54 protein-coding genes and 1 pseudogene are annotated in these 55,418 nt (G+C 72.1%); 25 read left to right on the top strand and 30 right to left on the bottom strand.

Annotated features, from left to right (window positions below; translation table 11 throughout):
- Positions 1–172: 172 nt before the first annotated feature.
- From ACFXDJ_RS19995 to ACFXDJ_RS19985, 3 genes are all read right to left on the bottom strand, one after another.
- Positions 173–1,624 (bottom strand): GNAT family N-acetyltransferase, encoded by a 1,452-nt coding sequence (locus ACFXDJ_RS19995; protein WP_384849813.1) that lies wholly within the window; start codon positions 1,622–1,624, stop codon positions 173–175.
- A 133-nt stretch (positions 1,625–1,757) separates the two neighbouring features.
- Positions 1,758–3,359, bottom strand: a complete 1,602-nt coding sequence (locus ACFXDJ_RS19990; RefSeq protein WP_384655546.1) for an alkaline phosphatase D family protein — start codon at positions 3,357–3,359, stop codon at positions 1,758–1,760.
- A gap of 178 nt (positions 3,360–3,537) precedes the next feature.
- Entirely contained in the window at positions 3,538–4,383 is an 846-nt protein-coding gene (locus ACFXDJ_RS19985; protein WP_384655544.1) for an alpha/beta fold hydrolase, read from the bottom strand.
- 309 nt (positions 4,384–4,692) lie between these two features.
- On the opposite strand from ACFXDJ_RS19985, the gene ACFXDJ_RS19980 reads away from it, so the two are divergent.
- Positions 4,693–5,451 (top strand): GntR family transcriptional regulator, encoded by a 759-nt coding sequence (locus ACFXDJ_RS19980; RefSeq protein WP_384655541.1) that lies wholly within the window; start codon positions 4,693–4,695, stop codon positions 5,449–5,451.
- 76 nt (positions 5,452–5,527) lie between these two features.
- Here ACFXDJ_RS19980 and ACFXDJ_RS19975 read toward each other — a convergent pair whose 3' ends face one another.
- The 3 genes and pseudogenes from ACFXDJ_RS19975 to ACFXDJ_RS19965 all read right to left on the bottom strand — a co-directional run.
- The gene (locus ACFXDJ_RS19975) at positions 5,528–6,685 is read right to left on the bottom strand and encodes an ROK family transcriptional regulator (RefSeq protein WP_384655539.1); all 1,158 of its coding nucleotides are present in this window, start codon (positions 6,683–6,685) and stop codon (positions 5,528–5,530) included.
- A gap of 120 nt (positions 6,686–6,805) precedes the next feature.
- Entirely contained in the window at positions 6,806–7,456 is a 651-nt protein-coding gene (locus tag ACFXDJ_RS19970; protein WP_384655536.1) for a response regulator, read from the bottom strand.
- A 4-nt stretch (positions 7,457–7,460) separates the two neighbouring features.
- Positions 7,461–8,144: pseudogene (locus ACFXDJ_RS19965) on the bottom strand (sensor histidine kinase); the annotation flags it as partial.
- Here ACFXDJ_RS19965 and ACFXDJ_RS19960 point away from each other — a divergent pair.
- Both ACFXDJ_RS19960 and ACFXDJ_RS19955 read left to right on the top strand, forming a co-directional pair.
- The gene (locus tag ACFXDJ_RS19960; protein WP_384655533.1) at positions 8,137–8,922 is read left to right on the top strand and encodes an ATP-binding cassette domain-containing protein; all 786 of its coding nucleotides are present in this window, start codon (positions 8,137–8,139) and stop codon (positions 8,920–8,922) included. The pseudogene ACFXDJ_RS19965 and the gene ACFXDJ_RS19960 overlap by 8 nt on opposite strands.
- A gap of 26 nt (positions 8,923–8,948) precedes the next feature.
- Positions 8,949–9,698, top strand: a complete 750-nt coding sequence (locus tag ACFXDJ_RS19955; protein ID WP_384655531.1) for an ABC transporter permease subunit — start codon at positions 8,949–8,951, stop codon at positions 9,696–9,698.
- A gap of 112 nt (positions 9,699–9,810) precedes the next feature.
- Here the strand turns inward: ACFXDJ_RS19955 and ACFXDJ_RS19950 are convergent, their stop codons facing one another.
- Positions 9,811–10,452: a YitT family protein gene (locus ACFXDJ_RS19950; protein ID WP_384655528.1), complete on the bottom strand. Its 642-nt coding sequence runs from the start codon at positions 10,450–10,452 to the stop codon at positions 9,811–9,813.
- 133 nt (positions 10,453–10,585) lie between these two features.
- Between ACFXDJ_RS19950 and ACFXDJ_RS19945 the strand changes: the two genes are divergently transcribed.
- The gene (locus ACFXDJ_RS19945) at positions 10,586–11,977 is read left to right on the top strand and encodes a PLP-dependent aminotransferase family protein (RefSeq protein WP_384655525.1); all 1,392 of its coding nucleotides are present in this window, start codon (positions 10,586–10,588) and stop codon (positions 11,975–11,977) included.
- Positions 11,978–11,990: 13 nt separating this feature from the next.
- On the opposite strand, the gene ACFXDJ_RS19940 is transcribed toward ACFXDJ_RS19945, so the two are convergent.
- The 6 genes from ACFXDJ_RS19940 to ACFXDJ_RS19915 all read right to left on the bottom strand — a co-directional run bounded on the left by ACFXDJ_RS19940 (position 11,991) and on the right by ACFXDJ_RS19915 (position 18,574).
- On the bottom strand, positions 11,991–13,085 hold the full coding sequence (locus ACFXDJ_RS19940) for a M20 family metallopeptidase (protein ID WP_384655554.1): 1,095 nt from the start codon (positions 13,083–13,085) through the stop codon (positions 11,991–11,993).
- A 62-nt stretch (positions 13,086–13,147) separates the two neighbouring features.
- Positions 13,148–13,717, bottom strand: coding sequence for a G/U mismatch-specific DNA glycosylase (gene mug, locus ACFXDJ_RS19935; RefSeq protein WP_384849810.1), 570 nt, complete (start codon positions 13,715–13,717; stop codon positions 13,148–13,150).
- 10 nt (positions 13,718–13,727) lie between these two features.
- Positions 13,728–15,161, bottom strand: a complete 1,434-nt coding sequence (gene purB, locus ACFXDJ_RS19930) for an adenylosuccinate lyase (RefSeq protein WP_384655520.1) — start codon at positions 15,159–15,161, stop codon at positions 13,728–13,730.
- A 71-nt stretch (positions 15,162–15,232) separates the two neighbouring features.
- Positions 15,233–16,036 carry an SGNH/GDSL hydrolase family protein gene (locus tag ACFXDJ_RS19925; RefSeq protein ID WP_384655518.1) on the bottom strand — a complete coding sequence of 268 codons (804 nt, stop codon included), beginning with the start codon at positions 16,034–16,036 and terminating at the stop codon, positions 15,233–15,235.
- A 109-nt stretch (positions 16,037–16,145) separates the two neighbouring features.
- Positions 16,146–17,171 carry a hemolysin family protein gene (locus ACFXDJ_RS19920; protein ID WP_384655516.1) on the bottom strand — a complete coding sequence of 342 codons (1,026 nt, stop codon included), beginning with the start codon at positions 17,169–17,171 and terminating at the stop codon, positions 16,146–16,148.
- A complete protein-coding gene (locus ACFXDJ_RS19915; protein ID WP_384655513.1) occupies positions 17,168–18,574 on the bottom strand; it encodes a hemolysin family protein in 1,407 nt (468 codons plus the stop codon). The genes ACFXDJ_RS19920 and ACFXDJ_RS19915 overlap by 4 nt, the downstream gene beginning before the upstream one ends.
- A 209-nt stretch (positions 18,575–18,783) precedes the next feature.
- Here ACFXDJ_RS19915 and ACFXDJ_RS19910 point away from each other — a divergent pair, with 209 nt between their 5' ends.
- The gene (locus ACFXDJ_RS19910) at positions 18,784–19,209 is read left to right on the top strand and encodes a GNAT family N-acetyltransferase (protein ID WP_384849807.1); all 426 of its coding nucleotides are present in this window, start codon (positions 18,784–18,786) and stop codon (positions 19,207–19,209) included.
- A gap of 178 nt (positions 19,210–19,387) precedes the next feature.
- Here the strand turns inward: ACFXDJ_RS19910 and bioD are convergent, their stop codons facing one another.
- The 3 genes from bioD to bioB all read right to left on the bottom strand — a co-directional run bounded on the left by bioD (position 19,388) and on the right by bioB (position 22,734).
- Positions 19,388–20,095, bottom strand: coding sequence for a dethiobiotin synthase (gene bioD / locus ACFXDJ_RS19905; RefSeq protein WP_384849827.1), 708 nt, complete (start codon positions 20,093–20,095; stop codon positions 19,388–19,390).
- A gap of 76 nt (positions 20,096–20,171) precedes the next feature.
- A complete protein-coding gene (locus ACFXDJ_RS19900) occupies positions 20,172–21,494 on the bottom strand; it encodes an adenosylmethionine--8-amino-7-oxononanoate transaminase (RefSeq protein ID WP_384661441.1) in 1,323 nt (440 codons plus the stop codon).
- Positions 21,487–22,734, bottom strand: coding sequence for a biotin synthase BioB (gene bioB / locus ACFXDJ_RS19895; RefSeq protein WP_384661438.1), 1,248 nt, complete (start codon positions 22,732–22,734; stop codon positions 21,487–21,489). The genes ACFXDJ_RS19900 and bioB overlap by 8 nt, the downstream gene beginning before the upstream one ends.
- A gap of 156 nt (positions 22,735–22,890) precedes the next feature.
- On the opposite strand from bioB, the gene ACFXDJ_RS19890 reads away from it, so the two are divergent.
- Positions 22,891–24,066, top strand: coding sequence for an 8-amino-7-oxononanoate synthase (locus ACFXDJ_RS19890; protein WP_384661435.1), 1,176 nt, complete (start codon positions 22,891–22,893; stop codon positions 24,064–24,066).
- Positions 24,067–24,072: 6 nt separating this feature from the next.
- Here the strand turns inward: ACFXDJ_RS19890 and ACFXDJ_RS19885 are convergent, their stop codons facing one another.
- Positions 24,073–24,294: a DUF397 domain-containing protein gene (locus ACFXDJ_RS19885; protein WP_384661433.1), complete on the bottom strand. Its 222-nt coding sequence runs from the start codon at positions 24,292–24,294 to the stop codon at positions 24,073–24,075.
- A 12-nt stretch (positions 24,295–24,306) separates the two neighbouring features.
- Positions 24,307–25,191, bottom strand: coding sequence for a helix-turn-helix domain-containing protein (locus ACFXDJ_RS19880; RefSeq protein ID WP_384661431.1), 885 nt, complete (start codon positions 25,189–25,191; stop codon positions 24,307–24,309).
- A 197-nt stretch (positions 25,192–25,388) separates the two neighbouring features.
- On the opposite strand from ACFXDJ_RS19880, the gene ACFXDJ_RS19875 reads away from it, so the two are divergent.
- A complete protein-coding gene (locus ACFXDJ_RS19875) occupies positions 25,389–25,838 on the top strand; it encodes an ATP-binding protein (RefSeq protein WP_384661428.1) in 450 nt (149 codons plus the stop codon).
- A gap of 84 nt (positions 25,839–25,922) precedes the next feature.
- Here the strand turns inward: ACFXDJ_RS19875 and ACFXDJ_RS19870 are convergent, their stop codons facing one another.
- A complete protein-coding gene (locus ACFXDJ_RS19870) occupies positions 25,923–26,312 on the bottom strand; it encodes a VOC family protein (RefSeq protein WP_384661426.1) in 390 nt (129 codons plus the stop codon).
- Between the two features lie 346 nt (positions 26,313–26,658).
- Between ACFXDJ_RS19870 and ACFXDJ_RS19865 the strand changes: the two genes are divergently transcribed.
- The 7 genes from ACFXDJ_RS19865 (at position 26,659) to ACFXDJ_RS19835 (ending at position 33,128) form a co-directional block, all read left to right on the top strand.
- Entirely contained in the window at positions 26,659–26,961 is a 303-nt protein-coding gene (locus ACFXDJ_RS19865) for an urease subunit gamma (RefSeq protein ID WP_371614748.1), read from the top strand.
- Positions 26,962–26,975: 14 nt separating this feature from the next.
- On the top strand, positions 26,976–27,287 hold the full coding sequence (locus tag ACFXDJ_RS19860; RefSeq protein ID WP_330295176.1) for an urease subunit beta: 312 nt from the start codon (positions 26,976–26,978) through the stop codon (positions 27,285–27,287).
- Entirely contained in the window at positions 27,280–29,001 is a 1,722-nt protein-coding gene (locus tag ACFXDJ_RS19855) for an urease subunit alpha (protein ID WP_384661421.1), read from the top strand. The genes ACFXDJ_RS19860 and ACFXDJ_RS19855 overlap by 8 nt, the downstream gene beginning before the upstream one ends.
- A 13-nt stretch (positions 29,002–29,014) precedes the next feature.
- Positions 29,015–29,689, top strand: coding sequence for an urease accessory protein UreF (locus ACFXDJ_RS19850; RefSeq protein WP_384849804.1), 675 nt, complete (start codon positions 29,015–29,017; stop codon positions 29,687–29,689).
- Between the two features lie 43 nt (positions 29,690–29,732).
- Positions 29,733–30,419 carry an urease accessory protein UreG gene (gene ureG / locus ACFXDJ_RS19845; RefSeq protein ID WP_384655692.1) on the top strand — a complete coding sequence of 229 codons (687 nt, stop codon included), beginning with the start codon at positions 29,733–29,735 and terminating at the stop codon, positions 30,417–30,419.
- 53 nt (positions 30,420–30,472) lie between these two features.
- Positions 30,473–31,240: an urease accessory protein UreD gene (locus ACFXDJ_RS19840; RefSeq protein ID WP_384655730.1), complete on the top strand. Its 768-nt coding sequence runs from the start codon at positions 30,473–30,475 to the stop codon at positions 31,238–31,240.
- A 208-nt stretch (positions 31,241–31,448) separates the two neighbouring features.
- Entirely contained in the window at positions 31,449–33,128 is a 1,680-nt protein-coding gene (locus ACFXDJ_RS19835; protein WP_384655694.1) for an alpha/beta hydrolase, read from the top strand.
- A 75-nt stretch (positions 33,129–33,203) separates the two neighbouring features.
- On the opposite strand, the gene ACFXDJ_RS19830 is transcribed toward ACFXDJ_RS19835, so the two are convergent.
- From ACFXDJ_RS19830 to ACFXDJ_RS19805, 6 genes are all read right to left on the bottom strand, one after another.
- On the bottom strand, positions 33,204–33,914 hold the full coding sequence (locus ACFXDJ_RS19830) for a lysophospholipid acyltransferase family protein (RefSeq protein ID WP_384655697.1): 711 nt from the start codon (positions 33,912–33,914) through the stop codon (positions 33,204–33,206).
- A 72-nt stretch (positions 33,915–33,986) separates the two neighbouring features.
- Positions 33,987–34,145 (bottom strand): hypothetical protein, encoded by a 159-nt coding sequence (locus ACFXDJ_RS19825; RefSeq protein ID WP_384655699.1) that lies wholly within the window; start codon positions 34,143–34,145, stop codon positions 33,987–33,989.
- A gap of 32 nt (positions 34,146–34,177) precedes the next feature.
- Positions 34,178–35,107, bottom strand: coding sequence for a cytochrome c oxidase assembly protein (locus tag ACFXDJ_RS19820; protein WP_384655732.1), 930 nt, complete (start codon positions 35,105–35,107; stop codon positions 34,178–34,180).
- A 145-nt stretch (positions 35,108–35,252) separates the two neighbouring features.
- The gene (locus ACFXDJ_RS19815; RefSeq protein ID WP_384655701.1) at positions 35,253–36,281 is read right to left on the bottom strand and encodes a 6-phosphofructokinase; all 1,029 of its coding nucleotides are present in this window, start codon (positions 36,279–36,281) and stop codon (positions 35,253–35,255) included.
- A 213-nt stretch (positions 36,282–36,494) separates the two neighbouring features.
- Positions 36,495–37,223 (bottom strand): type 1 glutamine amidotransferase, encoded by a 729-nt coding sequence (locus ACFXDJ_RS19810; RefSeq protein WP_384655704.1) that lies wholly within the window; start codon positions 37,221–37,223, stop codon positions 36,495–36,497.
- 19 nt (positions 37,224–37,242) lie between these two features.
- A complete protein-coding gene (locus tag ACFXDJ_RS19805; RefSeq protein WP_384655707.1) occupies positions 37,243–38,481 on the bottom strand; it encodes a MurT ligase domain-containing protein in 1,239 nt (412 codons plus the stop codon).
- Between the two features lie 123 nt (positions 38,482–38,604).
- Between ACFXDJ_RS19805 and def the strand changes: the two genes are divergently transcribed.
- Positions 38,605–39,165: a peptide deformylase gene (gene def, locus ACFXDJ_RS19800; protein WP_384655710.1), complete on the top strand. Its 561-nt coding sequence runs from the start codon at positions 38,605–38,607 to the stop codon at positions 39,163–39,165.
- 12 nt (positions 39,166–39,177) lie between these two features.
- Here def and ACFXDJ_RS19795 read toward each other — a convergent pair whose 3' ends face one another.
- Positions 39,178–39,828 carry a TetR family transcriptional regulator gene (locus ACFXDJ_RS19795; RefSeq protein WP_384655712.1) on the bottom strand — a complete coding sequence of 217 codons (651 nt, stop codon included), beginning with the start codon at positions 39,826–39,828 and terminating at the stop codon, positions 39,178–39,180.
- 197 nt (positions 39,829–40,025) lie between these two features.
- Here ACFXDJ_RS19795 and ACFXDJ_RS19790 point away from each other — a divergent pair, with 197 nt between their 5' ends.
- Positions 40,026–41,255, top strand: a complete 1,230-nt coding sequence (locus tag ACFXDJ_RS19790; protein WP_384655715.1) for an acyl-CoA dehydrogenase family protein — start codon at positions 40,026–40,028, stop codon at positions 41,253–41,255.
- A 23-nt stretch (positions 41,256–41,278) separates the two neighbouring features.
- Here the strand turns inward: ACFXDJ_RS19790 and ACFXDJ_RS19785 are convergent, their stop codons facing one another.
- The gene (locus ACFXDJ_RS19785) at positions 41,279–41,713 is read right to left on the bottom strand and encodes an SRPBCC family protein (protein WP_384655718.1); all 435 of its coding nucleotides are present in this window, start codon (positions 41,711–41,713) and stop codon (positions 41,279–41,281) included.
- A 155-nt stretch (positions 41,714–41,868) separates the two neighbouring features.
- Between ACFXDJ_RS19785 and ACFXDJ_RS19780 the strand changes: the two genes are divergently transcribed.
- Positions 41,869–42,054, top strand: coding sequence for a DUF5999 family protein (locus tag ACFXDJ_RS19780; protein WP_356653617.1), 186 nt, complete (start codon positions 41,869–41,871; stop codon positions 42,052–42,054).
- Between the two features lie 152 nt (positions 42,055–42,206).
- On the opposite strand, the gene ACFXDJ_RS19775 is transcribed toward ACFXDJ_RS19780, so the two are convergent.
- Both ACFXDJ_RS19775 and ACFXDJ_RS19770 read right to left on the bottom strand, forming a co-directional pair.
- Positions 42,207–44,228: an ATP-binding protein gene (locus ACFXDJ_RS19775; protein ID WP_384655721.1), complete on the bottom strand. Its 2,022-nt coding sequence runs from the start codon at positions 44,226–44,228 to the stop codon at positions 42,207–42,209.
- A gap of 143 nt (positions 44,229–44,371) precedes the next feature.
- Positions 44,372–45,328 (bottom strand): fibronectin type III domain-containing protein, encoded by a 957-nt coding sequence (locus ACFXDJ_RS19770; protein ID WP_384655723.1) that lies wholly within the window; start codon positions 45,326–45,328, stop codon positions 44,372–44,374.
- A 178-nt stretch (positions 45,329–45,506) separates the two neighbouring features.
- Here ACFXDJ_RS19770 and ACFXDJ_RS19765 point away from each other — a divergent pair, with 178 nt between their 5' ends.
- The 8 genes from ACFXDJ_RS19765 (at position 45,507) to ACFXDJ_RS19730 (ending at position 54,164) form a co-directional block, all read left to right on the top strand.
- The gene (locus ACFXDJ_RS19765; RefSeq protein WP_384655725.1) at positions 45,507–47,102 is read left to right on the top strand and encodes an ABC transporter substrate-binding protein; all 1,596 of its coding nucleotides are present in this window, start codon (positions 45,507–45,509) and stop codon (positions 47,100–47,102) included.
- A gap of 55 nt (positions 47,103–47,157) precedes the next feature.
- Positions 47,158–48,123, top strand: coding sequence for an ABC transporter permease (locus ACFXDJ_RS19760; RefSeq protein ID WP_384655734.1), 966 nt, complete (start codon positions 47,158–47,160; stop codon positions 48,121–48,123).
- The gene (locus ACFXDJ_RS19755) at positions 48,116–49,009 is read left to right on the top strand and encodes an ABC transporter permease (protein WP_384655727.1); all 894 of its coding nucleotides are present in this window, start codon (positions 48,116–48,118) and stop codon (positions 49,007–49,009) included. The genes ACFXDJ_RS19760 and ACFXDJ_RS19755 overlap by 8 nt, the downstream gene beginning before the upstream one ends.
- A 68-nt stretch (positions 49,010–49,077) precedes the next feature.
- The gene (locus ACFXDJ_RS19750; RefSeq protein WP_384849824.1) at positions 49,078–50,133 is read left to right on the top strand and encodes an ABC transporter ATP-binding protein; all 1,056 of its coding nucleotides are present in this window, start codon (positions 49,078–49,080) and stop codon (positions 50,131–50,133) included.
- Complete coding sequence (locus ACFXDJ_RS19745) at positions 50,126–50,785, top strand: ABC transporter ATP-binding protein (RefSeq protein WP_384663388.1); 660 nt, start codon at positions 50,126–50,128, stop codon at positions 50,783–50,785. The genes ACFXDJ_RS19750 and ACFXDJ_RS19745 overlap by 8 nt, the downstream gene beginning before the upstream one ends.
- A 100-nt stretch (positions 50,786–50,885) precedes the next feature.
- The gene (locus ACFXDJ_RS19740; protein WP_384663389.1) at positions 50,886–51,080 is read left to right on the top strand and encodes a hypothetical protein; all 195 of its coding nucleotides are present in this window, start codon (positions 50,886–50,888) and stop codon (positions 51,078–51,080) included.
- Between the two features lie 99 nt (positions 51,081–51,179).
- Positions 51,180–52,439, top strand: a complete 1,260-nt coding sequence (locus tag ACFXDJ_RS19735) for a serine hydrolase domain-containing protein (RefSeq protein WP_384663390.1) — start codon at positions 51,180–51,182, stop codon at positions 52,437–52,439.
- A gap of 156 nt (positions 52,440–52,595) precedes the next feature.
- Positions 52,596–54,164 (top strand): hypothetical protein, encoded by a 1,569-nt coding sequence (locus ACFXDJ_RS19730; protein ID WP_384663392.1) that lies wholly within the window; start codon positions 52,596–52,598, stop codon positions 54,162–54,164.
- On the opposite strand, the gene ACFXDJ_RS19725 is transcribed toward ACFXDJ_RS19730, so the two are convergent.
- Positions 54,161–55,285 (bottom strand): PP2C family protein-serine/threonine phosphatase, encoded by a 1,125-nt coding sequence (locus tag ACFXDJ_RS19725; protein WP_384663393.1) that lies wholly within the window; start codon positions 55,283–55,285, stop codon positions 54,161–54,163. The two genes, ACFXDJ_RS19730 and ACFXDJ_RS19725, sit on opposite strands and share 4 nt — an antisense overlap.
- Between the last annotated feature and the right edge of the window lie 133 nt (positions 55,286–55,418).

Genomic DNA, 55,418 nt, shown 5'->3' with positions numbered 1-55,418 from the left:
ATCACCAAATGGCCTCAACCTGCTGTCAGGGCGGGCGCAGGAGGGCAGCGGGGCCCTTCCCGGTCGGCCGTTGCAGTCCGGCCGGGCCGGACTCGGCTGGGTCCGGCCCGGCGGTCAGCGCTGGTTGGTGCTGGTCGGTGCTGGTCGGCGCTGGTCGTGCTGGTCGTGCTGGTCAGTACTGCGTACGGGGCAGACCGCGGGATTCGCCGGGAAGCTCGTACGGCAGCCGGGAGTTGACCGGGGTCGTGTCCAGCCGGGCCGTGATCACCAGGGTGCCCTCCTCGATCTGGTAGTCGAGGGGCAGTCCGAGGCCGCGCATGGCGGCGACCATGCCGGTGTTCGAGGCCTGGGTGACGGCGTACACGCTGTCGCACCCGGCCTCGATGGCCATCCCGATCAGCCGGCCCAGCAGCTCGGAGCCGATGCCGCGGCGCTGCCAGTCGTCCTCGATGAGCAGCGCGACCTCGGTCTCGTCGCCGTCCCAGAGCAGGTGCCCGAGGGCGACGAGCTTGCCGGAGGCGGTGGTCGCGGCGAGGGTACGGCCGAAGCGCGGGCTCAGCAGGTGGCCGAGGTAGCGGTCGGCGTCGGCGACGGGGCCGTGGTAGCGCAGGGACAGGGTCCGCTCCGAGCAGCGGTCGTGCATCGCGCGGGCGGCGGCCCGGTCGGAGCCGTCGGCGCGGCGGACGGTGATCTCGTTGCCCTCGGGCAGCGTCAGCACGTCCTGGCTGCGCGGGACGCGCGGCCCGAGCCGGGCGTCGAGCTCGACGAGCGCGCGGGCGCGGGCGAACTCGGTCGGGGTGAAGGGCAGGTAGGGCCGCTCGATGGTGATCGCACCGCCCGAGGGGTCGCGCAGCCGCATGACGGTGGCCTCCAGGACCCCTTCGACCGGGGCGTCCGCGCCGGCGTTGGGGCGCCCCGAGAGGGTGGTGGCCGGGATGGAGTGGATGGTGCAGCGGCCGAGCAGCTGACGCAGGGCGAGCGGGAGCTCGGCGGCGTCCAGCGCGGTGCGGGTGGCCAGACCCAGGACGCGGGTCGGGGTGTCGACGAGGTCGTGGGCGTCGGCGCGCTCGATCCAGGTGCTGTGGCCGCCCGCGCCGGCGATGGCCCGGATGAGGTCGGCGGAGGGCAGCTGCTGCGGGGCGCGCAGCAGGAACTCGTCCACCGTGCCGCCCTCGGGGAGCGGGTGCGTCTGGAGGGTCAGGATGTCCACGCCGCTCCGGGCGAGCGCCGTGCAGATCGCGGCGAGGCTGCCGGGCTCGTCGCGCACCGTGGTCCGCATCCGCCACAGGGAGGTGGTGAGCGCGGCGCCCGTGGCCGGTCCGGGGGCGGCGTCCGTCGCGGTGGCTACGGCGACGGCCGCCGCGCCCGGATCGGAGGGCGCGGTGCTCGTGGGCGGCGGCGCATGGCTGTGGCGCCGTGCCCACCAGGTGTGGAACGCCGCCGTGACCAGGAGCGCCACGGCCGAGGCGACGAGCATGACTGGGCCGCGCGGACCGTGTGCGACGAGATTGGCGATGCCGTCGGCGACGGCCACGGCGCAGAAGAGTGCCGCGAGTTCGACGAGGTCCCGACGCCAGTGGTGGCGGTGGGGACGCTGGGCAGAGGCAGGAATACGCTCAGTCATGCAGACCACTGTGACGCAGGGGTGTTGCGTGATCACGAACGATCTGTGACCGACTGGTTAAGGATCCATCTGGCCGATTTCGCCCTGTTTTCCGGCTGATTTCATTGGCCCACCCGTCATCGGCCCACACCCGTCATTGGCCCACCCGTCCGGGCCGCAGCGTCTGGGTGAAGAGCACCTGGCCTCCCTGGCGCCGCAACCGGACGGTGAGCTCGCCGCCGTCCCCGTCGATCTCCACCTCGCCGTAGTACGGGGGGTTCTCGGACGGCGACATGTTGGCGAGCGGCGCGGACTGCGCGTACGCGGTCTCCGGGCCGAAGGTGGCGTCGAGCCGGCCGGCCGGGAAGCCGCCCGCCCCGATGGGGCCGGAGACGAACTCCCAGAACGGCGCGAAGTCGGTGAAGGCGGCCCGCTCGGGCGCGTAGTGGTTCGCGGCCGTGTAGTGGACGTCGGCGGTGAGCCAGAGGGTGCCGGTGATGCGCTGGTGCTTGATGTGGCGCAGCAGTTCGGCGATCTGGAGCTCGCGGCCGAGCGGCGCGCCCGGGTCGCCCTGGGCCACGGCCTCGAAGTTCGCGGTCCCGTCGGCGACCACGATGCCCAGCGGCATGTCGGCGGCGATGACCTTCCAGGTGGCACGGGAGCGCGAGAGTTCGCGCTTGAGCCAGGCCAGCTGCTCGGAACCGAGGATGCCGATGGGGTCGTCGGTCTGGCGGCCCGGGGAGTTGGCGTCGCGGTAGGTGCGCATGTCGAGCACGAACACGTCGAGCAGCGGCCCGTGGCGCATCACCCGGTACATCCGGCCCTCGGCGCGGCCGCCGCGCAGGTCGGTGACGGGGAAGTACTCGCCGAAGGCCTGGCGGGCCCGGCCGGCGAGGGTGTCGATGTCCTTCACCGTGTACCGGGGGTCGTCGAGGATCTGGCCCGGGTACCAGTTGTTGCGCACCTCGTGGTCGTCCCACTGGGCGAGGACCGGCACCTGGGCGTTGAAGTCGCGCAGGTTGCGGTCGAGGAGGTTGTACCGGAAGTTGCCGCGGAACTCGGCGAGGGTTTCGGCGACCTTCGCCTTCTCCTCGGTGGTCACGTTGTGCCAGAGGGTGCCGTCGCGCAGGGGGACGGAGGCCTGGAGCGGGCCGTCGGCGTAGATGGTGTCCCCGCTGAAGAGGAAGAAGTCGGGGTCGCGCAGCCGCATTTCGTCGAAGACGCGGTAGCCGCCGATCTCCGGGTTGATGCCCCAGCCCTGGCCGGCGAGGTCCCCGGACCACAGGAAGCGCACGTCGCGGCGGCGGGAGGCGGGGGTGGTGCGGAAGGTGCCGCGGACCGGTTCGCCGGTGCGGCGCGGGTCGTCGGGGTCGGCGAGGACCACCCGGTAGTGGATCTGCTGGCCGGGCGGGAGCTCGCGCAGGGAGGCGGTGCCGGTGAAGTCCGTACCGGGGCCGAGGAGCGGGCCGCGGTGGCGGCGGACGGCGTAGCGGAACGACTCGCTCGGCGAGGTCTCGACGTACATCCGCGCGGGCCGGTCGGAACGGGTCCAGACGGTCGCCGAGTTGGCGGTGATCTCGCCGGACTGGACGCCCCAGAGGGCGTTCGGGCGGCCGGACCGGGTGAAGGCGGGTGCGGTGGCGGCGTACGCCGGGAGGGCGAAGGCGCTGGACAGGGTGCTGGACAGGGCGATGCCCACCGGCACGGCGAGGGAACCGCCGAGCAGGGAGCGTCGGGTGTGCGGCATCGGTGCCATCGGTGCGTCTCCAGAGGCCGGCGGGGGAGGGGCCGGACCAGTGTGTCGCCGTACACCGGCCGCGCACCGGCCCGCCCACGTCGTGTACGCGAATCATGCGTGAACACTGATGAGCGGGCGGGCCGGGAGGCAGACGGGTGGATGAGTGTCCGTCAGCAGGCCACCGGGCGGGGCGTGTTCAGCGGGCCGTGTTCGGTCGGGCCGTGTCCAGGATGACTCGGGCGACCAGCGCCGGGTCGTCGTTCATCGGGACGTGGCCGCAGCCCGGGAGCCGCACGAGGCGCGCGCCCGGGATGGTGTGCTTGGCGCGTATCCCCTGGCGGCGCAGGAGCAGCCGGTCGCGGCTGCCCCAGGCGATGGTGACCGGCAGGCCGGGCAGGTCATCGGTGAACCGTACGGAGCCACCCGCCGCCAGGGTGTCCTCGAAGCCGGTGGCCTCGCGCAGGGCGAGGGTCTCGGCGACCACGGCTTCGGGGGAACGCCGGGCGGGGCGCGCGTAGATCGTGCCGGTGAGCGCCGCCCGGCCCGCGCCGCTGCGGGAGAGCCGCTCGACGGCGGAGCGGGGCAGCGCGGTGGCGCCGAGGCGCATGGCGCGGAGCGCGGCGAAGGCGTAGCGGCGTTCGCCCTGCGACCAGAAACCGGCGGGGGAGAGGGCGGTGACCGAGCGGGCCAGGCCGGCGCGGCCCATTTCGAGCGCGAGCAGCCCGCCGAGGGAGTTGCCCGCCACGTGCGGGCGCTCGACGCCGAGTGCGGCGCAGAGCGCGCCGAGCGCCGGAACGACGGTGCCGAGATCGTACGGAACCCCGTGCGGCAGCGGCTCCGAGGCGCCGAAGCCGGGCAGGTCGACGGCGATCACGTCGTGCTCCGCCGCCAGGATGCCGGTGACCGGGCGCCAGGCCTGGAGGTGGTGGCCGATGCCGTGGAGCAGGAGGAGCGGCTCGCCCGCGCCCTCGCGCTCGTAGGTGGCGGTGGTCGTGCGGGGGCCCAGCGGCGAATCGATCGTGAAGGAGACCGTGGCGGTCATGCTGCTCCTCGTCGGGGTCGGGCGGCGCGTGTGAGACAGGTTGTCAGTAGTGTCTCCCGCCATGATTACCGCCCGGTAGCCCCCGGCATCAAGAGCTCTGGCGCGAGCCCTCGCCATGGCGGCCCGCGAACATCCCGTGAACGGGTTGATACATATGCCCGTTCTGCCCGGCAAAGGGATGAGGATTGGTCTTGACCAAGGGGTAGCGCCGTCCTATCGTCGCAGGGATAGTGCAGGAACCTTTAATAAACAAGGGCGCGGAACTGCCGCTGGAGCATGGCGATCGCGGCGATTGCAGGAGGAGTCAGGGTGGGGACCACGCAGCTCGAATCGGTGCCGGAGCCGAAGTACTGGCACCTCAAGACCGTCCTCAGTGAGGCGCTCGACCGGGACTTCGCCGTGGGCGAGGTGCTGCCCAACGAGCGTGAACTCGCCGCCCGCTTCGGCGTCGCCCGTGCGACCCTGCGCCAGGCCCTGGAGCAGCTGGAGCTCGAAGGCCGCCTGCAGCGCCGCCGCGGCGTCGGCACCACCGTCGCCCCGCCGCGCGTCGGCGTGGCCGTCGGCAGTGCGCAGCACAGCTGGCCCGGCGAGAGCACCGACGGCTGGGAGCCCGTGGACGCGGCGGAGGCCGTGCCGGGTGCGGCCGTCCTCAAGCTCCTCGGAACCGCCGACGGCGAACTGGTCCTCGCGGTGCGCCGGACCCGCATCGAGCAGGGCCAGGTCCTCGCCGCGGAAATGCTCTACGTGCCGGCCGCCTCGGTGCCGGGCCTCTCCGCCATCGACGCCCCGGCCGGTCCGGCGCGCGCCCGCGCCGTCATGCGGGAGCTGCAGCGGCTCGCCCTCGACGGGCAGGACCGCTCGGTGGAGCTCGGCTCGGCCCGCGCCGACGACGCGAAGGAGCTGGACCGGCTGCCCGGCGCCCCGGTCCTCCTGGTCACCACCCGCTACTTCACCACGGCGGGCACGGCGGCCGTCTCGGTGGCGACCTACCGCGCGGACACCTGCCGCCTCACCTTCGGTGACTCCGGCGACGTCCAGATCACCCACGACGCGCGCGTCGCTTCCTGACCCCACCGCACCACGGGCCGGCCCTCAGGGGCCGGCCACTCGCGTTCCCGGGACAGTGCCCCCGCCCCGAGGGGAACTAGCGGCGGCGGGCCGTCACCGTCTTCTCCACCGCGAAGAGCTCTTCCTCCACGTGGTCCAGCGCCAGCCGCAGCGCCCCCGTGGCCACCGCCGCCTCGCCGAGCATGGACAGGGCAACGCGGGGCGGGCGCAGGCAGTACCGCTCCAGTTCCCGGCGCAGGGGGTCCAGTACCCCGTCCAGTCCGGCCGCCCAGCCGCCGACCACCACCAGCTCGGGGTCCATGGCCAGCACCAGGGCCGCCACGTCGTGGACCAGCCGCTGGATGAACCGCTCCACCGCGGCCACCGCGCGCCCGTCGCCGCGCCGGGCCATCGCGAAGACCTCCGCCACGGCCGGCTCGTCCAGCGGGTGCAGGGGTTCACCGGTGGTCGACAGCAGCCTCTCGGGCGTGACCTCGCGGCCCAGCAGATGCAGCGCGCCGATCTCCCCGGCCGCCCCGCCGAAGCCGCGGTGCAGGCGTCCGCCGATCAGGGAGCCTGCGCCGGGGCTGAGCCCGGCCATCACGAAGACCATGTCGTCCGTGTCGGTCGCGGCGCCCTTCCAGTGCTCGGCGACCGCCGCGGCATTCGCGTCGTTCTCGACCTGCACCGGACAGCGGAACGAGCGGCGCAGCCGTTCGCCGAGCGGCAGCCCGGTCCAGCCGGGCAGGGCCGTGCCGAGCCGGACCGTGCCATCGGCCTCCACGATCCCGGGGCTGCCCACGCCGACGGCCCGCAGCGAGTCCCGGGGCACCCCGGCCTTGCGCAGCAGATCGGCCACCGCCGTGCGCACCCGTTCCAGGCGCTCGTCGGCCGACGCGGTCTCGGCGACCTCCTTGGTGCCGGCGCCGATCACCCGCCCGTCCAGCCCGGACAGCAGCACCGCGATCCGGTGCGAACCGATCTCCACGCCGAGCAGGTGCCCCGCCTCCGCGCGGAAGCGGAAGCGCCTGGCCGGCCGCCCCTGGCGCCGCGCGCCTTCCTCCGCACCCGCTTCGACCACGAGCCCGGTACCGATAAGTCCCTCGACGACCCCTTCGACGGTCGGCCGGGAGAGCCCGGTCACCCGTGTGAGATCGGTGAGGGTCGGTGATTCGGCGGCGCGCAGTGCCCGCAGTACGACGGCGGAGTTGATCCGCCGGAGCAGAGAGGGGTCCCCGCCGGTCAGCTGCCCCAACGTGTGTCCTCCCAGCTAGCGAGCTTGTCAGGCGGATCGTACTGCGGACCCGGTGCGACGGCGAGAAGCAGCCCCCCATCGGCCGGAATCCGCCCCTCCTCTCGCCGCGGCTCCCGGCGGTCAGGCAGGGGACACGAACCCCGACTCGTACGCGGTGATCACGGCCTGGGTCCGGTCCCGTGCGCCGAGCTTCCCCAGGATCGCGCTCACGTGGGACTTCACCGTCTCCGTCCCGACGATCAGCTCGCGGGCGATCTCGATGTTGGTCAGTCCCTTCGCCATCAGCCGCAGCACGGCCTCCTCCCGCTCGGTCAGCGCGGCCCGCTCCAGCACCGTCCGGGCCTGCCGGTTTCCGTACTCCGCGGCCAGCGCGCGCACCGCCGCGGGGAAGAGCAGCGTCTCCCCTTCCGCCACCAGCCGTACCGCGTGCACGATCTCCGACGGCCGGGCTCTCTTCAGCAGGAACCCGTCCGCGCCGGCCCGCAGAGCCTGGTAGACGTACTCGTCGTTCTCGAAGGTGGTGACCACGAGGATCTTCGGCGGGGAGTCAACGGTCCGCAGGACCGCCCGCGTGGCCTCGATCCCGTCGAGCAGCGGCATCCGGACGTCCATCGCGACGACATCCGGTCGCAGCTGCCGTACGAGCGGGACCACGGAGGCGCCGTCGGCGGCCTCACCGACCACCTCGATGTCGGGCTGGGCATCCAGGACGGCGCGCAGACCCGCGCGTACCAGGGGTTCGTCGTCGACGAGCAGTACGGTAACCGGCATCCGGTCAGCGTATTCGCTCCAGCGGGAGCCGTGCGCGCACCCTCCAACCGCCCTTGTGCGGCCCGGTGTCGACTTCCCCGCCGAGCAGCGCGGCCCGCTCCCGCATGCCGCGCAGTCCGCTCCCGCCGCCGGCCATGACGGTGGGTTGGTCCGGCAGTGGATTGGTTACCTCCAGGTCCAGCCGGTCGGCGACCATGTCGATCCGTACCCGTACCGGCACGGGACCGCAGTGCCTCAGCACATTGGTGAGGGCCTCCTGAAGGATCCGGTAGCCCTCCTGGGTGACCGGCCCGGGCAACTGATCGAGAGGGCCTACGAGTTGTGCGTCGACGGTGGCGCCGGAGGCGCGTGCCGAGTCGAGCAGCCGGTCGGCCTCCGCCAGCGTCGGGCGCTGGGAAGGCCGCTGACCGGACTCCCGCAGGACGATCAGCACCCGTTCCAGGTCTTCCAGTGCGGCCCGGCCCGTCTCCTCGATCGCGTTCAGGGCGCGGGCGGTGAACTCCGGGTCGCCCGCGGCCCGCGCGGCCCCCGCCTGCACGACCGCCACGGTCAGCGCGTGGCCGATCGAGTCGTGCAGCTCCCGCGCGATGCGGGTGCGCTCCAGCAATTGCTCGGTGCGCGCTTCCAGCGCAGTGAGCCGCTCGGCCGCGGAGGGGCCCAGCAGCCGGTGTGCGACGGCGGTGACCAGTCGGCAGCTGCTGCTGGGCCTGGACCGGATCACCTCCGGGACGGCCACCATCGGCGGCCGGCGGTTCACGGACCTCCCCGACCCCCTCCACCAGGTGGGAGCCCTGCTCGACGCGCAGTCGGCCCACGGCGGACGCACCGCCCGGGACCATCTCCGCTTCCTCGCGGCGGCCAACCGTGTGCCGATGAGCCGGGTGGAGGCGGTCCTGGAGCAGTCGGGGATCGCCGCGGCGGCCAAGCGGCGGATCAAGACCTTCTCACTGGGCATGCGCCAGCGCCTCGGCATAGCGGCGGCCCTGCTCGCAGACCCCGCTGTGCTGCTGCTGGACGAGCCGACCAACGGCCTCGACCCCGAGGGCATCATCTGGATCCGTGAGCTCATGCGGGGCCTGGCCGCCGAAGGCCGTACGGTCCTCGTCTCCAGCCACCTGATGACCGAGACCGCCGCCCTCGCCGACCACTTGGTGGTGCTCGGGCAGGGCAGGCTGCTGGCCGACACCCCGATGGAGGAGTTCATCGAAGCGCGCAGCACCCCGAGAGTGCGACTGCGCACCACCGACCCGACCCGGCTGCGGACGGCCCTCGCCAGGGAGGACTTCGAACTGGTCACTGCCCAGGACGGGCGGTGGACCGTGGAGGGCATACAGGCCGAGCAGCTCGGGGGCATGGCCGCCCGCGAAGGCATCCCGATGCTGGAACTGGTCGACGAGAGGGCCTCGCTGGAACAGGCCTACCTCGATCTCACCGCAGAGCACGCCCAGTTCGCCGCCACCCGCTGACCCGTCACCTCCAAGGAGGCTCCTCCATGAGCACCGCTCTGCCCACCGCCCCCGTCCTGCACTCGGAATGGATCAAGATACGTTCCCTGCGCGGCACTTTCGGATCGCTGATAGCGGTCTTCCTCGTCACTGTGGTAATCCAGACGCTGGCGGCCGCGCTGATCGGCGGGACGGAGGCAGGCAGTATGGGCGAGGACCCGCTCCTCGCGGCGTTCTACGGGATCAACTTCGGCCAGGTCGCGGCCTTCGCCTTCGGCGCCACCGCGCTGTCGTCCGAGTTCCACAACGGTGCCCTGCGCACCTCGCTGACCGCGGTCCCGAACCGCGCACGGCTCTACTTGTCGAAGATGGCCGTGGTGGGCGGCCTGGCCCTCCTGGCCGGACAGCTCGCCGGATTCGCGACGTTCCTCGGCGGTCAGGCTTTCATGGGCTCCTACTCCCTAGACCTGGGCAGCCCGGGAACCTACCGTGCGATCTTCGGCTGCGGCATGTACCTCACGCTGATGGCCCTGCTGGCGGCCGGGCTAACGGCAGTACTGCGCAGCGCGACGGTCACCCTGAGTCTGCTCATACCGTTCGTGCTGATGGTGTCCTTCGTCCTCGGCGCGGTCTCCGACGGCATCGCCCGGTACCTTCCGGACCGCGCGGGCCGGGCGATGATGCGCCTCGACCCGTCGGGCGGCCTCGCCCCGTGGACCGGTCTCGGGGTCCTGGCGCTGTGGGCACTGCTCGCGGTGGCCGCCGGATGGCTGTCGATACGACGCCGGGACGCGTGACGCCATGAGACGCCCTAGAGGCGAGTACCTCCGGTGGCGGCCTCGGCGGCGGCCTGCGGACTCTCCGAGTAGTGGATGCCGGCCAACGGGCCATCCGTGGCGAGCCGTTCGGCTATCCCTGCCCGGTCCGCCCGGGCGTCGCGGCAGGAAGGCGGACCGCTACCAGCGGCAGAAAGCAGCCGACGAGAGGCCCCATGCACACGGCTATCAGCACGGTTCCGACGCCGAGGGTGCCACCCAAGAGCCAGCCGGCTCCGGCGACGGTGACCTCGATGCCGGTCCGTACGGCGGCGAAAGGCAGGCGGGTGAGCCGCACGAGACCGGTCATGATGCCGTCACGTGGTCCCGACCCGAACTGCGCGCCGAGGTAGAGCGCGTCGAAGAACGCCAGTGCGACCAGGCCGAGGGCGAGGTATCCGATCTCGGCGAGTGGTCCCCGCGGAGCGGGGAGCACGGCCGCGGTGGCATCGGCGGCGAACCCGATGATCGCGACGTTGAGGAGCGTGCCGAGCCCGGGCGGTTCCCGCAGGGGGATCCAGGCGAGAAGCACGAGCAGGGAGATCAGGTTCGTCGCCCAACCGAAGGAGATGCCGAGGGACTTGGCGGTGCCCTCGGTGAGCACGCTCCAACTGGCCGCGCCGAGCCCGGACCGGACGAGCAGCATCACGGCGGCCCCGTACCCCGCGAGGCCGAGCAGGAGCTGGGGGATGCGGCGCGCCTTCCGGGCCGCCCGGACCTGGGCGAATGCGTTCATGCGCGGGATCAGGGGCGGGTCGTGTCGAACCGGGACGGAGGTGTGGTGCGCGGTGGAAGCAGGAGGTGCCATACGGCGAGTCTCCGGGCTATCTGGACCCGGGTTCCATAGCCAGATTGCTTATGCTGGTTTGGTGAAAATCAGCTCGCACGCGGTGGCCCGGATGCTGGGGACGTGGCAGGAGGGGCCGGGGCCGGCGCATCAGCGTCTCTCCGACCGGCTGCGTCTGCTCATCCTGGACGGACGCCTCTCCCTCGGTGCGGTCCTGCCGAGCGAGCGTGACCTTGCCGTCGCGCTCGGCACCAGCAGAACCACGGTCGGTGCCGCGTTCCGCACGCTGGTCGAGCACGGATACCTCGCCACGCAGGCCCGTACCAGGGCGACGGTTCGGCTGCCCGGCGACACCACGCCCGAGCCCCCGGCCCGCACGGACGCGGACACCATCGACCTGTCCTTCGCCGCGCCGGCCGCGCCCGTCGAGATCCTCCATGCCGCCTTCGCCACGGCTCTCGAACAGCTGCCCAGGCATTTCGAGCGACACGGCTACGACCGGTACGGCACCGCGGAGCTGCGCGAAGCGGTCGCCCAGTGGTACCAGCGGCGAGGACTGCCGACCCTGCCCGATCACATCCTGATCACCAACGGCGCACAGCACGCGCTGGCGCTCCTGGCGCGCGTACTCCTGTCGCCACGGGACAGAGTCCTCATCGACCATCCGACCTACCCGCACGCGATCGCGACCTTCACCGAAGCGCGCGCCCGGCTGCTACCCGTCGCCTTGGGCTCTTCGGGCTGGGACACCGAGCAGCTCCGAGCGGCGGGGCGAGCCGCGAACCTGGCCTACCTGATCCCCGACTTCCACAACCCGACCGGGATGTGCATGCCCACGAGCGTGCGCCGACGGCTCAGGCTCGCGTGTCCCACGATCGTCGACGAGACCATGGCCGATCTGGCGCTGGACGTTCCGAGCCCGGAACCCCTGGCCGCGCACATGCCGGCGGCCATCAGCATCGGCTCGGTGTCCAAGAGCGTCTGGGGCGGCCTGCGCACGGGCTGGATCCGCGCGCTGCCCTCTCTCCTGGAACGTGTCGCACAAGCCCGCCCCACCACGGACCTCGGCACTCCCGTCGTCGAACAGCTCGCCACGGCCGCCCTTCTGAACGAGCGTCAAACCCGGCGGCCCGACGCGCTCCAGCAGCTCAGATCGCAGCGCGACGCCCTGCGGCAAGCACTCGCCGAGCACCTGCCGGACGTCCACGCCCTGCAACCAGTGGGCGGTGTGACCCTATGGGCGACCTTCCCCGAGCCCATCAGCTCGCGGCTCGCGGCCGTGGCGCCCGACCACGGAGTGACCATCGCGGCCGGCCCACGATTCGGGATCGGAGGCGCCTTCGAACGCAACATCCGACTGCCGTACACGCTCCCCCCGAGCCGGCTGTCCGAGGCGATCCGCAGACTCGCACGGGCGGAACGGGCGTTCCTCCACGGCGCTACCGGAACTCACACCCCGGCACCCATCGCATGACGAAGGAGACGACCTAGGCGGTGCGGATGGCGTGGACCAGGCCGGCGATGAGGTTCGCCCGCTCGGGCATGGCTCCGGTCACCAGGTACTCGTGGTCCGCGTGGGCGCCGCCGCCGACGGCTCCGAGGCCGTCGAGCGTCGGTACGCCCAGGGCGGCCGTGAAGTTGCCGTCGCTTCCGCCGCCTACCGCCCTGCCTTCGAGGCCGGGGAGCAGCCGCTCGGCCAGCGCGAAGAGTTGGGACGAAGCCGACTCTGGCATCGGGGGGCGGCCGACGGATCCCTGTACCGCGATCTTCGCCTCTTCGAGGTGCGGGGACAGGGCCGCGAACGCCGATTCGATGCGCTCCTTCTCGGCGGCCGACTCGACCCGGACGTCGACGATGAGGGTCGCCTCGGCGGGAACCACGTTGTCCAGGGTTCCGGCGGCCGCGACGGTCGGGGTGACGGTCGTGCCGATGTCGGGGCGGGCGAGCGCCGCGATGTCCAGTACCTGGTGGGCCGCTTCGATCAGGGCGTTGACCCCGGCCGCGGGTTCGAGGCCCGCGTGCGAGGCCCGCCCCGCGATGGAGACCTGGAACGTGCCGCAGCCCTTGCGGCCGGTCTTCAGGGCTCCGCCGTCGGCGGCGCCCTCCATGACGAGTACGGCGCCGCAGGCCAGGGCCCGTTCCTCGATGAGGGGCCGGGAGGAGTGCGAGCCGACCTCCTCGTCGGCCGTCACCAGGATCTCGATCCCCGACAGGTCGGCGAGCGTGGCCAGGCCGTGCACGGCCTGCACCAGACCGCCGAGCATGTCGAAGACCCCGGGGCCGGTCGCGTGCCCGCCTTCGACACTGAACGGGCGGCGCTCAAGGGTGCCGAGAGGGAACACCGTGTCGTGGTGACCGAGTACCAGCACCTTGGGATCGCCACCGGCCGACCAGTGGACGTGCGGCCCGGCTTCGCTCTCCACCAGGACGGCCTCACCGCCCAGGCGGCTCTCGATGAAGGCGGCGACGGTCTTGGCCGAAGTCGCCAGGGCGTCGAGATCGCGCGAGGGGGACTCGACCTCGACGAGTGTCCTGAGGTCCTCGATCATCGCGTCGACATTCACCGGGACCGCCGTGTGCATCTTCATACCGCAAGGGTAGCCAGCACGCGGAGGTCCGCCCCGCGCAGATCACCCGGACAGGGCTACGGGGCGCTGCCCGCGGCACCGGGGAAAGCGGGGAAGCCGGCGGCCGCGCGCAGGCGGGCGTACTCCTGGGCCATGGACTCGGCGGTCCAGCGGGCGTTGAGGCCACTGGGGTTGGGAAGTGCCCAGATCCGGGTGGAGCCGATGGTGCGCTCCTGGGGGCCGATCCGTGCCTTCCGCTCGCCGAAGGCGGTGCGGTAGGCGGTGACTCCGACCACGGCCAGCCACTGGGGGCGCAGCAGTTCGACCTTGGCCGTCAGGATGCGTCCGCCCTCGCGGAACTCCTCGGGGCTCAGCTCGTCGGCGCGGGCGGTGGCACGGGCCACCACGTTGGTGATGCCGAGGCGGTAGGAGAGGAGTTCCTCCTGCTCCGCCGGGGCCAGGCGGCGCGGGGTGAAGCCGGAGAGGTGCAGGACCGGCCAGAACCGGTTGCCGGGGCGGGCGAAGTGGTGGCCCGTCGCGGCGGAGAGCAGGCCCGGGTTGATCCCGCAGAAGAGCACGCGCAGACCGCCCGCGGCCACGTCCGGGAGGACGCGGTCGCGGGCGGCGTTCAGCTCTTCAGGGGTCATTCTTCGGCTGTCAGAGGATCGACCCGGGGGTGTAGCCGGCGGCCTCCGGGTGCTCCTTGGTGATCTCCTCGATGCGCGAGACCACCACGGCGACCTGGTCGCCCGCCGCGCCGGTGAAGGACAGCTTGTCGGCCATCAGGGCGTCGAGCTGGGCCCGGTCCAGCGGCATCCGCTCGTCGGCGGCCAGCTTCTCCAGCAGCTCGTTGCGCTCGGCGCCCTGCTCGCGCATGGCGAGGGCGGAGGCCACGGCGTGCTCCTTGATGACCTCGTGGGCGACCTCGCGGCCCACCCCGGCCCGCACGGCGCCCATGAGGACCTTCGTGGTGGCGAGGAAGGGGAGGTAGCGGTCCAGCTCGCGGGCCACGACGGCCGGGAAGGCGCCGAACTCGTCGAGGACCGTCAGGAAGGTCTCCATCAGGCCGTCGAGCGCGAAGAACGCGTCGGGCAGGGCGACCCGGCGGACCACGGAGCAGGAGACGTCGCCCTCGTTCCACTGGTCACCGGCCAGCTCGCCGGTCATCGACGCGTAGCCGCGCAGGATGACCATCAGGCCGTTCACGCGCTCGCAGGAGCGGGTGTTCATCTTGTGCGGCATCGCGGAGGAGCCGACCTGGCCGGGCTTGAAGCCCTCGGTGACCAGCTCGTGGCCGGCCATCAGGCGGATCGTCTTCGCGATCGAGGACGGGGCGGCGGCCAGCTGCACCAGGGCGGTGACCACGTCGTAGTCGAGCGAGCGCGGGTAGACCTGGCCGACCGAGGTGAAGGCCTGGCCGAAGCCCAGGTGGGCGGCGATCCGCTGCTCCAGGTCGGCGAGCTTCGAGGCGTCGCCGCCCAGCAGGTCGAGCATGTCCTGCGAGGTGCCGACGGGGCCCTTGATGCCGCGCAGCGGGTAGCGGGCGAGGAGGTTCTCCAGGCGGTCGTAGGCCACCAGCAGTTCGTCGGCCGCCGTCGCGAAGCGCTTGCCCAGGGTGGTCGCCTGAGCGGCGACGTTGTGGGAGCGGCCGGCCATGACCAGCTCGGCGTGCTCGCCGGCCAGCTTGCCCAGGCGGGCGAGGACGGCGACCGTGCGGTCGCGGACCAGCTCCAGCGAGAGCCGGATCTGGAGCTGCTCGACGTTCTCGGTGAGGTCGCGCGAGGTCATGCCCTTGTGGACGTGCTCGTGACCGGCGAGGGCGTTGAACTCCTCGATACGGGCCTTCACGTCGTGCCGGGTGACCTTCTCGCGCTCCGCGATGGAGGCGAGGTCTACGGTCTCCAGGACGCGCTCGTAGTCGGCGATGGCCTCGTCGGGGACCGCGATACCGAGGTCCTTCTGGGCGCGGAGCACGGCGAGCCACAGCCGCCGCTCCAGCGTCACCTTGTATTCGGGGGACCACAGGACGGCGAGCTCCGCGGAGGCGTAGCGGCCGGCCAGGACATTGGGGATGCGGGGCTTGGCAGTCACGTGTAGGGATTCTACTTGGGCCGAAGCTGTGCGTTTACGCAGGTAGGGGGCCCACCCCGGATTGTGCCTTGCTACGAGAGCCGCTCGCCCTCCGAAGCCCCGCCCGGAGCCTCGTGCACCAGCAGCTCCGGGCGCTTGGCCGGGCGGCCGTCCCCGCTGGAGCGGCCGGTCAGGCGGCGGCCGACCCAGGGGAGCAGGTGCTGCCGCGCGAAGCTGAGGTCCTGCGCGCGGCGTACGGCCCAGCCCGGCGGGAGCGCGGGCGGCAGTTCGGTGCGCCAGTCGGTCTCGGGGGGCAGGCCCAGCGCCTGCCAGACGGCCTCCGCCACCCTGTGGTGTCCCTCGGCCGTCAGGTGCAGCCGGTCCACGTCCCACATCCGGGGATCGCCGAGCACGGGGGCCCCGTACAGGTCGACCACGAGGGCCCCGTGGCGCGCGGCGAGCTCCTCGATGATGAGGAAGAGCTCCTCCATGCGCGGGCGGAAACGTTCCATCACGGGTCCGTTGCGGCCCGGGGAGCGCATCAGGACCAGCGTCTTGCACGAGGGGGCCAGCAGGCCGACGGCCTCCTCCAGGTGCCCGCGCACCCGGCCCATGTCCACCTTGGGGCGCAGGGCGTCGTTCAGCCCGCCGACCAGGGTCACCACGTCGGCGCCCATGGCGGCCGCCGCCGGTGCCTGCTCTTCGGTGATCTGCCCGATCAGCTTGCCGCGGACCGCGAGGTTCGCGTAGCGGAAACCGGGCTCGCGCGCCGCCAGGCGGTCGGCCAGCAGATCGGCCCAGCCCCGGTAGGAGCCGTCGGGAAGCAGGTCGGACATGCCTTCGGTGAAGGAGTCGCCGACCGCGACGAAACTGGTGTAAGACGCATTCATCTCCATGGCGGGAGCGATGCTACCGCGCGGTACGCCGGTTTCGCAGCGGTACCCCGCCCCCGCGGCCGGAGGCGGGGTGCCGCACGCCGCTGGGGTGCCGCACGGCCCGGCCCGGCTACGCCGACGCGGGGTTGCCGAACAGTTCCCGCAGCACGTCCTCCATCGTGACCAGGCCCGTCATGGCGCCGTCCGCCCCGAGGACCGCCGCCAGGTGCGTACGGCTGCGCCGCATCGCGGTCAGCACGTCGTCCAGCGGGGTTTCGGCCCGCACCTGGGCGATCGGCCGCAGCGCCGAGGCCGGGAAGGGCTCGTCGCGCTCCGCCGCGTCCGCGTCCAGGGCGTCCTTGACGTGCAGGTATCCCAGGATCCGGTGCTGTGCGTCGATCATCGGGAAGCGGGAGTACCCCGACTCCGCCGACAAGCGCTCCAGCCCGGCCGGGGTGATGCCCTCCCGGGCCGGAACCACTTGGTCCGCCGGCAGCACCACATCGGTCACGGGCCGGCGCCCCAGCTCCAGGGCGTCGTGCAGCCGCTCGCTCGCCCGGTCGTCGATGAGCCCCGCGTCACTGGAGTCCTTGACGATGCGGGCCAGCTCGTCGTCCGAGAAGGTGGCCGTGACCTCGTCCTTCACGTCCACCCGCAGCAGGCGCAGCAGGGCGTTGGCGAAGGCGTTGATCGCGAAGATCACCGGCTTCAGCGCCCGCGCGAGGGTCACCAGCGGCGGACCCAGCAGCAGCGCGGTCCGCACCGGCTCGGCCAGGGCCACGTTCTTCGGCAGCATTTCACCGAAGAGCATGTGCAGGTAGGTGGCCAGCGCCAGCGCCACCACGAAGGAGATCGCGTGCGTCAGGCCGGCCGGCACCCCGAAGAAGTCGAAGGCGGGGGTCAGCAGGTGCGCGATGGCCGGCTCGGCCACCACACCCAGGACCAGGGTGCACAGCGTGATGCCCAGCTGGGCCGCCGCCATCAGCGCGGACACGTGCTCCAGGGCCCACAGCACCGCCTTGGCGCGCCGGTCGCCCTGTTCGGCGTAGGGCTCGATCTGGCTGCGCCGGACCGAGATCAGCGCGAATTCCGCGCCGACGAAGAAGGCGTTGACGACCAGGGTCGCCAGGCCGATCAGCAACTGGACGGCGGTCATCGGCCCTCCTCCCCGCCCTTGTCGGACCGGCCCTTGTCGGACCCACCCTTGTCGGACCGGCCCTTGTCGGACCCGCCCCTGTCGGACGGCTCGGACGGCTCGGCCGGCGCGTGCAGCAGCACCCGCGCGGCTCGCCGCCCACTGGCGTCCACCACGTCCAGGTGCCAGCCGCCGAGCTCCAGGCTGTCGCCGACCACCGGGATCCGCCCCAGTTCGGTCGCTATCAGACCGGCCAGTGTCTCGTACGGGCCGTCCGGCACGCGCAGGCCGATCCGCTGGAGCTGGTCGGTGCGGGCGGAGCCGTCGGCGGAGAACAGCGCGCGCCCGGCGGCGTCCACCCCGGCCGAGTCCAGGTCGGAGGTCTCGTGCGGGTCGTGCTCGTCGCGGACCTCGCCGACGACCTCCTCGACGATGTCCTCCAACGTGGCCACGCCGGCCGTGCCGCCGTACTCGTCGATGACCACTGCCATCGTCTGCTTGCCGGACAGCCGGTCCAGCAGCCGGTCCACGGTCAGCGACTCCGGTACGAGGAGCGGCTCGCGCAGCAGCTGCGACACCGGGTAGCGGTGGCGCTCCTCGGCGGGCAGCGCCAGTACGTCCTTGATGTGCACGGTGCCGACGACGGTGTCGAGGCTGCCCCGGTAGACGGGGAAGCGGGAGAGACCGGTGGCGAGCGTCGCGTTGGCCACGTCCTCGGCGGTGGTCTGCACGTCGAGGGCGGTGACCTGGACGCGCGGGGTCATGACGTTCTCCGCGGTCAGGTCGGCGAGGTTGAGGGTCCGGACGAACAGTTCGGCGGTGTCCTTCTCCAGGGCGCCCGCCTTCGCGGAGTGCCGGGCCAGGGCCACCAGCTCCTGCGGGGTGCGCGCCGAGGCGAGCTCCTCGGCGGGCTCCAGACCGAACCGGCGGACCATGTGGTTCGCCGTGGTGTTCAGATGGCTGATGAGCGGCCGGAACGCCCGGCTGAAGACCCGCTGCATGGTGGCGACGCGCTTGGCGACGGCCAGCGGTGAGGAGATCGCCCAGTTCTTGGGCACCAGCTCGCCGACGACCATCAGGACGACGGTCGACAGCACGGTGCCGAGGATCAGGGCGGTGGAGGACGCGGCGCCCTCGGACAGTCCCATGGCCCTGAAGGGGCCCTGGAGCAGGGCGGCGATCGAAGGCTTGGAGATCATGCCGATGACCAGGCCGGTCACGGTGATGCCGAGCTGGGCGCCGGAGAGCTGGAAGGTCAGGCTGCGGACGGCGGCCAGGGCGCTGTCGGCGCCGCGCTCGCCGCGCTCTACCGCCCGCTCCAGTTCGCTGCGCTCGATGGTCGTCAGCGAGAACTCCGCGGCGACGAAGACTCCGCAGGCAAGGCAGAGCAGCAGCGCCAGGAGGAGCAGGAGCACTTCGGTCATCGGTGGTTCACCTCCGTCCCATGATCAGTCAGGAGGAGGGGTATCGCGCGATGTCGCGAAGGCGAATGAAGGGGACTGGGAGGCTCGCCCATGGGCGGACGCTCACACCTTTCGTTGCGAGAGGAACCGATGACTACAGGGTAAAGGAAGGGCAAAGCGATCTGCTCATCCTTTTGGCGGAGCCGGTTTGGCCGTGATGGGATCCGTACATGAACGATCTTTACATCGAACCCGCCACGGCGGCCGATCTCGCCGCCGTGCTCGACTTCTGGAAGACCGCCGCCGAGGGCACGAGTATCAGCGACGACCTCGACGGCGTCGAGCGGCTCCACGCCCGCGACCCGCACTCGCTGCTGCTCGCCCGCCGCGACGGGGAACTGGTCGGCACGGTCGTCGCGGGGTTCGACGGCTGGCGATGCCACCTGTACCGGCTCGCGGTGCACCCCGGCCACCGCCGCCAGGGGATCGGCTCGGCGCTGCTGACCGCCGCGGAGGAGCGGTTCGCGGCGCTGGGCGGGCGGCGCGCGGACGCGATGGTGCTCAACCGGAACGAGCGCGGCCAGCGGGCGTGGGAGGCCGGCGGCTACCACCCCGAGGACCACTGGACGCGCTGGGTGAAACCGCTGAACGGGTGACGGGAGGGGCGTCCCTGCGGGGCGGGACGCGGGGCAGGCGGCCTGCCGGGATCAGGACCGGCGGGCCGGGCCGTCGCAACGGCCCGGCCCGGTGAACGGCCCGGCCCGGTGAACGGGCCGGCCCGGTGAACGGGCCGGGCCGTCAGTCAGTCCGGACCTTCCGGGCCGGCCCTGTTCCTCAGGCGGGCCAAGCCTTGAGGAACGAGTGGTCCGACCAGGTGCCGTGCAGAGGCCGTGCCAGCCAGCCGGGGGCCGCCGTGCGGAAGGCCGCGGGGGCCAGGGCGCCGGATCGCTCCGGGATCGCGCCCAGCAGGGGGAGCGCGGAGACGGCGGGGAGGTCGGCCAGGTTGCAGCGGGCCGCCAGGCCGGGGTCGGCGGGCCAGCTGCCGATCACCACGCCCAGGGCGACGAGGCCCCGGGTCCGGAGGGCTTCGGCCGTGAGGGCCGTGGAGTTGAGCGTGCCGAGGCCAGCCGGTGCCACGACCAGGGTCGGGGCGCCGAGCAGCCGGGCCGCGTCGGCCAGGGTGTGGCCCGCTTCGTCGAAGCGGACCAGGAGGCCGCCCGCGCCCTCGACCAGGACCAGGTCGTGGGAGAGGGAGAGGCGGCGCGCGGCTTCCGCGATCTCGGCGGGGGAGACCGTGGGGAGGGAGGCGCGGCGAGCCGCCGTGTCCGGGGCCAGCGGCTCCGGATAGCGGGCCAGTTCCAGCGTGGTGACGGCGGAGCCGGCCAGCCGGGCGGCCTCCGCCACGTCGCCGGGCTCGTCCGGGCCCACCCCGGTCTGGGCCGGCTTGAGGACGGCCACCGAGAGGCCCGCGGCGAGCGCCGCGGCGGCGACGGCCGAGGTGACGACCGTCTTGCCGATCTCGGTGCCCGTACCGGAGATCATGACGATCGCGGGCGCGGGGGAGCCGGGTGCCGGTGAGCCGGCCCCGGAGGCGCCGGGCGGGCGGGTGTCGGCCATGTCAGGCCTCCTTCGCGGCCGCGAGGACTCCGCGGCAGATGCGGGCCACGTCGGCGTCGTCCGTGACGAACGGCGGCATCGTGTAGATCAGGTCCCGGAACGGGCGGAGCCAGACGCCTTCCCGGACCGCCGCCCGGGTGGCGGCCGACATGTCGACATCGTGGTCGAGCTGGACCACGCCGATGGCGCCCAGGACGCGTACGTCCTTGACCCCCGGGAGCGACGCCGCAGGCGCCAGGCCTTCGAGCAGCCCCGCTTCGATCCGCTTGATCTCGCGCTGCCAGTCCTGCCCGAGGAGCAGCTCGACCGAGGCCAGGGCCACCGCCGTGGCCAGCGGGTTGCCCATGAAGGTCGGTCCGTGGGCCAGTACGGGGACCTCGCCCCGGGAGATCCCGTCCGCCACGCGCTCCGTGCAGAGGGTTGCGGAGAGGGTGAGGTATCCGCCGGTCAGCGCCTTGCCCAGGCACATGACGTCCGGGGTGATCCCCGCGTGGTCCGCCGCGAACAGCGCGCCCGTGCGGCCGAAGCCCGTGGCGATCTCGTCCAGGATCAGGAGGACGTCGAACTCGTCGCACAGCTCCCGCAGGACCCGCAGGTAGCCGGGGTTGTGGAAGTTCATGCCGCCCGCGCCCTGGACCACCGGTTCCACGATCACCGCGGCCAGTTCGTCGGCGTGCGCGGAGACGAGGGAGCGCAGGTGGGCCACGTACGCGGGGTCCAGCGGGGCGTCGAAACCGCTCGGCGGGGCATCCGCGAAGAGCTGGCGCGGGAGCAGGCCCGACCACAGCTCGTGCATGCCGCCCTCGGGGTCGCAGACGGCCATCGGCTGCCAGGTGTCCCCGTGGTAGCCGCCCCGCCAGGTGAGCAGCCGGGTCTTGCCCGGCCGTCCCACGGAGCGCCAGTACTGGAGGCACATCTTGACCGCGACCTCGACCGAGACCGAGCCCGAGTCGGCGAGGAACACGTGCTCCAGGCCGGCCGGGGTGATCTCGACGAGCTTCGCGGCGAGCCGGACGGCGGGCTCGTGGGTGAGCCCGCCGAACATCACGTGTGACATGCGGCCGAGCTGGCCGGTCACGGCCTCGTTCAGCGCCGGGTGGTTGTACCCGTGGATCGCCGACCACCACGAGGCCATGCCGTCGACCAGTTCGTCGTTCCCCTGCGCCGTTTCGGCCAGCCGCAGCCGGACGCCCGAGGCGGAGGCGACGATCAGGGGCTCCTGGCGGCCGGGCATCGGGCCGTAGGGGTGCCAGACGTGCTGCCGGTCCAGCGCGAGCAGTTCGGCGGCCGGCAGCACGTCGGGCGAGTGGTGCTGGTCAGGCATTGGGAGCGAGGTCCGTTCCCGCGCCACGGCGGCGTACCGCCACCAGATCCGGGCGGACCTCGCCGGCCTCTGCCTGCGCCGGTACGGGCGCGGCCTCCTCGTGTCCGGAGCAGCCGCCGCAGGCCGAGCCGCAGCCGGCCGCGGCGGAGGAGTCGGCCGAACCCGCGGAACCGCAGACGGAGGCGCCGCCCCCGTGGGAGCCGCAGCCGCCGCCGGTCGCGGCGGCGGCCACGTCGGCGCGGTGCGCGGGGAGGGTGGTCGTACCTGCGCCCTCCACCTCGAAACCGGCGTCCGCGATCATGTCGAGGTCGGCCTGCCCGGCCTGGCCCTCACTGGTGAGGTAGTCACCGAGGAAGATGGAGTTGGCGATGTTCAGCGCGAGCGGCTGCATCGAGCGCAGGTGCACCTCGCGGCCACCCGCGATGCGGACCTCCACGTCGGGGCAGACGAACCGGACCATCGCCAGGATCCGCAGGCAGCGCTGCGGAGTGAGGTTCCACTCCTTGGCCAGAGGGGTGCCCTCGAAGGGGATCAGGAAGTTGACCGGCACCGAGTCCGAGTCCAGCTCGCGCAGCGAGTAGACGACGTCGACGAGGTCCTCGTCGCTCTCGCCCATGCCCGCGATCAGACCGGAACAGGCCGACAGCCCGGCGGCGTGCGCCTTTTGTACCGTGTCGACCCGGTCCGCGTAGGTGTGGGTCTTGGTGATCTGGCCGTACGTGGCCTCAGAGGTGTTGAGGTTGTGGTTGTAGGCATCCGCACCCGCGTCCTTCAGGCGCTCCGCCTGGCCGTCCGACAGCAGACCGAGGCAGGCGCACACCTCGATGCCCTCGTTCTGCTCCTTGATGGCCTCGATGGTCTTGCCGACGCGGTCCACGTCGCGGTCCGTCGGGCCGCGCCCGCTCGCCACCAGACAGACGCGCTTCGCCCCGCCGGCCACGCCCGCGGCGGCGGCCTGGGAGGCTTCCTCGGGCTTCAGCCAGGTGTACTTGAGGATCTCGGCCTTCGATCCCAGTCGCTGGGAGCAGTACGAGCAGTCCTCCGGGCACAGCCCCGACTTGAGGTTGACCAGGTAGTTCAGCTTGACCCGGCGGCCGAACCACTGGCGGCGCACCTTGCCGGCGGCGGCGACCACGTCGAGCAGTTCGTCGTCGGAGGTGGCCAGCACGGCGAGAGCTTCTTCACGGGTGGGCAGCTCGCGCCGCAGCCCCTTGTCCACGAGGGTGTTCAGCAGGTCCATGACGCCGATCCTGTCCCACGCGACCACTCCCGGCCAAGGAGAGATCCAACAACATGGCCGGAAGAGAGTGTGTGTATCGCCACACCAGGCGGTGGAGTCGTGACGGGCTAGGGTCGGTCAGGTCTGTGGACTGCCGACAAAACGCGAGGACTGCCGATGCCCGACCAGCACACCGCCGCCCCCGCGGACGTCTTCTCCTGGATCGACGAGGCGGAGCGGGTCCGGGAACGGGCCGGGCTCGTCCGGACGCTGAGCCCGCGCCCGGCCTCCTCGCCGCTCCTCGACCTCGCGAGCAACGACTACCTGGGGCTGTCCCGGCACCCCGAGACCGTACGGGGCGCACGTGAGGCGGCCGAGCGCTGGGGCGGCGGAGCCACCGGATCCCGCCTGGTCACCGGCACGACCGAACTGCACGCGGAGCTGGAGCGGGAGCTGGCCGCCTTCTGCGGGTTCGAGGCCGCGCTGGTCCTCTCCTCCGGATACGCGGCCAACCTCGCGGCCGTCTCCGCGCTCAGCGGCCGGGGCACCCTGGTCGTCTCCGACGCCGGCAACCACGCCTCGATCGTGGACGGCTGCCGGCTGTCCCGCGCCGAGATCGCCGTCGTCCCGCACTCCGACCCGGACACAGCGCAGAAGACCCTCGCCGGGTACGAGGGTCGGGCGCTGCTGGTCACCGACTCGGTGTTCTCGGTGGACGGGGACGCGGCTCCCCTCGCCGAGTACGCCGAGGCCTGCCGGTCCGAGGGTGCGGCCCTGCTCGTGGACGACGCGCACGGGCTCGGCGTACTCGGCGAGGGCGGCCGTGGCGCGCTGGCGGCGGCCGGGCTGGCGGGCGCGGACGGGGTGGTCGCGACGCTGACCCTCTCCAAGTCCCTGGGAAGCCAGGGCGGGGCGGTCCTCGGGCCGGCCAAGGTGATCCGGCACCTGGTCAACACGGCACGGACCTTCATCTTCGACACCGGGCTCGCCCCGGCCGCGACGGGCGCCGCGCTGGCCGCCCTGCGCCTGCTGGAGCGGGAGCCGCAGCGCGCGGACCGGGCCCGCGAGGTGGCCGCCGACCTGTACGGGCGGCTCACCGCGTCCGGCCTGACCGCGGCCCGGCCGGACGCGGCCGTGGTGTCGGTACGGGCCCCGTCGGCCTCGGCGGCACTGCGCTGGGCCGCCGACTGCCGGGAGGCAGGTCTGTCCGTGGGGTGCTTCCGCCCGCCGTCGGTGCCGGACGGCATCTCCCGGCTGCGGCTGACCGCGCGGGCCGATCTCACGGGGGACGAGATCAGCCGTGCGGTGGAGACGATCCTTGCGACCGCTCCGGACGGAGCCACGGACCGCTAGGCGGAGCTACGGGAGCAGGTCCGCCCGTACGGAGACGAGGAAACCGTCCCAGGCCGGCCCGGTGAAGAGCACGGCCGGGCCGTCCGCCCGCTTGGAATCGCGGACGGCCAGCAGGCCGCCACTGAGCACGGCCGTTTCCACGCAGTTGTTCATTCCGGTGCTGCGGCTACTGCGCCGCCACCTCGCGCTGTTCAGAAGTCCGCTGGTGGATAAGGGGGTTGCGGACACGGGGGTGCCTCCTTACGCGTCGTCAGCGAGGGCGCTGATGAGATCCGACGAATCGCGGGGCGGGAGGGCGTGCGCCTGAATGGTGCGGAACGCGGCGCTGTACGCCTCAAGGTCTTCCTTCCGCTCCAGATAGAGGCTACTCGTCAAATGGTCGAGTACCACCACATCCAGATCGGCGATGTTCGGAAATGAGAAAATAACGAACGGTCCGGTCAGGCCGAGATGTCCCCCCACGCTGAACGGCAGGACCTGTAGCCGCACTTGGGGCAGTTTCGACACCTCCACCAGGTGCCGCAGCTGCTCGGCCATCACCCCCGGCCCGCCGATCTTCCGCCGCAGCACCGCCTCGTCCAGTACCGCGCTCAGCTCCAGCGGCGGATCGGCCCGCAGTACGGACTGGCGCGCCAGCCGTACGTCGACCAGCGCGTCCACCTTCGGCTCCGGAAGCCCGCCCAGCGCGGCCCGGGTCACCGCCCGCGCGTACTCCGGGGTCTGCAACAGGCCGGGCACCACCGAGAGTTCGACCGTACGGGCCGCGCGCGCCCCGGCCTCCAGGCTGATGAAGTCCCGGTACTCCTGCGGCAACAGCCCCCGGTAGTCGTGCCACCACTGGCGCCCGCGCCCGGTGTCGGCGCCCGGGGCGGGGCCCGCCGCCGAGGCGGAGAGCGCCTCCAGCAGCGCGCGTTCCTGCGGGCTGACGACCTCCCCGTAGGCGTCGAGGAGCAGCCGGATGTCCTCCAGCTTGACGCCGCTGCGCCCCGTCTCGATTCGGCTGATCTTCGACTGGTGCCATCCGACGAGCCGGGCCGCCTCACCACTGGTGAGTCCGGACCGGTCGCGCAAGGCGCGCAATTCCTCGCCGAGCTTGCGCCGGCGCACCGCGGGACCGTGCTGCACACCTGCCTCCTTCCACCGGCACAGCTCGCACCAGTCTGCCGTCCAAATACGCTCTTCCGTAGCAGAGTTCACCGCATTGAGCGACAGATATATGCATATCTTGGGGGATCGGCAGAAACGGCGGGACGATGGGTGGCACTCTGGCGTCCAGCACAGATCCGGGGCGGCTCCGCCCCGGTGGGAAAGGGACCGTCGCCATGGCAGATCACCAGGAAGCATCCGTCACTCTGCCGAGCGATCCGGCCTCGGTCAGGGCCGCCCGCCGCTACGTCGCGGAGGTGCTGGACGGGTGGGGACTGCCCGAGGGGAGCGACACGGCCGACAGTGTCCGGCTCATCGTCTCGGAGCTCGCCACCAACGCCGTACAGCACACCTTCGGCCAGTCGCCCACCTTCACCGTGGACATCCGACTCGAGCGCGAGGAATGGCTCCGGGTAGGGGTCACCGACAGCCACCCGCGCTGGCCCAAGCGGCTCCCGGCCGCCGTCCAGCAGGACAACGGCCGGGGCATGGTCATCATCCGGTGGCTCACCGCGGAGGCGGGCGGCCGGCTCTCGGTCAGCCCGACCGAGGACGGCGGCAAGACCGTCTGGATCGCCCTGCCCTGGGCGGTCGGCACCCCGGCGAAGACCGCCACCGGCTGCTGAGCCGGGAGCCGCGGTCCGCGGGCCGCCGGTCCACCGGTTGGGTCCGCGGGCCGCCGGTCCACAGGCTGGTCGGACCGCGCCGGATCAGGCGCCCGCGCGCTCCGCGGCGCTGCGCTCGATGCACAGCTCGTTGCCCTCCAGGTCCGCGAGCACCACCCAGCCGGTGCCGTCCTCCCGGCGGCGGTCGTCCAGCAGCTTCGCGCCGAGCCCGATGATGCGCTCGACCTCCTCGTCGCGGGTCCCGCTCGTCGGCATGATGTCCAAGTGGACCCGGTTCTTGATGGACTTCTCCTCCGGGACCCGGATGAAGAGCAGTCCGGGCACGCCCGGCTGACCGGTCACCAGCGAGATCTCGGGGTCGTCCGTCTGGTCGTCCGGGTGGATCGGGAATCCCGTGACGGCGGACCAGAACTGCGCCAGCCGGTAGGGCTCCTGCGCGTCGATGGTGATCTGGTGGATGGGGTTCGCGAACATTCTGCTCCTCGTGGGTGACGACGGGGTGGACGGCCGCACCGGCCGTGACGGCCCTGACGGCCGCGTATACGGAACCGGGCGCGAGGGCTCCCGGAGTTGAACCGGGTACCTCCCCGAAACGTGGGTTAACTCGGCGGAAAAACGCGGTCCCTAGCGTGTCGGGAACATCCGCCGGTCAATGATCACCCATGGATCGGCAAAGGGATGGCCCGCGGTACGGAAAGCCTTCCCCCGCGTTGGGGCAAAAGACGCTTGATACGGATACGTGCAGGTCAACAAAGTGTTGAAGCCGCTTATGGTCGGCTCGGCGCGATGCCGATCATGTCCCGGAAGCTTGGTGATTGCCGTGCAATTGACCCCCCACGAGCAGGAGCGACTGCTCATCCACGTGGCCGCGGACGTGGCCGAGAAACGACGGGCGCGGGGTGTGCTCCTCAACCACCCCGAGGCGATCGCCCTGATCACCTCGCACATCCTCGAAGGCGCCCGCGACGGACGGACCGTGGCCGAGCTCATGGCCTCCGGCCGCACCGTGCTCTCCCGCGCGCAGGTCATGGAGGGGATACCCGAGATGATCCACGACGTCCAGGTCGAGGCCACCTTCCCGGACGGCACCAAGCTCGTCACCGTCCACGACCCGATCGTCTGAGAAGGAGTACCCGCATGATCCCCGGCGAAATCGCCTACGGGGACGGTCCGGTGCGCCTCAACGAAGGCCGGCCCGTCACCCGCATCACCGTGCTCAACGCCGCCGACCGGCCCGTCCAGGTCGGCTCGCACTACCACTTCGCCGAAGCCAACCCCGGCCTCGACTTCGACCGCGCCGCCGCCCGCGGGCAGCGGCTCGACATCGCCGCGGGCACCGCGGTCCGCTTCGAGCCGGGCATTCCGGTGGCCGTGGACCTCGTACCGCTGGGCGGGCTGCGCACCGTACCGGGACTGCGCGGCGAAACCGGAGGACCCCTCGATGTCTGAGATATCGCGCCAGAACTACGCCGACCTCTTCGGGCCCACCACCGGCGACCGCATCCGCCTCGCCGACACCGACCTCTTCGTCGAGATCGAGCAGGACCTTGCGGGCGGCCCCGGCCGGGCCGGCGACGAGGCCGTCTTCGGCGGCGGCAAGGTCATCCGCGAATCCATGGGCCAGGCCCGCACCACCCGCGCCGAGGGCGCCCCCGACACCGTCATCACCGGCGTGGTGATCATCGACCACTGGGGCATCGTCAAGGCCGACGTCGGCATCCGCGACGGCCGGATCTGCGGCATCGGCAAGGCCGGCAACCCGGACACCATGGACGGGGTGGATCCGGCACTCGTCATCGGCCCCGAGACCGAGATCATCGCGGGCAACGGGAAGATCCTCACCGCCGGGGCCGTCGACACCCACGTGCACTTCATCTCCCCGACCGTGATCGAAGAGGCCCTCGTCTCCGGCATCACCACCCTCGTCGGCGGCGGCACCGGACCCGCCGAGGGCAGCAAGGCCACCACCGTCACCCCCGGGCCCTGGCACCTGGCCCGGATGTTCGCCGCGCTGGAGTCCTACCCCGTCAACATCGGCCTGCTCGGCAAGGGCAACACGATGTCCCGCGAGGGCATGTACTCCCAGCTGCGCGGCGGAGCACTCGGCTTCAAGCTCCACGAGGACTGGGGATCCACCCCCGCCGTCATCGACGCCTGCCTCACCGTCTGCGAGGAGACCGGCGCCCAGGCCGCGATCCACACCGACACCCTCAACGAGGCCGGGTTCGTCGCCGACACCCTCGCCGCCATCGGCGGACGGACCATCCACTCGTACCACACCGAGGGTGCGGGCGGCGGGCACGCACCCGACATCATCACCGTGGTCTCCGAGCCGAACATCCTGCCCAGCTCCACCAACCCGACCCGGCCGCACACCGTCAACACCGTCGAGGAACACCTCGACATGCTGATGGTCTGCCACCACCTCAACCCCGCCGTCCCCGAGGACCTCGCCTTCGCCGAGTCCCGGATCCGGCCCTCCACGATCGCCGCCGAGGACGTCCTGCACGACCTGGGGGCCATCTCGATCATCTCCTCCGACGCCCAGGCCATGGGCCGCGTCGGCGAGGTGATCATGCGCACCTGGCAGACCGCCCACGTGATGAAGAAGCGGCGCGGATTCCTGCCCGGCGACGGACCCGCCGACAACCACCGGGCCCGCCGCTACGTCGCCAAGTACACGATCAACCCGGCTGTGGCCCAGGGCCTGGCCCGGGAGATCGGCTCCGTGGAGACCGGCAAGCTCGCCGACCTGGTGCTGTGGAACGCCGCCTTCTTCGGGGTCAAGCCCGAACTGGTCATCAAGGGCGGCCAGATCGCCTACGCCCAGATGGGCGACGCCAACGCCTCCATCCCCACCCCGCAGCCGATGCTGCCCCGCCCGATGTTCGGATCGTACGGGCGCGCCCCCGGCCTCAACTCGGTCAACTTCACCGCCCAGGCCGCCCTCGACGACGCTCTGCCCGAACGCCTCGGACTCGGCAAGGAGTTCGTCGCCATCGAGAGCACCCGCAAGGTGACCAAGGCGGACATGCGCAACAACGACGCCATGCCGAGGGTCGAGGTCGACGCCGACACCTTCACCGTCACCATCGACGGCGAGGTGGTGGAACCGGCGCCGGCCGCCGAACTGCCCATGGCACAGAGATACTTCCTCTTCTGATGGGCGCAGCCCGATGAGCCTCGCCACCCTCCTCGTCCTCGCCGACGGCCGCTTCCCCGCCGGGGGCCACGCCCACTCCGGCGGGGCCGAGGCCGCCTGCAAGGCGGGCCGGATTCACGACGCCGCCACCCTGGAGGAGTTCTGCCGGGGCCGGCTGCACACCGCCGGGCTGGTGGCGGCCGCCCTCGCGGCGGCCGCCGCCGACGGGGTCGACCCGGCGGCCCTCGACGAGGCCGCCGACGCCCGCACCCCGGTGCCCGCGCTGCGCACCGCCTCGCGCCGGCTCGGCCGGCAGCTGATGCGGGCCGCCCGCGCCACCTGGCCCGCCGCGGAACTCGACGCACTGGCCGCCGCGTTCCCGCGCGGGGCGCACCAGCCCGTGGTGCTCGGCGTCACGGCCCGCTCGGCCGGGCTCGGGGCGCTGGACGCCGCGCACGTGGCGGCGTACGAGAGCGTCAGCGGTCCGGCGACCGCCACCGTACGGCTGCTCGGGCTGGACCCCTTCCAGGCCAGCGGGGTCCTGGCCCGGCTCGCCCCCGCGCTCGACTCCGTCTCCCGGCAGGCCGTGCGGGCCGCCGTGCGCGCCCGCGTGGAAGGCCCGCAGACCCTGCCCGCCTCCTCCTCGCCCCTGCTGGACCTCGCGGCACAGGCCCATGCCGACTGGCCGGTACGGCTCTTCGCCTCCTGAGGCCCCGAAACGGCCTCCCGCGTCACCACCAAGGAGAATCCCCATGCACCTCGACCACGGCTCGACCTTCCCGCAGCGCCACACCCACAGCGCCGACGCGGTCCGCGCCGACGGCACCCGCCGCGCCCTGCGCATCGGCCTCGGCGGCCCGGTCGGCTCCGGCAAGACCGCCACCGTCGCCGCCCTCTGCCGGGCCCTGCGCGCCGAACTGTCCATGGCCGTCGTCACCAACGACATCTACACCCGCGAGGACGCCGAGTTCCTGCTCCGCGAAGCCGTCCTGCCGCCCGAGCGGATCAGCGCCGTCGAGACCGGCGCCTGCCCGCACACCGCCATCCGCGATGACATCTCCGCCAATCTGGAGGCCGTGGAGGAACTGGAAGAGACGGTCGGACCGCTCGACCTGATCCTCGTCGAGTCCGGCGGCGACAACCTCACCGCCACCTTCTCCCGGGGCCTCGTCGACGCCCAGATCTTCGTCATCGACGTGGCCGGCGGGGACGACATCCCGCGCAAGGGCGGCCCCGGGGTGACCACCGCCGACCTGCTCGTCGTCAACAAGACCGACCTCGCCCCCTACGTGGGCTCCGACCTCGGCCGGATGGCCCGCGACGCCGCCGAGCAGCGCGGCGACCTGCCCGTCGCCTTCCAGTCCCTGCGCGGCGAGGAAGGCGTGGCCCCGGTGGCCGCCTGGGTGCGCGGGCGGATCGCCGCCTGGGCCGCCAAGTGAGCCCTACGGTGAAGGGCGCGGCCGCCGCCGAATCCCCGGCCGCGGCTTACGCCCTGGCCCTCCCCCCGGCCGGGCTGCGCGCCACCGCCCGGATCGGCGCCGTCGCCGACGGGCGCGGCGGAACCGCCCTGCCCCTGCTGGCCGGTGAGGGGCCGCTCGCCCTGCGCCGGACCCGGGGCGAGGGAGCCGAGGCCGGAGTCATGCTGGTCGGCGCGATGAGCGCCCCCCTCGGAGGCGACCACCTCACGGTCGAGGCCGGCATCGGCCCCGGCGCCCGGCTGCTGCTGCGCTCGGCGGCGGCCACCCTGGCGCTGCCCGGCCGGCACGGGGAGCCCGCGCGCTACGACGTACGGCTCGACCTGGCCGCCGACTCGGCGGTGCGCTGGCTGCCGGAGCCGCTGGTCTCCGTGCGCGGCAGCGACCTGCGGGTCCGCACCCGCGTCGAACTCGCCCCCACCGCCCGGCTCCTGCTGCGCGAGGAGCAGGTCCTCGGCCGCACCGGGGAGGCTCCGGGCCTGCTGCGCAGCCGGCTCACCGTGACCCGGGACGGCCGTCCGCTGCTGGACCAGGAGCTGGCCTGCGGCCCCGGAGCACCGGACGGCTGGGACGGCCCGGCGGGACTCTCGGGGCACCGGGCGATCGGTCAGCTCCTGGTGGTGGACCCGGAGTTCGAGACGGCTCCGCCGCAGGCCGGCATGGTCGGCGAGTTCGCGGCGGCCACCCCGCTGGCGGGCCCGGCGGTCCTGGTCACGGCCCTGGCTCCGGACGCGCTGCGACTGCGCGAACTGCTCGACGAGGCCTGCCGCACCTACGGTTGGTGAAGCTCCGGGCGAACGGGGTCCGAACACGGGACGAACCAGACACCGCTCAGCGGTACACGCATTTCCGGATATCGGGTTGGCAAAGAACACGGCCGTGCTCTGTCGCACGGTGCATGTGAGGCGAAAGTATCCCCCTGCACGCCGACACCCACCCACCCGCCCGAACCACGCCGCCCATGGCGGCAGATGACGCAGGGGGAACAACCACGTGATACGCAACGCGGCGCTGGGGAGCGCCGCCACACTGATCACCGGCACGCTGGCGGCGAGCCTGCTGCTCGCCCCGTCCGCCTCGGCCGCCCAGGCCTTCCCGTCCGGACGTGACAACGGCAAGGCCGAGGCGATCGGTACCCAGATCGCCGCCGCCCGCGCCGCGCGCGCCGGTATCGAGTGGAAGGACTGTCCTGCCGACTGGGGCTTCGCGGCTCCGATCCAGTGCGGCTATGTGAAGGTCCCGCTGGACTACAGCAAGCCGTTCGGCAAGACCATCGACCTCGCGCTCGACCGCGCGGTCAGCACCGGCACCAAGGACGAGCGCCAGGGCGCGCTCCTCTACAACCCCGGTGGTCCCGGTGGCTCCGGCATGCGCTTCCCGCGCCGTGTCACCACCAAGAGCCCGCTGTGGGTCAACACCGCCAAGGCGTACGACTTCGTGGGCTTCGACCCGCGCGGCGTCGGCCACTCCGCGCCGATCTCCTGCATCGACCCGCAGGAGTTCGTCAAGGCTCCCAAGGCCGACCCGGTTCCGGACAGCGAGGCCGACAAGCGCGCCCAGCGCAAGCTGGCCGCCGAGTACGCGGACGGCTGCAAGGAGCGCAGCGGCGAGATGCTGCCGTTCATGACCACGACGAACATCGCGCGTGACCTGGACGTCATCCGTGCCGCCCTCGGCGAGAAGAAGCTGAACTTCATCGGCGTCTCGTACGGCACCTACATCGGCGGGGTCTACGCGACCCTGTTCCCGACCCACGTGCGCCGCATGATCGTCGACAGCGTGGTCAACCCCGACCAGGACAACATCTGGTACGAGGCCAACCTCGGCCAGGACGTCGCCTTCCAGATGCGCTGGAACGACTGGGAGGACTGGGTCGCCAAGAACGACGCCTCCTTCCACCTCGGCGACACCCGCGCCAAGGTCGAGGCCAAGTGGCTGGAGCTGCGCGCCAAGGCCAAGGCCAAGCCGCTCGGCGGCGTGGTCGGTCCGGCGGAGCTCCTGGGCTTCTTCCAGGGCGCCCCGTACTACGACTCCTCGTGGGTGCCCGTCGCCCAGACCTGGAGCAAGTACGCCGCCGGTGACGAGCAGGCGCTGATCGACGCCATCGCCCCGGACATGAGCGACATCAAGGGCAACATCGCGTCGGAGAACGGCAACGCCGTCTACACCGCCGTCGAGTGCGCCGACGCCAAGTGGCCGACCAGCTGGGCCAAGTGGGACCGGGACAACACCAAGCTCAACGCCAAATACCCGTTCCTGACCTGGTCCAACGCGTGGATGAACCTGCCCTGCGCGACCTGGAAGGCCAAGCAGAGCAGCCCGATCGAGGTCGGCGCCAAGCACGGTCTGGCCCCGGTCCTGATCGTCCAGTCCGAGCGGGACGCGGCCACGCCGTACGAGGGCGGGGTCTCGCTCCACAACCGGCTCGCCGGTTCCCGTCTGATCACCGAGCAGAACGCCGGCTCGCACGGTGTCACCGGCCTGGTGAACCCCTGCATCAACAGCCGCGTGGACGACTACCTGCTCACCGGCAAGGTCGACGCCCAGGACGTGAAGTGCGGTCCGCACGCCACGCCGGTGGCGCCCGCCCCGGCCGCGGCGAAGTCCCTCGCCAAGACCACGACCGCGACCGCGGACGCCCAGGCGCTCGAAGAGCTCCCGTCCATCCGCTAGCGGACACCCGGTTGCACCCAGTAGCACCCGGTAGTACTCGGTAGCCGAAACGGCTCCATGTGCGCGGGAGAAGGCTCAGCGCGTCTTGCGCCGGGCCTTCTTCCGCGCTTCCTCTTCCTCCGCCTTGACCTCGGCGGCGTACCGGTCCACGTACTCCTGGCCGGACAGCGCGAGGATCTCGTACATGATCTCGTCGGTGACGGCCCGCAGCACGGACCGCTCACCCTCCATCCCCTCGTACCGGGAGAAGTCCAGCGGCCGGCCGAAGCGGATCGTGACCCGCCGGATGCTCGGGACCTTCTGCCCGGGAGGCTGGATCTCGAAGGTGCCGACCATCGCGCACGGTACGACGGGCACCCGGGCGCCCAGCGCCATCGCTGCGACTCCTACCTTGCCCTTGTAAAGCCGCCCGTCGTGCGAGCGGGTGCCCTCCGGGTAGATCCCGAGCAGCTCACCCTTGGAGAGCACGCCGAGCCCCTCGCGGAGCGCGGCCTGGCCGGCGTCCTTGCCGGAGCGGTCCACGGGGATCTGCCCCGCGCTGCGGAAGAAGGCGGCGGTGAGCCGGCCCTTCACCCCGGGGCCGGTGAAGTACTCGGCCTTCGCGAGGAAGGTGATGCGCCGCTTGAGGATCGCGGGCATCAGGAAGTGGTCGGAGAAGGAGAGGTGGTTGCCCGCGATGATCGCGGCCCCGTCCGCCGGAATGTTCTCCAGCCCCTCGATCCGGGGCCGGAACAGCAGCCGCAGCAGCGGCCCGAGGATCACGTGCTTGAGCAAGTGGTAGAACACCAGGCCGCTCCCGTCGACATCCCGTTGTCACGGACATCCTACGGACGGTCAGCCCTGGTGGGTCTCCCTCGTTCACACGCTGCGCGAGGCGGCCATTCCCGCGGTCAGCAGCCCCAGCACGATCCAGCCGAACCACAGCCAGCCGTTGCTGCCGAGGGCCACCGAGTACGTGGCGATCACCACCAAGGAGGCGAAGGTCATCACGGCCATCGCCTTCACGGATCCGGTCATGCCCCATGGTGGCGCGTGAAGGCGGTCCTCCGCTACTGGCCACGCGCCTGAAGCGAGGCGAGATATGAGTTGTACGCCGCCAGCTCCTGATCGCCGTTGCGCTCCTCGGACCGGTCGGAGCGCTTCGCCGCCCGCTGCTCCGAGTGGTACCACTGGTAGACCAGCGCGATCAGCACCAGGACCGAGGGGATCTCGCTGAAGGCCCAGGCGATGCCGCCGCCCCACTGCTGGTCCAGCAGCGGATCGATGCCGAGGGAGGCCGGCGGGTTCGAGTAGGTCTTGATCATCGGGCCGCTCGCCATCATCAGCGCGATGCCGAAGAAGGCGTGGAAGGGCATTCCGGCGAACAGCTCCAGCATGCGCATCACGTAGCCGGGGCGGTGCGGGCCCGGGTCCACGCCCATGATCGGCCAGAAGAAGACGAGGCCGACGGCGAGGAAGTGCACCATCATCGCGATGTGGCCGGTCTTGGACTCCATCAGGAAGTCGAAGATCGGGGTGAAGTACAGGCCGTAGAGGCTCGCGATGAAGATCGGGATGGTGAACACCGGATGGGTGATCACCTTCATGTAGCGGCTGTGCAGCAGCATCAGCAGCAGCTCGCGCGGGCCCTTGTGGCCGCGCGCGGCCGGCGGCAGCGCGCGCAGCGCCAGCGTCACGGGCGCGCCGAGCAGCAGCAGGATCGGGCTGAGCATGCTGATCACCATGTGCTGGACCATGTGCACGCTGAACATGACCATGCCGTAGTCGTTCAGCTTGGTGCACATCATCAGCATCACCGTCAGCACGCCGATGGTGAAGGCGACCGTCCGGCCGACCGGCCAGGAGTCCCCGCGCCGCAGCAGCCGCACCACGCCCCACCCGTACAGGGCGAGGCCCACGAGCGAGCCGATCAGGAAGAAGGCGTCGAAGGAGAACTCCAGCCCGCGCCCCAGGGTGAAGGGCGGCAGGTCCATGTTCATATCCATGTCCATGCCGGCGTGCGCGAGGTAACTCAATCTCTTCACTCCCTTGACCTGTGGTGCCCCACCACAGTAGTGCCGCCCCCGGACGGGAAATCCTCCGGGGGCGCCCAAAACGGGAGTGAGGTGCGTAAGGGGGGAAAGATCACAGAACGGTCTGCGCCTCGGCGTACCGCTCGGTGGGAACCGTCTTCAGCGTCCGCACCGCGTCGTCGAGCGGCACCATCACGATGTCCGTGCCGCGCAGGGCCGTCAGCATCCCGAACTCGCCCCGGTGCGCCGCCTCCACCGCGTGCCAGCCGAAGCGGGTGGCGAGGACCCGGTCGTACGCGGTGGGCGTGCCGCCGCGCTGGACGTGGCCCAGGATGACCGGCCGGGCCTCCTTGCCGAGGCGCTCCTCCAGCTCGACGGCGAGCCGGTTGCCGATGCCGGCGAACCGCTCGTGCCCGTACATGTCGGTGCCGCCCTCTTCCAGGGCCATCGAGCTGCCCTCGGCGGGCTTGGCGCCCTCGGCGACCACGACGATCGCGAACCGCTTGCCCTGCGAGAAGCGCTCGCCGACGATCGCGGTCAGCTCCTCGATGTCGAAGGGGCGCTCCGGCACGACGATCGCGTGCGCACCGGCCGCCATGCCCGAGTGCAGGGCGATCCAGCCGGTGTGGCGGCCCATGACCTCCACGACCATCACGCGCTGGTGGGACTCGGCGGTGGTCTTCAGGCGGTCCAGCGCCTCGGTGGCCACCCCGACGGCGGTGTCGAAGCCGAAGGTGACGTCGGTGGAGGCGATGTCGTTGTCGATGGTCTTCGGGACGCCGACGATCGGCAGACCGCCCTGCGAGAGCAGGTTCGCGGCCTTCAGGGTGCCCTCGCCGCCGATCGGGATGATGGCGTCCAGGCCGAGGTCCGCGACATGGCCGCGGGCCCGCTCCACACCGTCGCGCAGATGGGCGGGCTGGACCCGGGAGGAGCCCAGAATCGTTCCGCCCCGGGCCAGGATGCCGCTGACGGCGTCCAGGTCGAGCTTGCGGTAGTCGCACTCCAGGAGACCGCGCCAGCCGTCGTGGAAGCCGATGACCTCGTCCCCGTGGTCGACGACGGCGCGGTGCACGACGGAGCGGATGACGGCATTGAGCCCGGGGCAGTCGCCTCCGGAAGTGAGCACACCAATGCGCATGGCAGGAAGGACCTTTGCAACGTGGGCCGACGACCGGACCACGTCGTCCGGTTGGAACTACCCAGCACCCTACAAGCGGATCGAGGGTGGACTGAACCATCCTCCACATGCTGGTCAGATAAGTAGTACGAACGCACGTCGGCCCGGATCCCACCAGGGGAATCCGGGCCGAACAGCGGGCGTCGCGAGGGGGCCGCGACGGGTCCGCGGAGGCTACGCGGGCTGCGTCGCCGCCGCGATCCGCTCCGCGCGCAGGGCCTCGTACCAGCGGTCGTCGATGGGCGGCAGCGCGTTCACGTCGAGGGCCAGCTTCAGCAGCAGGTCCGCGATCTGGGGGTTGCGGGCCATCACGGGACCGTGCATGTAGGTGCCGAACACCGTGTCGTTGTACGCGCCTTCGGTGCCGTCGCCGGTGCCGTTGCCGCGGCCCATGGTGACCCGGGCGAACGGCTTCGCCGTCGGACCGAGGTGCGTGACGCCCTGGTGGTTCTCGAAGCCCGTCAGCTGCGGCAGGCCGAGCCGAGGGTCGATGTCCGCGAGGACGTCGCCGACGCACCGCTCGCCCTCGCCGCGCACGGTCACCACGTCCAGCAGGCCGAGGCCCTGCTGGCGCTCGCCGACGTCGTTGACGAACTCCTGGCCCAGGATCTGGTAGCCGGCGCAGACGGAGAAGACGATCGCCCCGTTCGCGACGGCCCGCTCCAGACCGCCGTCCCGCAGCAGTCGCTCCGCGGCCAGCCGCTGCGGCCGGTCCTCGCCGCCGCCGATCAGGTAGATGTCGCCCGAGGTCGGGATGGGCTGGTCGCTGCGCACGTCCACGCGCTGCACGTCCAGTCCGCGCCGACGGGCCCGGCGCTCCACGACCAGGGCGTTGCCCTGGTCTCCGTACGTGCTGAGCAGGTCGGGGTAGACCCACACCAGACGCAGGCTGTTGTCGCTCATGCTCTTGTCCTTATGGGTACTAGTTGCCGACGCGGCGGCGCACGTCCTGGAATGCGGTGTAGTTGGCGATCAGCTCGATCTGCCCGGGCGGCGCCAGCTGCACGGCCTCATCGAGGGTCTCGCACACCCGGAAGTCCAGGCCCGCGACTTCCAGACGGACCGCGAGGTCCAGCTTGCGGTCGCCGATCACGAAGATCGGGTGGCCCGCCAGGCGCGGGTAGTCCACGTCCCACAGCCAGGAGGTGTCGGTGCCGTCGGCGCCGCGCGCGTTCACCGACAGGATCACCGGGGTCGGCGGCGGGTCGATGAGCGAGAACGTCTCCAGCCAGCCCGCCGGGTTCTTCGCGAGCAGGAGCCGCAGCTCACGGCCCTGGAAGCTCACCACGTCGTAGCGGCCGGCCACGGCCTGCACCTGGTACATCCGCTCCAACGCCACCTGCGGCGGGACGCCGAAGACGGCGGCCACGGCGGCCGAGGTGGCCGCGTTCGCCTTGTTGGCGCGGCCCGGCAGCTGAAGGTTGATCGGCCAGGCGCTGCCGTGCGGGTCGAGCACGTGGTCACCGGAGAGCACCCAGCTCGGGGTGGGACGCCGGAAGCCGCACTCGCCGCAGTACCAGTCGTCGCCCGGACGCTGCATGACACCACCGCAGGAGGGGCACGACCAGGCGTCGTCCTTCCACTCCTGGCCGGCGGCCACCCACACCACGTTCTGTGAGGACGAGGCCGCCCACACGATCAGCGGGTCGTCCGCGTTCGCGATGACGACCGCCTTGGAGCCCGAGAGCCCCTCGCGCCACTTCTCCGCGAGCATGCGGGTCTCGGCGGCGCGGTCCAGCTGGTCGCGGGAGAGGTTGAGCAGGGCGATCACCTTGGGGGTGACGTCCCGGGCCACCCCGGCCAGGTACTTCTCGTCCACCTCGATGACGCCGTAACGGGCGTCCGAGCCGCCCGCCAGGGCGGAGGTGATGCCCGCGGGCATGTTCGCGCCCAGCGCGTTGGAGACCACCGGACCACTGGCCCGCAGGGCCTCCGCGATCAGCCGGGTCGTCGTGGTCTTGCCGTTCGTCGCCGAGACGAGGACGACGTCGAGATGCTGCGCCAGCGCGCCGAGAAGATCGGGGTCGAGCTTGAGCGCGACCTTGCCTCCGATCACCGATCCGCTTCCGCGTCCCGCGGCCCGCGACACCGCCGCCGCGGCCTTGCCCGCCGTCACGGCCAGCTTGGCCCGCGGCGAAAGCGGCTCTGTGTTGCCTGCCATCGTCCCTTGTCCTCCTTGCGTCGGTCGCCCCCAGCCTATCCAGTACCTGCCCGCGCCCCGACCGCGGCGCCCCCGGACCGCCGAAGATCTCCTCATATAGTCGCCCGTCGTACTCTTACGGCCATGCGACAACGCCCCATCCCCGGCACCTCCGGCATCGTCCGCACCATGACCCTGCTGGGCGACCCGGTGCTCCATTCCGCTTGCGCGGAGGTCACCGAGTTCGGACCGGCCCTCGACCGGCTCATCGAGGACATGTTCGCCACGATGTACGCGGCCCAGGGCGTCGGCCTCGCCGCGAACCAGATCGGCGTCGGGCAGCGGGTGTTCGTCTACGACTGCCCCGACGACGAGGACGTCCGCCACGTCGGCCACATCGTCAACCCGCGACTGGTCTCGGCCGACGGGGACGAATTCCTGGGCCCCGAGGGCTGCCTGTCCCTGCCGGGGCTGGAGGCGGGGACGCTCCGCTACGACAGCGCGGTGGTGGAGGGCGTCACCTCGGACGGCGCGGCCGTGCGGATCTCCGGGACCGGGTTCTTTGCGCGCTGCCTTCAGCACGAATGTGATCACCTGGCCGGTGGGGTGTACGCGGAGCGGGTTACGGGGCTGCGGGCGCGCAGGCTGCGCAAGCAGATCCGCAAGACGGACTGGGGCGCCGCCGGGATCCACGCGCTGCGGTAGCGAGGGGCAACGTCAGAAGCCCGGGCCGTCGGCGCGGTTGCCGGCTGTGGCCAGGCGGCCCCAGAGGAGGTCCGTGAGGGCGGTGACGAGCTCCGCGCGCTCGCACGGCCGCTCGCCGAGCCACCAGTCGCCCGCGGCGTGCATCATGCCGACGATCCCGTGACCCCAGACGCGGGCCAGGCGTTCGCCGCCGGGGCCGGGGCCGAGGTCCACGCGCTCGCCGATCACCTGCGCCAGCTCCTCGCCGAGGCGCCGCAGCAGCGGGGCCGAGTGCAGGCCCACGTCGAAGCCCCGTTCGGCGGCCTGGGAGTCCTCGGCCGGGTGCATGAGGAAGCGGTAGACCTGCGGGCGGGCCTCGATGGCGGCGAGATAGGTGTCGAGGGTGGCCTCCACCCGGCGGCGCCGCTCGGCGGGGGCGTCGAGCGCCGCGCGCAGCGAGTCGAGCAGGGCGTCGGTGTGCCGGACGGCGAGGGCCTGGTAGAGGCCCGCCTTGTCGCCGAAGTGCCGGTAGAGGATCGGCTTGGTGATGCCGGCCTCCGCCGCGATGGCGTTCATGGACGCCTTCGGGCCGTCCCTGAGGACGACCCGGTCGGCCGCCTCCAGCAGCTCCCGCCGCCGGCGCTCGCCCGTTCCCGGCTCGCCGGCCTGCTGTGTGGTCTCCATGACGTGTTTCACTCCCCGCCTTGCGATGTCCTGACGCCCACGCAACGTAACACCCCGCACACCCTGGCGATCTCATCGGTGCTCCGCCATCGCTGCTGCTTGACAGTGCTTACCGGCCGGTAACAGACTGGGGTCATAGTGGGGGTTACCGTTGGTAACTGCTTGTACGGCAGTGTGATACGAAAGCTGGAGGGGACATGGCGGAGTTCACCATGGAGCTGAACGACGACCAGAAGCAGGTGCGGGACTGGGTCCACGGCTTCGCCGCCGACGTGATCCGCCCCGCCGCCGCGGAATGGGACGAGCGTGAAGAGACTCCGTGGCCCGTCATCCAGGAGGCCGCCAAGGTCGGCATCTACGGGCTCGACTTCTACGCCCAGCAGTTCTTCGACCCCACCGGCCTCGGCATCCCGATGGCCATGGAGGAGCTGTTCTGGGGCGACGCGGGCATCGCGCTGTCCATCGTCGGCACCGGACTCGCCGCCATCGGCGTCGTGGCCAACGGCACCGAGGAGCAGATCGGCACCTGGATCCCGCAGATGTACGGCACTCCCGACGACGTGAAGCTCGCCGCCTTCTGCTCCTCCGAGCCCGACGCCGGTTCCGACGTCGGGGCCATGCGCACCCGCGCCGTCTACGACCAGGCCAAGGACGAGTGGGTGCTCAACGGCACCAAGACCTGGGCGACGAACGGCGGCATCGCCAACGTCCACATCGTCGTGGCCGTCGTCGACCCGGAGCTCGGCACCAAGGGCCACGCCTCCTTCATCGTGCCGCCGAACACTCCGGGCCTCTCCCAGGGGCAGAAGTTCAAGAAGCACGGAATCCGCGCCTCGCACACCGCCGAGGTGGTGCTGGAGGACGTGCGCGTGCCCGGATCCTGCCTGCTCGGCGGCAAGGAGAAGCTCGACGAGCGCCTCGCGCGGGCCCACGAGCGGGCCAGGGCGGGCGGCGGCGAGCGGGTGAAGAACGCGGCCATGGCCACCTTCGAGGCCTCCCGCCCGGCCGTCGGAGCCATGGCGGTCGGTACGGCGCGCGCCGCGTACGAGGTGGCGCTGGACTACGCGAAGACCCGTACGCAGTTCGGCCGGCCGATCATCGACAACCAGGGCGTCGCCTTCCAGCTCGCCGACATGCGCACCTCCATCGACGCGGCCCGCCTGATGGTGTGGCGCGCCTCCTGGATGGCGGTCGCGGGCAAGCCGTTCACCGCGGCCGAGGGCTCGATGTCGAAGCTGTTCGCGAGCGAGGTCGCCAAGAAGGTCACCGCCCAGGCGGTCCAGATCCTCGGCGGCAACGGCTTCACCCGCGAGTACCCGGTGGAGCGCATGCACCGGGACAGCGCGATCTACACCATCTTCGAGGGCACCAGCGAGATCCAGCGGCTGGTGATCGCGCGCACGATCTCGGGCATGCAGATCCGCTAGCGCGGGGCTTGAACGGGGCCTGCTCAGCGCAGGAGGCCCCGCAGGGCGCGGCCGAAGAGGAAGCGGGCGGCCGCGGCCGTCAGGGGGTCGAGGAGGCGGGGGAGGCCGCGCAGGCGCAGGTCCTCGCGCCATTCGGCCTCGCAGCCGCCGCCGGGCGCGGGGCGGATTTCGATCTCCGCCCAGCCGGTGACCGCACTGCCGCGTTTGACGAGGCGGACCAGGCCGGCGGAGGCGTCCCGAGGGGGCTCCCACACGGTCACTTCCATCGGATCGTCGAACGTGATGCTTCCCACGCCCGTGCGGGCCGTGAAACGCGTTCCGACGTGCGTGGGAGGCGCCGTCTCGATGATCGTCCGGGTCAGCGGGACCTGCGCGCCGTGGCGTTCCCAGTCGGTCAGCCGCCGCCACGCCTCCCCGGGTGCGAGAGCAGTTCGGTGAACGATCCGGATAGCGGGCATGAGCGCATGGTAATCGGGCATACACACCCTGAACTGGACCGCGAATATGGGTTCCGTCCAGGGGTGGCGATCAGTAATACTCACCGCCACCGTGGATCGCGGATTCGACCGGGTGACCACCGGCCCTCCCGCCCCACTCTGCGAGGAGGTGCGCCATGTGCTCCCACCAGCCCCCCTGCCCGACCGCCGACAGCGCCGATCACGACGCCGCCCGCACCGTGGCCTTCCATCCCGAACAAGGCTGGAATCTGCTCTGCAACGGCGCCGTGGTCTTCGACGACACAGGTGAACTGCTCCCCGACGGCCGCACGGTGGAACCCCGCCGCCCGGCCCTGGTCTGAGCGAGGAGGCAGCATGCGCCAGCAGCTGATCCGCAAGCCCGTCCCCAAGCCCGCCCCCCGAGACCTGGACCTGCGCACACCGTCGGGCAGACCCCTCCCGTACTGACGGGAGCCCCGGAGTTACGCCGTGCACGGCACCACCGGCTGAGCGGTCAGCCGGTGGGCGCCGCCGCGCCGCCCAGGAAGGCGCTCTCGTACGCCTCGTCGCCAATCGCGGCCCTGGCCTGGCGTTCGCCCTGGTCGCGCAGGGCCGTCAGTGAGGGGGAGCCCATCTGCGGCCGGCCCACCGTGCGCCACCAGGCGTGGCCCGTGCCCAGCAGTCGCGCCGCGAGCTCGCCGTCGCCCATGGCCGCCACCGCCGCCGCCAGGAGGTCCAGGCCGAGCGCGATCCCGAAGCGGTCGCCCAGCAGCCGCTTGCCCGACAGCATCGCCCGCGCGTGCCGGGCCGCCTCCCCGTGGTGGCCGAGCCCGAAGGCCGCGACGGCCAGGATGTAGTCCGCGTACGCCCGCAGCCAGCGCTCGCCCAGCTCCGCGCAGGCCTCCCGCAGGCCCCGCGCCTCCTCCTCGGCCTCCTCGAAGCGCCCGAGGTCGCACAGGGCGTAGCCGGTGGCCAGCCGGCACAGCAGCCAGCCCACGCCGCTGGGTCTGCCCCCGTGGCCCCCGCGCGCCCGGGGTCCCGCGAGCGCGAGGGCCCGTACGGGATCGCCCGGCATCAGCACCGACACCGCGTGCATGTAGGCGGCGCGCAGCTCCGGTTCCGGATCGGCCAGCTCGGCCGCCGCGGCGGTGCACTCCTCGCCGAGCCGCTCGGCGGTGTCCAGGTCGCCCTGGAGCAGGGCGGTGAGCCCCAGCGCCCACAGGCCCTGGACGTACGCCGCTCCCGAGCGCGGACCCGCCGCCAGGGCCCGTTCCAGGAAGGCCCGGCCCTCGTGGACGTGACCGCAGGAGAACCAGAAGAACCACAGGGCTCCGGCCGTCTCCAGGGCCGCCACGGGATCCGAGCCGATCAGATGCTCCAGGGCGGTACGCAGCTGCGCGTGCTCGGCGGTCATCCTGCGGTACCAGTCCACCTGGCCGGGGCCCAGCCAGCCCCGGTCGGCGGCCTGCGAGAGCGCCGCGTACCAGTGGGCGTGCCGGTCGGCGAGGGTCCGTACCTCGCCGAGCTCCGCCAGCCAGTCCTGGCCGTACTCGCGGATCGTGTCCAGCATCCGGTAGCGGGCGCCCGCGCCCCGCTCCCGGGTGATCCGCACCACCGACTTCGTGACCAGGCCCGTCAGCACCCGCTCCACGCGCCCCGCGGGCAGCGGACCGCCCGCGCAGACCGCCCGCGCCGCGGCCACGTCGAAGTCCCCGGTGAAGACCGAGAGCCGGGCCCACAGCAGCCGCTCCAGCGGCTCGCACAGCTCGTGGCTCCAGCCGATCGTGGTCCGCATCGTCTGGTGCCGGGGGAGCCGGGCGGTGGAGGTGTCGGACAGCAGGTCGAAGCGGACGCCGAGGCGCTCCGCCATCTGCTCCAGGCTCCACAGCCGCATCCGGGCGCCGGCCAGTTCGAGGGCGAGCGGGATCCCGTCCAGGCGGCGGCACACCTCGACGGCGACGGCCGCCCGGTCCGGATCGGCGAAGACGGCCCCGGCCTGAGGGGTGGCGGCCAGGGCGCGCGCCCGGAAGAGGGCCACGGCGTCGCTGTCGGGCCCGTCGCAGGGCAGCGGACTGACCTCGACCACCTTCTCGCCGGAGGAGCCGACCGGTTCGCGGGAGGTGATCAGCACCGTCAATCCGGGGGCGGACTGCAGGAGTTCACCGACGAGGTGGCGGCACGCGGCCACCAGGTGCTCACAGGTGTCGAGGACGAGGAGCAGCTCCTTGTCGGCCATCCACGCGCACAGTTCCTCGTCCAGCGGGCGCGGGGACTGGTTGGCGAGGCCGAGGGCGTGCGCGACGGTGGCGGTGAGCAACTCGGCGTCGCGCAGGGGTGAAAGCTCCACCCACCAGACGCCGTCACGACGCTGCCGGTGGGCATCCACGGCGGCGCGCAGCGCCAGCCTGGACTTGCCGACGCCGCCGACGCCCGTGAGGGTGACCAGCCTTTGCTCGCGCAGCAGTTCGTACAGCAGGCCGAGTTCGCGCTCGCGGCCCACGAAGCTCGCCGTCTCCGGCGGCAGGTTTCCCGGCACGGCGCCAGAGTCTGGCTCAGGGGCGCCGTCCGCGGGATCTGGCTGATTGTTGTTGACCGAGTACTCACCGAACACGCATGTATTGTGCGCGATCTTCGTTCTCCGCAGTGCCGTTCGGGGCAGATCGGAGGGACGGACTCTGGTTACGGTGCGGCGACTACGACCCGCCGTTCGGCCGAGAACGCCCCCCAGTTGCCGTCGGGCAGCCGGGCCCGCAGCTTCACCGTCCATATGGTGCCCGCCGGTTCGGTGACCGCGAGGCGGTGTTCCGCGCGGCCGGCCGGGACCGCGCCCGCACCGAACTGGATGACCGTGGTGGGACGGCCGTTGACGTAGAGCTCGTACTCGCTGGTCTGCCGGCCGGTCGACGGGGCGGTCCAGGTGAGGGTGACCGCGCCCGGAGAGGCGACCGCCGCGAACTCGGCGGGAGCGGTGTCGGGCCGCTGTCCCGCCCCGGGCGGAGTGGTCAGGTCCACCGGGGGGCCGTCGGGGGAGGAGTTGTCGGCGCCGTCGCGGGCCCTGACCGTGAAGGTGTACGCGGTGTCGGGCTGGAGGCCCTCCAGGGTGGTCTCGGTCGCGCCGGGGCCGACGGTGTGGATCCGGGAGGCGCCCTGGTAGACGTCGTACGCGGTGATCCCCGTGTCGTCGGAGGCCGGGGCCCAGGTCAGCAGGGCGGAGGTGGGCCCGAGCGCGCGGCCGGCCGTACTCGGCGGGGCCGTCGGCGGCTGCCGGTCCTCGGCCTTGGCGGCGGGGGTGGTGGCGGAGACGGAGGCGCTGGGCGGCGAGGTGTTCCCGGCGGCGTCCCGGGCCCGGACCGTGAACCCGTACGCGGTCTGCGGGCTGAGTCCGGTGATGTCCACCATCGTCTTGTCGGCGGGGAGCTCGCGGACCAGCCGGCCGGCCTGGAAGACCAGGAAGGAGGTCACCCGGTCGGCGGGCGCGGCCGACCGCCACATGACGTGGACCGAAGTGGCGCTGCCGGCCTGGGCGGTGAGCTCGGCGGGGGCGGGCGGGGGTGTGGTGTCCGCCGAGGCGCACGCCGTCAGGGCGGCCGCGGCGAGGGTCAGTGTCAGCGCCAGTTTCGGAGTCCGTTGGTGCACGGCGGCGGCCTCTTCCTCCGGCTCTTAAAGGTCTAGACATATATGGCACGCCTCGCGGCGGCCGGGCAAGACCCGCGCGTTCGCCTTCTGCCGCTCCCGTCTGGCACTATTGCGATCTCTTTGCAATAAGCAGCATTTTTCATTAGATAGTGACCGAAAGCAGCAGGAAGTGCACAGGATGACGGCCCGGACCATACGGGGATCGGCCGGCGCGACCGCGGCCGCCGCACTCATCACGGGCGTCGCGGCCTGTTCGAGCCCCACCGGAGGCACCGCGTCCGCGGCACCCGACTCCGCCGTGGTCGCCATAGCCAACGAGCCGGAGACCCTCAGCCCGCTGCTGGGCTATGGCAAGGACGGCAACTCGAAGATCTTCGACGGGCTCCTGGCACACGACACGGACATGAAGCTGAAGCCGGCCCTGGCCCTGACCCTGCCGGAGGTCTCCGCCGACGGGCTCACGTACACGTACAGGCTCCGCCAGGGCGTGAAGTTCAGCGACGGGCAGCCCTTCGGCGCCAAGGACGTCGTCTTCACCTACAGGACGATCCTCCACGAGAAGACCAACAACGCGTCGAAGTCCGAACTCGACGCGATCGCGGGCATCGAGGCGCAGGGGGACGACGCCGTCGTCTTCCGCCTGAAGTACCCCTACGCCCCGTTCGCCGAGCGGACCGTCCTGCCCATCGCCCCCGAGCGCATCGCGGGCAGGCAGGACGTCAACAGCGGGGACTTCGCGGCCAAACCCGTCGGCACCGGACCGTACGTGCTCACCTCCTGGTCCAAGGGCGAGAAGCTCAGCTTCAAGGCCAACCCCTCCTACTGGGGCGGCGAGCCGGCGGTGAAGAAGTTCACCATGGCCGTCATCAAGGACGACGACGTACGCGCCACCCGGCTGCGCTCCGGCGAACTGGACGGGGCGATCCTGCCGCCGAACCTGGCCGGGGCGTTCAAGGACGACGGCGCGCGCAAGACCTACACCGCCAAGACCTTCGACTACCGCAACGTCACCATGCCCACGCACAACGAGGTCACCGGCGACGTGGCGGTCCGCCGGGCCCTCGACCTCGCCGTGGACCGCGGCGCCATGGTCGACAAGCTCCTCGAAGGCGCCGGCAAGGCCGCCTACGGCCCCGTCCCCACCGGCAGCCCGTGGTTCACGGCCGGCACGGAGCGCACGTACGACCTCGCCCGGGCCAAGAAGATCCTCGACGACGCGGGCTGGGTGCCCGGCGACGACGGCATCCGCTCCAAGAAGGGCCTGCGGGCGACCTTCCCGCTGTGGCACACCTCCGGAGACAAGATCCGCCAGGACCACGCGCTCGCCTTCGCCTCCGACGCCAAGAAGGCGGGCATCGAGGTGAAGATCGAGTCCGGTAGCTGGGAGGTCATCGAGCCCCGGATGAAGACCGACGCCGTCCTCGCGGGCGGCGGCTCCCCGGCCGACCCCGACTTCGACCAGTACCTGACGCTGACCTCCTCGCTCGCGGGCGACGGCTTCAACAACATGGCGTGGTACGACAACAAGACGGTCGACCGGGCGCTCCTCGACGGCCGCAGGAGCGGCGATCCGGCCGCGCGCAAGGCCGCGTACGACACGGTCCAGCGCGAGCTCGTCAAGAACCCCGGCTACGTCTACCTCACCCACATCGACCACCTCTACGTGGTCAACGACAAGTGGGACGGCCCCTCCACCCAGGTGGAGCCGCACGACCACGGCCTCGGCTCCGGCCCCTGGTGGAACATCGAGACCTGGAAGCCGAAGCAGAAGTGAGCCGGGCCAAGTGACCATCCGTTCCACCCGTTCCGTCCGGCTGCCCTGGGGGCCGATGGCGCGCATGGCGGGGCGGCGGACCCTGTTCGCCGCGCCCGTCCTGCTCGTCGTCACCTTCGGAGTCTTCGCCGTCGCCGCGCTGTCCCCCTTCGACCCCGTCAAGGCGTACGCGGGCACCGCCGGGCTCACCGCCCCGCAGGCCGAACTGGACCAGTTGCGGGCCAACCTCGGCGTGGACCAGCCCCTGGCCGCGCGCTGGTGGGAGTGGCTCACCTCGGCGCTCACCGGCGACCTCGGCACCTCCGCCGTGATGCGCCAGCCGGTGGCCGAGGTCATCGGCGAACGGCTCGGCTGGTCGGCGCTGCTCGCCCTGAGCGCCTTCGCGGTGGCCCTGCTGCTGGGTACGGGACTGGGCGTACTGGCCGTGCGCAGGGCGGGCGGGCTCCTCGACCGGGCCGTGTCCTCGCTCGCGTACACCCTCGAAGCGGCCCCGGCCTTCTGGCTGGGCCTGCTCGCCATCTGGTTCTTCTCGGTGCGGCTGGGGGTCCTGCCGTCCGGCGGCCTGACCGACGCGGGCAGCGACGTGGTCACGGCCGGCCAGGTCGCCCGCCACCTGGTGCTTCCCGCGCTGGTCCTGGGCGTCTCGCAACTGCCGTGGTTCTTCCTGTACGTCAGGCAGGGCGTGGCCGACGCGCTGGAGGAGGACCCCGTACGGGGCGCTCGTGCGCGGGGCGTGGGGGAGCGGCGGGTACTGCTCGGGCACGGCCTGCGCTCCGGAATGCTCCCGATGCTGACCCTGATCGGGTCGCGGGTCCCGGAGCTGATCACCGGCGCGCTGCTGGTGGAGACCGTCTTCAGCTGGCCCGGCATCGCGGCGGCCACCGTGCAGGCCGCGACCTCCGTGGACTTCCCGCTGCTGGCCGCGCTGACGGTACTGGCCACGGCGGCCGTACTGGCCGGGAACCTGCTGTCCGACCTGCTGTACGGGCTGGCGGACCCGAGGGTGGGCTTCGATGGCTGACGTGGTGGATGGGGCGGGCGGGGCCGACGTGACCTGGCGGTCCCGTGGGCAGGGCCGGCGCTCTACGCGTACGGTCCGGGTGCGGACCTCGGCGGCGTGCGTGGTGCTCCTCGCGCTGGCGGTCCTGCTGGTGCCGCCGCTGGTCCAACTGGACCAGCAGGCAGTCGACTTGTCGGCAAAGCTCCTGCCGCCCTCGTGGGCCCACCCCTTCGGCACCGATGACGTGGGCCGCGACCTGCTCCTGCGCTGCGTGTACGGGCTGCGGGTCTCGCTGGTCGTCGGCCTGGTGGCGGCGCTGGCCGCCACCGTCATCGGCACGGCCGTCGGCGCGGCCGCCGGGGCGCTCGGCGGCTGGACGGACCGGTTCGTCATGCGCGTGGTGGACACCCTGTCCTCGATCCCGCACCTGCTGCTGGGCATCTTCATCGTGGCGATGTTCCGGCCGGGGGTGTGGCCGGTGGTCGTCTCCGTGACGCTGACCCACTGGCTGTCCACCGCCCGCATCGTCCGGGCCGAAGTGCTCTCGCTGCGCTCGCGGCCCTTCGTGGACGCGGCCGTCGCGGGCGGTGCCTCCCGGCTGCGGGTCACCGTCCGCCACCTCGTGCCCGGTGTGCTGCCGCAGGCGGGGCTCGCGGCCGTGCTGATGATCCCGCACGCCATGTGGCACGAGTCGGCGCTGTCCTTCCTCGGCCTGGGCCTCCCCGCCCATCAGGCGAGCCTGGGCAACCTCGTCCAGACGGCCCGCGGCTCCCTGCTCGCCGGCGACTGGTGGCCCACCCTCTTCCCCGGGCTGTTCCTGATCGTCCCGACCCTGGCGATCGCGGGCCTCGCGGGCGCCTGGCGCGACCGCCTCAACCCCCGCCGCCGCTCGGAGCTGACACTGTGACGGACGAAACCGGGAGCGGGTCCGCAGGACCCGTCCTCACCCTGGAACGGCTGTCCGTACGCTTCCGCATGCGCGGCGGCCGCCACGTCCGGGCCGTCACGGACGCCACCCTCGCCCTGGCTCCGGGCGAGTGCCTCGCCCTCGTCGGCGAGAGCGGATGCGGCAAGTCCGTCCTGGCCTCCGCCCTCCTCGGGCTGCTGCCCGGCAACGCCGAAGCCTCCGGGGCGGCCCGGCTCGCGGACGGCACCGACCTCCTCGCCCTCGACGAGCGGACCCTCGCCCGGACCGTCCGGGGCCGACGCGTCGCGCTGGTCCCGCAGAGCCCGGCCGCGCACCTCACCCCGGTCCGTACCATCCGCTCCCACCTGGAGGAGACGGTCCGCGAGCTGACCGGAGCCACCAGGGGAGAGCTCCGGGAAGCGGCCGAAGCGGCCGCCGAGCGGGCGGCCTTCCCCGCCACCCACCTGGACCGCCACCCCCACGAGCTCTCCGGCGGCCTCGCCCAGCGTGCCGCCACCGCCCTCGCCCTGATCGGCGACGCCCCCCTGCTCCTCGCCGACGAGCCGACCACCGGGCTCGACCGCGACCTCGTCCACCGCACCGTCGACGAGCTGAGCGCGCACACCCGGGAGGCCGGCCGCGCGCTGCTGATGATCACGCACGACCTCGCGGCGGCCCGGCGCATCGCCGACACCGTGGCCGTCATGTACGCCGGCCGCATCGTGGAGACCGCCCCCGCCGGAGCCTTCTTCGGCGATCCGGGGCCTAGGCCGTCTCTTTCGGATCTTGCCTGGCCCGCGCCGCCCGGCACCGCACCTCGCCGCGCTGCCGGGGCACCCGAGTACGTCCAGTACGCGGGAGCCCCGGCAGCGCACCGAGGCACGGCACCGGACGACGCGGGCCTGACCGGCAAGATCCGAAAGAGACGGCCTAGCCACCCCTACGCCCGCGGACTCCTCGACGCCCTCCCGGAGCGTGCCTTCACCCCGATACCCGGCGCCCCGCCCGAACTGGGCGCGCTCCCGCCCGGCTGTGCCTTCGCCGCCCGCTGCCCCTTGGTCGACGCCCGCTGCCGGGCCGAGCGGCCCGTGCTCACCGAAGGGGTGGCCTGCCACCATGCTTGAGCTCATCGGCATCACCGCCGGATACGACCGCCGCGCCCCCGTCGTGCGCAACGCGCACCTGCGCCTCGCACCCGGCGAATCCCTCGGACTGCTCGGTCCCAGCGGCTGCGGCAAGTCCACCCTGGCCAGGGTCGCCGCCCTGCTGCACCGGCCCGACCGGGGGACCGTGGCCTTCGACGGCCGCGCCGTGACCGGCTTCCGGCACCGGGCGCCGCGCTCCCTGCGCACCGGCGTCGGCGTGGTGTTCCAGCAGCCCCGGCTGTCGGCGGACCCCCGGCTCAGGCTGCGCGACCTCGTCGCCGAACCCCTCCGCGCGACCGGGCGGCGTAGCGAAGTCGACTCCGTCGTGCCCGAGTTGGCGGACCGGGTCGGTCTCGGCCCGGACCTGCTCGCCCGGCGGCCCCACGAGGTCAGCGACGGCCAGCTGCAACGGGCTTGCCTGGCACGCGCGTTGGTGCTGCGGCCCCGCTGGCTGGTGTGCGACGAGATGACCGCGATGCTCGACGCCTCCACCACCGCGGCCCTGGTCGGCGTGGTCGAGGAGTACCGCGCGCAGACCGGCGCCGGGCTGCTGGCGGTGGGCCACGACCCCGTGCTGCTCGGGCGCTGGTGCGGCCGAACGACCCGCTGGGAAGAGATCGTCAAGGAGTGAACCGCGGTCACGGACGGTCAACACCCGTTTGGCGGACACGAGTTTCGCTCTAAGAGCCCCTCTCCTGCGCCACCATGGCGCCGCGTAAGGAGGTGTTCCGATGGTGATCTCCCTCTCCGTCGTCGTCCTGCTCCTCGTCCTCGCGTGGATCTTCATGCGCGGTGGCGGCCTCAAGTTGTCGCACGCGATCGTCTGCGTGCTGCTCGGCTTCTATCTCGCGAGCAGCAGCCTGGCCGCGACCATCCACAACGGAGTCTCGGCCACGGCGAACGTGGTCGGCGGCCTGAAGCCCTGACTGCTCCCCGGAGCTCTGACCGGCTCGCCGCGCGGCCGGGGTGGTGCGGACATACGCTGGTGCCGTTGCCCGGGTCCTCGGACGACAGGAGACCGTGCGGTGAAACCGACCCACATCCGGCTGCGCCGGGCCTGCGCGGCCATGGCCGCCGCAGGTGTACTGATCGCCCCGGCGGTGGCGGGCTCCGCGTACGGGGCGACCGCTCCGGGGCCGTCCGCTTCCGTCCGCGTCACGCAGCCCACGCCGCCCCCTCCGGGCAGCGGCACGGGGTTCGTGCGGCTCACGCCGGCCGTGGCGGCGCGACTGGACACGGCCGTGCGCGAGGTCATGCGGCAGACGAAGGTGCCGGGCGTGACCGTGGGGCTCTGGGCCCCCGGCAAGGGGAGCTACGTCAAGACCTTCGGCGTGGCGGACAAGGCGACCGGCGCGCCCATGGGGACCGGGCTCCACGTGCGGATCGGCAGCGAGACCAAGACGTTCACGGTCACCGCCCTCCTCCAGCAGGTCGACCGGGGCAAGGCGGGCCTGGACGACCCCATCGGCAAGTACGTCAAGGGCGTTCCGAACGGCGACCGCATCACCCTGCGCGAACTGGCGGGCATGCGCAGCGGGCTGTTCAACTACAGCCTCGACCCGGACTTCACCAAGAAGCTCCAAGCCGATCCGGAACAGGCCTTCACACCGCAGCAGTTGACCGCCTACTCCTTCAAGCACCCCGTGCAGTTCCAGCCGGACGAGAAGTTCCAGTACTCCAACACCAACCTGATCCTGCTCGGCCTGGTGGTCGAGAAGCTCACCGGCCGGCCGCTCCAGGAGGTCATCGAGCAGGACGTACTGAAGCCGGCCGGACTGCACCAGACGTTCTTCCCCACCGGCACGGAGTTCCCCGACCCCCACGCGCAGGGCTACAGCGACCAGACGGTCTCGGGCAGGACCGAGGACGTGACCGACTGGAACCCCTCCTGGGCCTGGGCGGCCGGAGCGATGATCTCCGACCTCCAGGACCTGCGCAGCTGGGCGGGCACCCTCGCCACCGGAACGCTGCTGACGCCCGCGACCCAGGCGGAGCGGCTGAAGACCACCCCGATGGACCTTCCGGGTACGAGTTACGGACTGGGCATCTTCAACGTCCAGGGCTGGATCGGCCACAACGGATCGATCCCCGGCTACGAGGTCCTCCCGGTCTACCTGCCCGAGGCGCGGGCGACGATGGTCATCCTCATCAACACCGACTCCCGGACCGACGGCCAGGAGCCCAGCACCCTCTTCGGCCAGGCGGTCACGAGCATCGTGACCCCGGACCACGTGTACCCCACGCAGAAGCTGCTCGCCCCGGATCCGGCCGACGGCGGACGCTGACGCAAGTGATCGACTGTTGTGCGTACATGAATCATCCGGCTCTTCCATGGACTCCTCGGGCAGTGCGGCCTACCGTCTGGCGGCGGCGCGACGTCAGACGCAGTGTCAACAGCACTGGCAGTGTCAACAGCACAGAGAGCCCTGGAGGAAGACCGGATGTTCCGAAGAGCGCTGAACCGCGCGGCGCTGCCGGCCCTCGCCGCGCTGGCGGTGGTGTCCGGGATCTCCCAGGCCGCAGCCGAGGGGATACCCCTGGGCCCCGGCCACCGCCTGGTCAGCCACTACGACGGCAGTCCCGCCACCGCCGATCCGCTGCCCGGCGAAGCCCCGCCGCAGCACCCCTTCCTCGCGCCCAACGGCCGTAGCGGCATGCACTCCGACGCGGCCGGCAGCGCCACGTCCCCCTGGTCCGGGCCGCTCGGCAGGAAGCCGGAGGTGACCAGCGAGAAGATCGCCGCCCTCGGCGGCGAATGCGCCACCGCCACCTTCGACTCGGCCGGGCGGCTGGTCACGGTGTGCGGCACCTTCAGCGGTTTCAAGGTCGAGCTGCTGGAGCCCCGTACGCTCGCCCCGCTCGCGGAGTACCAGCTCCCGCAACGCTCCTCGACGGTCCGGGCGATCAGCACGCTCGACCTGTCGAAGATCTTCAAGGACACCTCGGGCGGCGCCTACTTCTACCTGGACAACCAGGACCGTGCGGTGCTGGCCGACTCCCGCCAGCACATCCTGCGGCTCTCCCACGCCCAGGGTCCGGACGGCACCTGGCGGTTCAAGGCCGACGACGACTGGGACCTCACCGGCCAGGTCCCGCACGACTGCGCCGACTGGACCAACCTGCGGCCCAGCGGCACCTGCGACCCCGTCACCTCCGTGATGCCCGACTGGAACGGCCGCGTCTGGTGGGTCACCCGCCAGGGCCGCATAGGCACCGTGGACCCCGCGACCTCGCGGATCCGCTCGATCCGGCTGCCGGGCGAGGAGATCCAGAACTCCTTCTCGGTGGCCGAGGACGGCGTGTCCATCGTCACCGACCACGCCCTCTACAGCTTCCGCGCCGACGCCGACGGCACCCCCGTCGCGCAGTGGCGCCAGACCTACGACCGGGGTACGGGGACCAAGCCCGGCTCGGTGAACCAGGGGTCGGGCACCACCCCGGACCTCTTCGGCAACGGCTACGTCGCGATCACCGACAACGCCGACGACCGGATGAACGTCCTGGTCTACAAGCGGGGCCCGGACGTGCCGGAGGGGCAGCGGCTGGTGTGCAAGGTCCCGGTCTTCGGACCGGGCGCCTCGACCACCGACAACTCCCTGATCACATGGGGCAACAGCCTCGTCGTGGAGAACAACTACGGCTACGAGAACATCACCTCCCTGGTCCTCGGCAAATCGGTCGTCGGCGGCGCCAGCCGCATCGACGTCCGGGCCGACGGCAGCGGCTGTGACACGGTCTGGCAGAGCGCGATCCGCTCGCCCTCCGTCGTCCCGAAGCTCTCCACCGCGAACGGGCTGCTGTACTTCTACGAGAAGGACCCGAACATCTGGGGGATCGACGCCTGGTACCTGACGGCGGTGGACTTCCGCACCGGCGAGCGCCGCTGGCGGCAGCTCACCGGCACGGGCCCGCTGTACGACAACAACTGGGCCCCGATCACCCTGGGCCCCGACGGCACGGCCTACGTCGGCGTCTTCAACGGCATCGTCGCCGTACGCGACAGCGGCTAGGCCGGTGCCCCGCGGCCGACCCGTTCGATGGCCACCATCGCCGCGTCGTCGCCGAGCAGGCCGCCCGGGGCGTGGGCGAGGAGGTCCGCGCACAGGTGGCGCAGGAGGGCGTCCGGGCCGTCGCCGGGCCAGTCCGCGGCCCGCTCCGAGAGCGGATAGAACACCCCCGCCGCGTCACGCGCCTCGATGACTCCGTCCGTGTACAGGAGCACCACGTCGCCCGGCTCGAAGGAGAAGGACTGCGCGGCGAAGCCGGTGTCCACGAACTCGGAGAGGCCCAGCGGCGGAGCCGGATGGTCCACCTGGAGGGGTACGACGCGGCCCCCGCGCAGCAGCAGGGGCGGCGGGTGCCCGCAGCTGACGACCCTCAGGGTCGGTTCCCCGTCGGGGATGTCGAGGACGGCCGCCGTGGTGAACCCCTCCGACGGCTGCCCGGGGCCGTCCGCGTCCCGGTCGGGATCGGTGGCCACGGCGGCCTCCAGATGGGCGACGAGCCCCGGCAGATCGGCCTCCAGGTGCGCGGCGGCCCGGAACGCGCCGAGGACGATCGCGGCGTCCCCCACCGCCTCCAGGCCCTTGCCCCGGACGTCGCCGATGATCAGCCGGGTGCCCTCGGCGGTGCGCGCGGCCGCGTAGAGGTCGCCGCCGATCTGCGCCTCGGCCTCGGCGGCCAGGTACACGGAGGCGATCCGCAGCGGTCCCATCCGGTCGCGCAGCGGGCGCAGGACCACCTGTTGCATGGCGACGGCCACGGAACGTAGCCGGGTGAGCTGATCCTCGTGGACTTCGCGCAGGTGTGCGAAGAAGGTGACGAACGCCGAGATCAGCACGAGCGCGATGATCTGAAAGGTGTGGTTGAGGTCGGTGAGGGTGGTGCGGGCGATGGCCACCGCCACCTGCGCGGCCACCGCCACCGCCCCCACGAACCCGGTCATCCGGGGTCCCGCGAAGGAGGCGGTCAGGGCCGGCGCGGCCACCAGGAACGGGCCCAGGTGGACGTCCGGCGGCGCCAGGACGTCGACCACCGTCACCGCCGCGATCAGGACGAACGGGACCGACAGGAGCACCGCGCGCGATTCCCGGAACCGGCGTGTGAGTGGGTACGGCGGCCGAGGATCCATGCCTCCTGCATACACCGCCGGGGCCCGTACCGCGACGCACCGGCACGCGGCGCAGCAGCACGCGACGCACCGGCACGCGGCCGGGGGGGGGGGGCGGCGCGCCCCCCCGGGGGGGGGGGGGGGGGGCGCGCGG

It is taken from the genome of Streptomyces sp. NPDC059443 (genome assembly GCF_042750105.1).
GTDB lineage: Bacteria > Actinomycetota > Actinomycetes > Streptomycetales > Streptomycetaceae > Streptomyces.
This window is presented reverse-complemented; position numbering and strand designations above follow the sequence as displayed.

Coding starts and splice junctions, on each gene's coding strand:
- ACFXDJ_RS19950 (WP_384655528.1), bottom strand. CDS start 10,452: ATGAACGCATTCGCCCAGGTCCGGGCGGCCCGGAAGGCGCGCCGCATC.
- ACFXDJ_RS19810 (WP_384655704.1), bottom strand. CDS start 37,223: ATGAGCGACAACAGCCTGCGTCTGGTGTGGGTCTACCCCGACCTGCTC.
- ACFXDJ_RS19760 (WP_384655734.1), top strand. CDS start 47,158: ATGGCGCGCATGGCGGGGCGGCGGACCCTGTTCGCCGCGCCCGTCCTG.
- ACFXDJ_RS19925 (WP_384655518.1), bottom strand. CDS start 16,036: ATGGAGATGAATGCGTCTTACACCAGTTTCGTCGCGGTCGGCGACTCC.
- ACFXDJ_RS19920 (WP_384655516.1), bottom strand. CDS start 17,171: ATGACCGCCGTCCAGTTGCTGATCGGCCTGGCGACCCTGGTCGTCAAC.
- ACFXDJ_RS19820 (WP_384655732.1), bottom strand. CDS start 35,107: ATGAACATGGACCTGCCGCCCTTCACCCTGGGGCGCGGGCTGGAGTTC.
- bioD (WP_384849827.1), bottom strand. CDS start 20,095: ATGATCTCCGGTACGGGCACCGAGATCGGCAAGACGGTCGTCACCTCG.
- def (WP_384655710.1), top strand. CDS start 38,605: ATGCGACAACGCCCCATCCCCGGCACCTCCGGCATCGTCCGCACCATG.
- ACFXDJ_RS19740 (WP_384663389.1), top strand. CDS start 50,886: ATGGTGATCTCCCTCTCCGTCGTCGTCCTGCTCCTCGTCCTCGCGTGG.
- ACFXDJ_RS19940 (WP_384655554.1), bottom strand. CDS start 13,085: ATGCACACGGCGGTCCCGGTGAATGTCGACGCGATGATCGAGGACCTC.
- ACFXDJ_RS19875 (WP_384661428.1), top strand. CDS start 25,389: ATGGCAGATCACCAGGAAGCATCCGTCACTCTGCCGAGCGATCCGGCC.
- ACFXDJ_RS19730 (WP_384663392.1), top strand. CDS start 52,596: ATGTTCCGAAGAGCGCTGAACCGCGCGGCGCTGCCGGCCCTCGCCGCG.
- ACFXDJ_RS19955 (WP_384655531.1), top strand. CDS start 8,949: ATGAGCACCGCTCTGCCCACCGCCCCCGTCCTGCACTCGGAATGGATC.
- ACFXDJ_RS19900 (WP_384661441.1), bottom strand. CDS start 21,494: ATGCCTGACCAGCACCACTCGCCCGACGTGCTGCCGGCCGCCGAACTG.
- ACFXDJ_RS19765 (WP_384655725.1), top strand. CDS start 45,507: ATGACGGCCCGGACCATACGGGGATCGGCCGGCGCGACCGCGGCCGCC.
- ACFXDJ_RS19795 (WP_384655712.1), bottom strand. CDS start 39,828: ATGGAGACCACACAGCAGGCCGGCGAGCCGGGAACGGGCGAGCGCCGG.
- ACFXDJ_RS19815 (WP_384655701.1), bottom strand. CDS start 36,281: ATGCGCATTGGTGTGCTCACTTCCGGAGGCGACTGCCCCGGGCTCAAT.
- ureG (WP_384655692.1), top strand. CDS start 29,733: ATGCACCTCGACCACGGCTCGACCTTCCCGCAGCGCCACACCCACAGC.
- bioB (WP_384661438.1), bottom strand. CDS start 22,734: ATGGACCTGCTGAACACCCTCGTGGACAAGGGGCTGCGGCGCGAGCTG.
- ACFXDJ_RS19970 (WP_384655536.1), bottom strand. CDS start 7,456: ATGCCGGTTACCGTACTGCTCGTCGACGACGAACCCCTGGTACGCGCG.
- ACFXDJ_RS19915 (WP_384655513.1), bottom strand. CDS start 18,574: ATGACCGAAGTGCTCCTGCTCCTCCTGGCGCTGCTGCTCTGCCTTGCC.
- ACFXDJ_RS19985 (WP_384655544.1), bottom strand. CDS start 4,383: ATGACCGCCACGGTCTCCTTCACGATCGATTCGCCGCTGGGCCCCCGC.
- ACFXDJ_RS19805 (WP_384655707.1), bottom strand. CDS start 38,481: ATGGCAGGCAACACAGAGCCGCTTTCGCCGCGGGCCAAGCTGGCCGTG.
- ACFXDJ_RS19785 (WP_384655718.1), bottom strand. CDS start 41,713: ATGCCCGCTATCCGGATCGTTCACCGAACTGCTCTCGCACCCGGGGAG.
- ACFXDJ_RS19725 (WP_384663393.1), bottom strand. CDS start 55,285: ATGGATCCTCGGCCGCCGTACCCACTCACACGCCGGTTCCGGGAATCG.
- ACFXDJ_RS19990 (WP_384655546.1), bottom strand. CDS start 3,359: ATGGCACCGATGCCGCACACCCGACGCTCCCTGCTCGGCGGTTCCCTC.
- ACFXDJ_RS19755 (WP_384655727.1), top strand. CDS start 48,116: ATGGCTGACGTGGTGGATGGGGCGGGCGGGGCCGACGTGACCTGGCGG.
- ACFXDJ_RS19855 (WP_384661421.1), top strand. CDS start 27,280: ATGTCTGAGATATCGCGCCAGAACTACGCCGACCTCTTCGGGCCCACC.
- ACFXDJ_RS19780 (WP_356653617.1), top strand. CDS start 41,869: ATGTGCTCCCACCAGCCCCCCTGCCCGACCGCCGACAGCGCCGATCAC.
- ACFXDJ_RS19825 (WP_384655699.1), bottom strand. CDS start 34,145: ATGACCGGATCCGTGAAGGCGATGGCCGTGATGACCTTCGCCTCCTTG.
- ACFXDJ_RS19745 (WP_384663388.1), top strand. CDS start 50,126: ATGCTTGAGCTCATCGGCATCACCGCCGGATACGACCGCCGCGCCCCC.
- ACFXDJ_RS19890 (WP_384661435.1), top strand. CDS start 22,891: ATGCCCGACCAGCACACCGCCGCCCCCGCGGACGTCTTCTCCTGGATC.
- ACFXDJ_RS19910 (WP_384849807.1), top strand. CDS start 18,784: ATGAACGATCTTTACATCGAACCCGCCACGGCGGCCGATCTCGCCGCC.
- ACFXDJ_RS19860 (WP_330295176.1), top strand. CDS start 26,976: ATGATCCCCGGCGAAATCGCCTACGGGGACGGTCCGGTGCGCCTCAAC.
- mug (WP_384849810.1), bottom strand. CDS start 13,717: ATGACCCCTGAAGAGCTGAACGCCGCCCGCGACCGCGTCCTCCCGGAC.
- ACFXDJ_RS19995 (WP_384849813.1), bottom strand. CDS start 1,624: ATGACTGAGCGTATTCCTGCCTCTGCCCAGCGTCCCCACCGCCACCAC.
- ACFXDJ_RS19870 (WP_384661426.1), bottom strand. CDS start 26,312: ATGTTCGCGAACCCCATCCACCAGATCACCATCGACGCGCAGGAGCCC.
- ACFXDJ_RS19850 (WP_384849804.1), top strand. CDS start 29,015: ATGAGCCTCGCCACCCTCCTCGTCCTCGCCGACGGCCGCTTCCCCGCC.
- ACFXDJ_RS19750 (WP_384849824.1), top strand. CDS start 49,078: ATGCGCGGCGGCCGCCACGTCCGGGCCGTCACGGACGCCACCCTCGCC.
- ACFXDJ_RS19790 (WP_384655715.1), top strand. CDS start 40,026: ATGGCGGAGTTCACCATGGAGCTGAACGACGACCAGAAGCAGGTGCGG.